The sequence below is a fragment of the Streptomyces sp. NPDC002884 genome, from assembly GCF_040295245.1.
Lineage (GTDB): Bacteria > Actinomycetota > Actinomycetes > Streptomycetales > Streptomycetaceae > Streptomyces.
In genome coordinates this window covers 573,024-617,884 of sequence record NZ_JBEOVB010000003.1, presented here as the reverse complement: position 1 = coordinate 617,884, position 44,861 = coordinate 573,024, and the positions used below count along the sequence as shown (strand labels likewise).

Below are 44,861 nucleotides of genomic sequence, written 5' to 3'. Positions count from 1 at the left end.
GGCTGTAACGCCGGCCGAGCACCGGCTGTAACGCCGGCCGAGCACCGGCTGTAACGCCGGCCGAGCACCGGCTGTAACGCCGGCCGAGCACCGGCTGTAACGCCGGCCGAGCACCGGCCGTAGCGCCGGCCGAGCACCGGCTGTAACGCCGGCCGAGCACCGGCCGTAACGCCGGCCGAGCACCGGCCGTAACGCCGGCCGAGCACCGGCTGTAACGCCGGCCGAGCACCGGCCGTAACGCCGGCCGAGCACCGGCCATAGCGCCGGCCGCAGTCGGCGGCCCGGCCCGTCAGTGAGCTCGCGCGAGCCCGGCCCGGCCCGTCAGTGAGATCGTGCGAGCCCGGCCCGGTCAGTGAGGTCGTGCGACCGGGGTGCCCCGCAACTGTGTGCGCAGTTCGTCTACGAGAGCGGCGGCACCGCCCGGTGCGGCGGTGCCGAACACGTGGTGGTCGGGGCGGACCAGGACGGTCGCGGCGCCGAGTCGTGCGAGACAGGCGTGGTAGACGCCGTCGACGTCCCGCACCTCGCCCGGCCCGGCCGGCGAGCCGGGCGGCGCAAGGCGCACCACGCGCGTCCCGAGACCGGCCAGGAACGCCTCGTGGGCGTCGCTCAGCGCGGCCGGATCCTCCGTGGTGATCAGGACGAAGCCGGTGCCGATGACCTGATCGAAACGGCCACGCACGCCGTCGGCCTCCACCGTGCCGGCGATCAGGACCTCGCCCGCGCCACCGGACCCCGCCCCGGCCGGCCGTAGCAGCCCCTTCGTCAGAGGCTCGGCGGCGGGCGGGCCCTGCTGCCCGCGGCCACCGCCGTTGGCCAGCATCGCCGCGTCCCGGTCGGCCGCCGCCGCCGGGTCGGTCACACAGATCACCCGGCCCAGCTTGACCGACGCGATGATCGACGCCTTGGCCTGCGGACGGCGTTCGAGCGTGTAGGTGTCGAGCAGCCGGTCCGGCGCCCGGTCCGTCAGCACCAGGTCGAGCTTCCAGGCGAGGTTGACGACGTCCCGGATGCCGGCGCACATGCCCTGTCCGGCGAACGGAGGCATCAGGTGAGCGGCGTCCCCGGCGAGGAAGACCCGGCCCGAACGCCACTGTTCGGCCCACAGGGCGCGGAACCGGTAGGTGGTGCTGCGCAGCAGCGTGGCCGTGGCCGGGGTGACCCCGTGCGGGGCGAGCAGCCGCCAGGCGGCCTCGGCGGTGTCCAGCTCCGCGGCGCTCTCGCCGGGCAGGCGCATGAACTCCCAGCGGCGGCGTCCCGGCCCGCTGCCGACCATCGTCGTGGGGCGTGCCGGGTCGCACAGCTGCACGTTCGTCGGGACGAACTCGCGGGGCGTGTGCAGCCGGACGTCGCAGAGCAGCCACTCGTAGGAGAAGCCGAGGTCGGTGACCGGCACGCCGGTGTGCTCGCGGACGAAGCTGTTGGCGCCGTCGCAGCCCACCAGGTACCGGGCGGTGAAGGTGCGCGTCGCGCCGTCCTCGGTGACCGCGGTCGCCGTGACGCCCGAGGCCGTCCGGACGATGTCCGTCACGCGGTGGCCCACGTGCGTCTCGACGCGCGGGAGCGACGCCAGCCGTTTCGCGAGCAGTTCCTCGAGCGCCGGCTGGTGCATCGTGTTGGCGTCCGGCCAGCCGTACCGGCCGGTGCGGCTGAACGCGATGTCGAGCAGGGGCCGGTCACTCGCGCTGCGCCACTGGTAGCCGGTCGCCGGCTCGGAGATCGCGGCCAGGTCGTCGCCGATGCCGGTGGCCGCGAGGAGGCGTGCGGTCTCCCCGTCGAAACTCGTCGCGCGGGGCAGCGGATAGGGTTCCGGCCGGCGCTCGACGACGCGGACCCGATGGCCGCGGTCGGCCAGCAGGACGGCGAGTACGGCGCCCACCGGGCCCTGGCCGACGACGATGACGTCCGTGTCGGGGGTGTCCGGGCAGGGTGTGGGCTGATGCGGTGTGCCGGGCATGTCCAGAGGCCTCCGTACCGCGACAGGTGATGCGGCGGGCAACGGCTTCGGAACGCTACCGGCGGCCTGCGTGGCGTTGTCAAGGCCTGACGAGGGAGGTGATCGTATGACTGTCAGGCTGGGGGATGCTGGGGTTGCCGCGGTCGGCGTAGCCTGACGGCGGCGCACGAGGTCGGTGCGCGCACCGACAAACGGGGGGGATGACGTCGAGAAGCCATGGAAGCCGCTCCTGCCCCTACGCGGTGCGCGGTGAAGCCCTTCGCGGCCTGCCGCTGTGAGCGGTGACGTGGACCGGGCGGTCGCCGAGCCCTGACCCGAGCCCTGACCGGGCGCGGCCTCGGCAACGCGGGTCGGCCGGCCGAATCGATTCACCACACCTTTGGGTGCGCAGGCGACGGAGCGCTGCGCACCACACCTCACCGGTGGCTCCGCAGCGTCTTCCCACAAGGAACCGATCGCGGTCCGGCCGGTCTTGACGCGGCGTCGAGAGCGGGCGCCGGTCCCACCGCACCGTTCGTCGAATTGGGGGATTCCGTGGTCGGGCAAGCACGTGAACTGGATGCCTGTGAAGAATCGACACTGCCGGCCTGTGCCGTGCCCGAGTGCGTCACCGCCGGAATCCTGACCCGCGCCCACGAGCGCTGGCAGCTCGGCAGTCTCAGGGCCGCCATAGCCCTCGCCGAAGAGGCGGTCGAGGCGGACTGCGACCGCTGCGACAGGTGCTGTTCCGTCTACGCGAGTCTGCTGCTGACCCTGTTCCTGGTGGGCATCCGCCAGGTGGAGGAGGCGGCGGACCTGCAGAGCCGGCTCCTCGCGTCGCCGGAGGTGCGGGACGACCCCCAACTCGTAGCGAGTTCCGTGCTCGTGGGGGCGAAGGTGGCGCTCGCCGCCGGTGACTACGCGGACGCGGCCGCGCTCGCCGAACAGGGTCTGCGCCTCGCGGCCGAGACCGGCCAGACCGCCTGGACCCCGATCGGGAACCTGGTGCTGGCCACGACGACGCTGCGCCGGGGCGACATCTCCGCCGCGCTGCACTACAGCGGCAAGCTCGAGGAGGACGCGATGTTCGCCCGGGAGATGTTCCCGATCGGACAGTCCGCGTGGGCCGTCGTGCAGCTCAGCGAGGCGGGCAAGGGACGCGACAAGGCCGCGGCCCTCGCCAGGGAACTGCTCGAGTCCGAGACGTTCACCCGCCGCCTGCTGGTGGCGGAACCCGCGGCGGTGCCCTGGCTGGTCCGGCTGCTGCTCCGGGTCGGCGAACGCGGCCCCGCCCGGGCGGGAGTCCGGTTCGCCGAGCGGCTCGCCGCCGAGAACCCGGACGTCGACTCGGTCGGCGCCGCCGTCCTGCACGCCGCCGCCCTGCTGGAGGGCGACCTCGACAAGCTGCGGCGCGCCGCGGAGTCCCACACCGACCCCTGGGCCCGCGCCTCGGTACTGGAGGACATCGGCGTCCGGCTCTGCGAAGGCCGGGAGGAATCCCCCGAGGCGGCCGGGCACTTCGAGCGCGCGATGCACGCCTACACCCGGATGGGATCGCTGCGCGACTCGTCGCGGGTCATGAGCCGGTTGCGGAGCATCAACGCCAGCCCACGCTCCCGTGAACGGTGTCGGCCGCGCAGCGGCGTCCGGGGACTGACCGACACGGAGTACGCCGTGGCGAAGCTGGTCTCCCAGGGACTGACCAACGGCGAGACGGCGGAGCAGTTGTTCCTGTCCCGGCACACCGTCGCCTTCCATCTGCGCAAGGTGTTCCAGAAGGTCGGGATCAAGTCCCGGCTCGAACTGGCCGTCAGCTGGAACGAACTCGATACCGGCGACCCCGTCGGCCCGGCCGTCGACGCCGCACCCGTACCGAGCTACAGCCGGATCTGACCCGCCGTCGCTCCGCGCTCGCGCGCCCGCCCCGCTCAGCCCGGTGGAACCCGGCTCGCCGGGGCGGCGGTCCGCGCCGGATCGCGCCCCAGGACGCGGGCGAGGGCCACGGCTCCGTACAGCGACGTGAGCCCGCCCCGGCACGATGCCCGTACCGGTGGTGCGGGCACACCCGGCCGGGCCAGGGCGTGCAGATGGTGCGCCACCATGTCGACGAAGCCGGGCAGCCCGGCGGCGAATCCGCCGCCCACGACCACCAGCGCGGGATGCATCAGCTCCCGGACGCCGGTGACCGCGAGCGCGATCCGGTGACAGGTGCGGTCCACGGCCTCCACGGCCCACAGCTCCTGGTGCTCCAGACCCTCCCGCAACCGCCGGTACGTCACGTCGGCGCCGTGCAGCAGACTCGCCCGGGCCAGTGTGGCCGGGCCGGAGGCGGTGGACTGCAGACACCCCTGGCGGCCGCACCGGCACGGCGGACCGTCCGGGTCGGTCACCACATGACCGAGCTCGAAGGAGCCGCGGCCGAGGCCGGGGAGCGGGCCGGCGCCGGAGACGAGGCCACCTCCGATGCCGGTCCCGACCCCGACGTACAGCACGTCGGCACAGCCGGTCGCCTCCGCCTCCGCCAGCGCGGCCAGGTCTCCGTCGTCGGCCCAGCCGAGAGGCGTGCCCGGGAACAGCTCGGCCATCGCGCAGCGGACGTCCAGGCCGATCCACTCGGGCCGGCTCGGCCAGACCGTCACGCGGTCGTCCGGGCCGACGGCGGCGGGCAGCGCGATGCCCACCGCGGCGAACCCGCCCGGAACCTCCCGGTGCAACAGGCCGACCTCGGTGGCGAGCCGGGCCATGTCGGCGGCGACACCGCGGCCGTGCCAGCGCGCGACGCGCTCACGGACCGCCCCGCCCGGGGTCTCCGCACGCAGGGCCACCTTGGTGCCGCCGATGTCCATGCCCAGCCAGGCCGCCGGCGTGCGGGAGCCGGCAGCCGCGGAAGGCAGGTTCATCCCAGGCCGCCGACCGGAGCCGGGGGACACCAGGCCAGCAGATCGGCGGGCGACTTCAGGACCAGGTCGGGCCCGGCATCCAGCAGACCGTCCTCGTCGACCGTCGCCCAGGTGGCCCCGGCGGAGGTGACGCCCGCGCCCCGGGCGCTGTGGACGTCCGCGGGAGCGTCCCCCACCATGATCGTCTCCTCGGCCCGGGCGCCGAGCAGCCGCAGGGCCCGGAGCACGATGTCCGGCGCCGGTTTGGCGCGCGCGACCTCGTCGGATCCGATCACATGGTCGAAGAACTCGACGAGGCGCAGGGTCTCCAGCAGCGAGCGCGCCCGCACCCCGGCCTTCCCGGTGGCCACGGCGAGCCCCAGCCCGCGGCCCCGCAGGGTCTCCAGCAGGTCCACGATCCCGTCGATCACCGGGACCTGGTCGGCCAGCCGGTAGCTCTCGCGGACGAACGGCTCCTCCATCTCCGGCGGGAGGCCCATGACGCGCATGATCTCCGGAAAGTACAGGCCCTGGTACCGCTGGTACTCCGCGAACGGGGCGGGGCCGTCACCGACCACCTCGGCGTACGCGGCGGCGAAGGCCCTGCCCATCACCTCGTGGCTGTCGACCAGGACGCCGTCGAGGTCGAAGATCACCGCGCTGCGTGGTGCGACGGTCGTCATCTCTCACCTGCCTTGGACTCGGCCGGCCCGGCCGGCACCAGGGACGTGGCCGCGGCGGCGTAGATCGCTTCGATGGCCATGACGATGCGGTGGGCGCCCTCGATCGCCCGGCCCCGGCACGAGGGCAGCGTGCTCAGGGTGGAGAGCTGACGGTCGTACTCGGCGCCGACCGGTTGGGCGGGCACCGGGATGTCGCTGCGCTCTCCCGCCCGGACCTGGGTGATCCCGGGCCGCGGTACGCGATGGGGGCTGAACCCGAAGGTGCAGCGCAGGGTCGCGGTCCCGGCGGTGCCCTCGACCCGGATCGTGGTGACGTCGTACGTCGCGCCGTGCGAGGCCCAGCTGGCCCGCAGCCCGACGGAGAGGCCGCCCTCGGCGACCAGGAAGGCGCGCACGGTGTCCTCGACGTCGGCCGTGCCGTTCGGCGCCGGCGCGTCGTGGCGCCAGGCCGCCGTCCAGCCGGCGTCGTTCACATGGTCGTCCGTGGTGACCGCCGCGACCTGATCGAACGTCAACGGGCCGACCACCGCGTCGAGCACGTCGAGGAGGTGCCAGCCCAGGTCGAACAGGACGCCGCCGCCCGCCTGCGAGCGGTCGGTGAACCAGCCCTTGGCCCGGGGCACCCCGCGGGCCCGGATCCACGACAGGTCGACATTGCGGACACGGCCGAGCGCCGGGACCAGCCGGGCCAGTTCGGCGACGTCGGCCCGGTGCCGGAAGGCGCTGCCCGCCAGCAGGGGTGCGCCGCCCCGCCGTTCCGCGTCGGCGAGGAGTTCGGCCTCGGCCACGGAGAGGCACACCGGCTTCTCCACGAACGTGGCCAGCCCGCGCAGCAGGAGGTCGTGGGCCACCGGGGCATGGGCGTGGTTGGGGACGGCGACGACGGCGAGGTCGGCCTGCCGGGTGTCGAACGCGCCGGCATCCGCGAACGCCGGGCGTCCGGTCGCGGCGGTGAACGCGGCGCGGCGCGCCGGATCGGGGTCGGCGGCGGCCACGACGTCGTAGCCGTCGTGGGCCAGCAGCCGGGGAAGCCAGATCTCCCGACCGGACCAGCCGAGTCCGACCAGGAACGTGCGTACGGTCATCCGGCGCGCACCAGCTCGGCCACGATGGCGGCGGCGTCCGTCAGCGCGGGCACGGAGCCGAGCAGCGTCCGGTGGTGCAGCCAGACACAGTCCGCGCTGATGGCCTCGGCGTTCGGGCACCGCGCGGCCACCTCGTCCACCGTCCCTTCGGGGGCGTTGGCCTCCCAGAAGGCGTCGGTCCGGTAGATCGCGCGGAACGCCGCGAACGCCGGGAGCCCCGCCTCCACCAGCCGGTCCACCAGGGCGTTGCGCCGCTCCTCGGACCAGCCGGGCAGCCGGAACATGGCCATGTAGTGGGGGTTGCGGTCGGTGCGGTCGTCGTCGGCCTGTGGCTGGACGCCGGGGATGCCCGCCAGCAGCGCGGACAGCACCGGCCACCGCTCCTCACGGACCGTGATCTGACCGTCCAGCCGGGCGAGCTGGGCGCGCAGCACCGCGGCCGAGAACTCGTTGAGCCGCATGTTGGTGCCGGCCACCTGGTGCAGGTAGTGGCGGTCGGTGCGCGGGCGGCCGCAGGAGTGCCGCAGGAACGCCCTTTCGTACATCTCCTCGTCGGGGAAGACGAGGGCGCCGCCTTCGCCGGCGGTCATCAGCTTGCCGTTCTGGAAGCTGAACGCGGCGATCGAGCCCAGTTCCCCGACCCGCCGGCCACGCCATCGCGCTCCGTGCGCGTGCGCCGCGTCCTGGAGCAGCGCCACGCCGGCGTCGGCGGCCAGCTTCTCCAGTCCGTCCATGTCCGCCAGCAGCCCGGCCATGTGCACCGGCATGATCACCTTGGTGCGCGGGGTGATGGCCGCGGCCGCCGCGGCCACGTCGATGCAGTACGTCCCGGGGTCCACGTCCACGGGCACGCTGACCGCGCCGAGCCGCTGCACCGCCTGCGAGGACGAGATGAAGGTGAACGCGGGCACGATCACCTCGTCGCCCGGGCCGACGCCCATGGTCTGCAGGGCGAGCTCCAGCGCATGCGTTCCGTTGGTGACGGCCAGCGCGTGCCGGGCACCGTGGTACTCGGCGAACTCCTCCTCGAAGGAGGCCACTTCACTGCCTCCCATGCGCCACCACTGGCCCTGTGCCAGCGCACGCTCGAGAGCCTCGCGTTCGGTGTCGTCGAACTGTGGCCAGGCCGGGAAGGTCGGTGCGGGCCGGGGCTTCATGCTGGCTACTCTCCTCTTGTCTCCCGCCCGCAACGGTGGGTTCCCTCCGAGCAGCCTCGGCCGTCCACCGTGGAGAGGGTCCGTGTCCCGCGCCGTCTCGCGGACCGCCCCGGAGAATTCGGCAGGGCATCCACAGGCGAGGTGATCGAGTGTCGCTCCACCGTAGGCAGCCCGTCTCGGCCGTCGCATCGCACGACCTGGTAGTGCCCGGCCGGGGGACCGCCGCGGCGGGCGCGGACCACCCGCACGGCGGCTTCGCGGGGGAGCGCGCACTACCCGTGTGAAGGATGCCGGGGCGTCCGCCGCGAGCCTACGGTGGCGGGCGGGCAGCGGAGAACCCGCGCCGGGACGGGCCACCGGCCCGGCGGCGCACACAGGCTGCCGCTCTCTCACCCCCGCCGCGGAAGGGCCCGGATCATGACCCGCCCCGTCGTCAGCCCCGATGAGCTCGACTCCCTGGACTTCGCCGACCCCCGGCTGCACGCCGAGCGGGACCTCACCGAGGTGTGGCGTCATCTGCGCGCGCAGCGGCCGTTCCACTGGCAGCCGCCACGAGAGGACCGCCCGGGCTTCTGGGTGCTCAGCCGCTACGCCGACGCGATGGCCGTCTACCGCGACAAGGAGCACTTCACCACCGAGCGCGGGAACGCCCTGGAGAACCTCCTGATCGGAGGGGACCCGGCGGCCGGATCCATGCTCGCGGTCACCGACGGCCCGAAGCACACCCGGCTGCGCAACGTCCTCAACTCCGCGTTCGCGCCGAAGACGCTCGCACGCATCCGTCACAGCCTGCGCCGCAGCATCGACGGCCTCCTCGCCGTCGCCCTGGAGAAGGGCGAGTGCGACTTCGTCCGCGAGGTGTCGGCGAGCATCCCGCTGGGCGCCATCTGTGACCTCCTGGGCGTGCCGGAGAGCGACCACCGCTACCTGCTGGACCGCACCTCGCACGCCTGGAGTTCCGACGAGGCCGACGCCTCCCCGGAGGCGACCTGGCAGGCGAAGAGCGAACTCCTGCTGTACTTCTCCGACGTGGCCGCCGCGCGGCGCGGCGGCGACGGCGACGACGTGATCAGTCTGCTGGCCAACTGCCGTATCGACGGCGACCCGATCAGCGACCGCGACCTGATGGCCAACTGCTACGGGCTGATCATCGGCGGCGACGAGACCGGACGGCACGCGATCTCCAGCGGCCTGAAGGCGCTGATCGAGCACCCGGAGCAGTGGCGGGCGCTCAAGGACGGCACGGCCGGCCTCACGACCGCCGCCGACGAGGTACTGCGCTGGACCGTGCCGTCGCTGCACAGCGGCCGGACGGCCACCGCCGACACCGAGGTGAACGGCCGGCCGATCAAGGAGGGCGACATCGTCACCGTGTGGACCCCCTCGGTCAACCGTGACGCCGAGGTGTTCCCGGACCCGGACCGTTTCACCCTGGACCGCTCCCCGAACAAGCACCTGACGTTCGCCTTCGGCTCGCACATCTGCCTGGGGCACAACCTGGCGCGGATCGAGGTGGAGGAGGTGCTCGGCGCCCTGCGCACCCTGGTGTCCTCGGCCGAGCAGACCGGCCCCGAGGAGTGGATCTACTCGAGCATCCTGCACGGCATGAGTTCCCTGCCGGTGGCCCTCACGCCCCAGGGGCGGTGACGCGGGATGCCCCCGACGCGACCGCTCGCGGGTACCGGCCTGCCGCTCGCGGGCCTCACCGTGGTCGCCGTCGAGCAGGCGGTGGCGGCGCCGCTGGCCACCCGTCACCTGGCCGACCTCGGCGCCCGTGTGCTCAAGGTGGAACGCCCGGACGGCGGGGACTTCGCGCGCGGCTACGACACCAGCGTGGGCGGACTGGCCAGTCATTTCGTCTGGCTGAACCGGGGCAAGGAATCGGTCACGCTCGACCTGAAGTCGCCCGGCGGGCGCCAGGTCCTGACCGAGCTCGTCGCCACCGCCGACGTCTTCGTGCAGAACCTCGCCCCGGGCGCGGCCGAGCGCCTCGGCTTCGGAGCCGCCGGGCTGAGGGCCCGGCACCCGCGCCTGGTGACCGTCGACATGTCGGGGTACGGCAGCACCGGCCCCTACCGGGACAAGCGGGCCTACGACATGCTCATCCAGTGCGAGGCGGCCCTGGTCTCGGTGACCGGGGCGGCCGACAGCCCGGCGAAGGCGGGCGTCCCCGCCGCCGACATCGCGGCGGGCATGTACGCCCTGTCCGCGACCCTCGCCGCCCTGGTGGGGCGGGGGGTGGGGGGTGAGGGCGCCGCGCTGGAGATCTCGATGCTGGAGGCGACCGGCGAATGGATGGGCTACCAGATCCACCACGCCCAGGGGACCGGACGTTCGCCCGGTCGCATGGGCCTGTCGCATCCCAGCGTGGCGCCCTACGACGCGTTTCCCACGGCCGACGGCGCGGACGTCGTCATCGGAGTGCAGAACGACCGGGAGTGGGCGCGGTTCGCCGCGGAGTTCCTGGGCCGGCCCGACCTCGCGACCGACCCGGCCTGGGCGACGAACGTGGCCCGGGTGCGGCACCGGGAGCAGGTGGACGCGCTGGTCGCCGAGCACACCTCGGCGACGTCCGCGGACCGGCTCGTGGCCTGCCTGGACGCCATCGGCATCGCGTCGGCCCGCGTCAACGGGGTCGGTGACCTGCTGGACCATCCGCAACTTGCCGCGCGCCGCCGCTGGCGTCCGGTGGAGACCCCCGGCGGCACCGTGCTCGGGCTGCTGCCGCCGTTCACCTTCGAAGGCGTGGAGCTGCCGATGGGGCCGGTCCCGGCACTCGGCGAGCACACCGCGCCGGTGCTGCGCGAGCTGGGCTACTCCGCCGCGGACATCGCCGGCCTGCGGAGCTGCGGCGCCGTCTCCTGTGTGCCGGAGGACTCCCTGGCCTGAGCGGGGGAGCGGCCCGGGTGCGCGCGGGCGGCGCGGCGGAGCCTCACCGGCGACGCGGCCGCCCGCCGGGCCCGGGAGACCCGCCGTTCGTCCCGGCCACCGGGAGCGGCGCCCCCCGGGATCACCTGTGTGAGGCGCGCTGTGCCGCCGCCCCGTAGGGCAGCGGCGCCGTCTGTCCCCGTCGGGGAGAGGCTTCCGCGGCGAGCACGGCCGGGGCCGGCCCGTTGTGACGGCGCTCGTCGCTGTGCTCGCGCAGGCCCGTCTGCCGGACGGCCAGGTCGTTCCACGCGCTCGCCAGTTGCACGCGGGACCCCACGCCCAGCTTCCGGAAGATCTTGCGCAGGTGGAACGCGATGGTGTGCGGCGACAGGAAGAGCCGGCCCGCGGTCTGCCCGTTGGTGAAGCCCTGGGCGACCAGATGCGCGACGGCGTACTCGGTGTCGGTCAGTTCCGGGATCTCCCGCCGTCGCTGATGCCGGCCCACCACCGCGGCATCCGCGGTGCTGTGGTGCAGCTGGGACTCTACGCGGGAGGCGTCCCGCCACGCTCCGGTCTGCGTGTAGGCGGCCAGCGCCTGCTGGAGGTCGCGCGCCGGGGCGGCGCGGTCGTCGGCGCCGCGGGCGAGCATGACAGCGATGTCTTCGTTGGCCGACGCCTTCGCCCAGGGATCGACGTGCGACTCGGCGGCGAGCCGGAGCTTGCCGAGGTCCTCGTCGTGCAGTCCGGCGGCATGGGCCGCGGCCGCCTGCAACGAGCTGAAGTGCGGATTGCTGGCGGCCAGTTGCTGACAGATCCGGACGCCGTGGGCCGCCAGCTGTCTGCGGCCGCAGTTCATCATGAGCCGGACGAGCCAGGGCAGCGCCGCGGGCTCGGCGATCGAGAGCTGGCGTACGGCCGCGTCCGCGGTGAGCAACTCGGCTCCCAGCGGCACGGCGTTGCGCCGGCCCGTCTTGGCCTCGGCGATCTGGATCACGGCCCAGGCGGCCTGGCCGACGGGGAGCATCTCCCGCTGGAAGACGGTGTCTTCCTTGAGTTTCTGCGCGTAGCGGACGGCCGTGGACAGATGGCCCTGGCGCAGTGCGGACTGCGCCAGCACGAAGTGTCCGAGCGGTGTCCAGGCCTTGAGGCCGGACCGCTTGGCCTCCCCGAGCCCGGTGGTGGCGAGCTTGGCCGCCTTCCCGAAGTCACCGGTGGCGAGGACGACTTCGGACCGGGCGAGGGTCGCGGTCGCGGTCAACCGGTCGTCGCGGCGCGCCCGGACGAGTTCGTCGACGGTCCCCAGTACGGCCTGTGCGTGGTCCGTCCTTCGCACCTGCGCGAGCAGGAGGCTCAGGACGAACGCGGCTTCCGCGCGGCAGGGACTGGCCGCTGTGCATCCGTCGTGCAGCGCCTGTTCGGCGATGCCGATGCCGTCGTCCAGTCGGCCGTCGCGCCAGGAACGCCGGGCCGACGAGACGAAGGGGGCGGTACGGCACGAGGATGTCGTGCATTTCAGTGGAGATACCGTCGTATGGGGAGTGTCGCACTCGGCTAACATGCTGTTTTGCAAAGCAACCCCCGCCTATGCAATACGAAATCCGACATGCTCGAGTGAGCGTATGGGCGGCTTCTTGCGGTTGTCAACGGTGGCTATTTTTGGGCAGTAATTCGATCCCGGAAGAGTGATTTCATGCCACAAGAGAGTTGACGAATCTTTTGCCGGCTCTTGTTTGACTTGTGGTCCGTGAGGGGTTCGGCGAGATGTGCGACTGTCGCATGTTTGCGCGAGGTGTGGCCTGGGCAGGCCATTGAGCTGGGCTGATTCGGAGATCGATTCGCCGGTTTTCAGGACTGTCAAGTCGTGCGGTTGTGGTGTGAGTGGGGGTGGGCGAGCGTTGCGGACCGGGTCGTGATGGTGTCCGACGGCCGGATTCCGTCGCACGGAGGGGTGGGTATGAGCGCCATTCTTTTGCTGAACGGACCGAATCTTGGAATTCTTGGCGAACGTGAGCCGGAATTGTATGGCCGGGAAACCCTCGGTGATATCGAGAAAATGGTTGCGGTCGAAGTGGCGGAAGTGGGCTGGGAAGTGATTTCGGTCCAGCGGGAGGGGGAGGGCGAGCTGGTGCGGACCCTGCACGAGCACCGTTCCACGACCGTCGGCGCCATCGTGAACCCCGGTGCCCTGATGATCGCCGGCTGGAGCCTCCGGGACGCGCTGGCGGCCTACGGCCCCCCGTGGATCGAGGTGCACCTGACGAACGTCTGGGGCCGGGAACAGTTCCGGCACGCATCCGTTCTCGCACCCCTCGCCTCCGGCGTCGTCGTCGGCCTCGGCGCTCTCGGCTACCGGCTGGCCGCACGGGCGCTGGTGCAGCTGTGCGAAGCCGGCGCCGGGCAGTCGTGAACCGGGCGGACGGTGATGACTGCCGGACGGACCGCGGCCGGCCTCCCGCCACCGGGCGCCCGGAACCCCCGCCGCGGACGGCCGACGACAGCGACCCCGCACGACGTCCCGTCCCCGCCGCGCCGATGACGCACCTCGGGCTGCCGGGCGCCGGCCCCGCCCCGCTGCCGCTCGCGGCCGAGGTCGCCCGGCCCACGGCGCAACAGCCCGACTGGCCGGATCCGGCCGGGGTACGGGCCGTCCGTGAGGTGCTGCGTACGGCGCCGTCGCTGGTCCTGCCCGCCGAGACCGACCGCCTCACGGCCCGGCTCGCGGAGGTGGCGCGCGGTGAGGCCTTCGTTCTCCAGGGCGGGGACTGCGCCGAGACCTTCGCCGGCAACACCGAGTCGCATCTGCGCGGGAACCTCGACCTGCTGGCCCGGATGGCCGCCGTGCTCACCCGCGCGGGCGGCCTGCCCGTGGTCCGGCTGGCCCGGATGGCCGGGCAGTACGCCAAGCCCCGCTCCGCCGCGGTGGACGCCCACGGACTGCCCGTCTACCGCGGTGACATGGTCAACGGCCTCGCCGCGACCCCGGCGGAGCGGGCGCCCGACCCGGACCGGATGCTCCGGGCCCATGCCGCCTCGGGGGTCGCGATGAACTTCGTGCGGGCCTGGACGGGCGGCGAGGTCTTCACCGGCCACGAGGCGCTGGTGCTCGACTACGAGCGCGCGCTGCTGCGGCCCGGACCGCCCGGAGACCGCCGCCCCTACAGCGGCTCGGGGCACTTCCTGTGGATCGGCGAGCGGACGCGCCGGCTAGACGGCGCCCACATCGGGTTCGCCGAACTGCTGGCCAACCCCGTCGGAGTGAAGCTGGGTCCCACGACCACCCCGGAGGAAGCCGTCGAGTACGTACGGCGGCTGGACCCGGACGCAGTGCCGGGCCGGCTGACGTTGGTGAGCCGGATGGGACACCGGCGGGTGCGCGACGTGCTGCCCCCGATCGTCGAGAAGGTGGCCGCGACGGGACACCAGGTGGTCTGGCAGTGCGACCCCATGCACGGCAACACCTTCGTCGCGCCGACCGGCCACAAGACCCGGCGCGTCGACCACGTCCTCGACGAACTCGCCGGGTACTTCGAGGTGCACCGGAGGCTCGGCACCCACCCCGGCGGCGCCCATCTGGAGCTGACCGGGGACGACGTCACCGAGTGCCTGGGCGCGGGCGTCGACGAGGCGGACCTGCCGCACCGTTACGAGAGCGCGTGCGACCCCCGGCTGAACACCCGTCAGGCGATGGAAGTGGCCACGCTCCTGGCGGATCTGATCCGCTCCGCACCACGGGCCGGGGAACGGCCCGCCACTGCCACGGGCGTCCTGACAGGATGTCCGCATGGAACTTGGACTGATCAGCCTCGCCGATCTCACCCCGGATCCGGCGACCGGTGACGTCGCGCCCGCCGGCAGGCGGATCTCCGACATCGTGCGCGCCGCCGTGCTCGCCGACGAGGCGGGCCTGGACGTCTTCGCCGTCGGAGAGCACCACCATCCGAACTACGCGGTGTCCTCACCCGCCGTCGTGCTCGCCGCGATCGCCCAGGCCACCACACGCATCAAGCTCACCAGCGCGACGACGCTGATCGGGGTCCTCGACCCGGTGAGGGTGTACGAGGACTTCGCCACCGTGGACCTGATCTCCGGGGGCCGCACCGAGATCACCGTGGGCCGGGGCGCGTTCCCCGAGCCGTTCGAGCTGTTCGGGTACGAACTCGACGACTACGACGACCTGTTCACCGACCACTTCGAGCTGCTGCGCAAGATCGCCGCCCAGCCCTGGGTCAGCTGGTCGGGCCGCCATCGTGCGCCGCTCACCAGCGCCGGGGTCGTGCCCCGCGCCAACCGCTACCCGCTGCCCGTCTGGGTCGGCGTCGGCGGAAACCGGGGGAGCGCGACACGGGCCGGATCGCTCGGCGTGCCCATCCTCGTCGGCGCCACCGGCGGTGCCCTCTCCCGCTTCGTCGAGACGTTCACCGTGTACCGGGCGGCGGCGGAGAAGGCGGGGCACCAGCCGGCGGAACTGCCGGTGGCCACCACGAACTACCTCCACGTCGCGAACAGCCCCGCCGAGGTGGACCGCTTCCACACCCACTGGGCCGCGTACGCCGCGCACCACTCGCGGGGCCGGATCCAGGGGGAGCGCGAGATGTTCGACCTGCAACGGGGCGAGGACGGCGCGCTGCTGCTCGGCAGCCCGCAGCAGATCGTGGACCGGATCGGGCGGCAGCACGAACTGTTCGGCCACGACCGGCTGCTCGCCCAGATCGACCTCGGCGGGATGCCCTTCGCGCGGGTCGCCGAGATCATCGAGATCCTCGGCGCCGAAGTCCTCCCCGCCGTACGCAAGTTGACCCGCTGACCCACCCGAACGACTACCAACCCGACCGATGTCGGCCGGGCTCGGACCGCCCTACCCTTCGGCGCATGCGGGCGAACCGGCCCGCGCAGGACGAGAGGTGGGGGAATGTCGCAGGTGGCGATCATCGCCGGAGCCGCTACCGACACCGTGGCCGCCGCGGCGCTCGCGCTGGCCGCGGCCGGATTCGACGTGGCACTGCTCGACGCCGACGGATCGGCCGGCCCGGCCACGGCGGCCCAGGTCGAGGACCTGGGCCGCCGGGCGATGGCGGTGCACACCGACTGGCGCGACGCGGAGTCGGCCGACGCCGCGATCGGGCAGGTGTGCGCCGGTCTCGGCGATCCGTCGGTCCTGCTCGTCGTCGTCCCCGTGGCCGGCCCCGGGCCACTGCACGCGCTCTCCCGGGAGCAGTGGGCCGACACGACCGCCGTGCCGCTGCGCGCGGTCTTCCTGGCCTGCCAGGCCGTACTCGACCCCATGATCAAGAACGGTGGCGGCCGGATCATCACGGTCGCCGACGCCGCGGGCGCCGAGGCCGAGAACGCCACCGTCCGCACCGCGCTGGAGGGCCTCACCCGGACCCTGGCCCTCGAACTGGCGCCGCTGGGCATCACGGCCCATCTCCTCACCGCGCCCCTCCCCGTCGACCAACTCGGCACCCGGGCGGGCCGGATCCCCACTGCGGCCGAGTTCTCCGCGCAGGCGGCCCGGACCGTCGCCATGCTCACCGGGGCCGCCGCCGGCCCCCTCACCGGGCAGGCCCTGCGTGTGGGCACCCCCTGACAGCCGTCGACAGTGACCGCACGGTGACCCCGCCGGGCTACCAGCCCGAGGGATGTGAGCCTCCCCGGCCGGAACCTACGGTGGTCGGGATCAGGGCGCAGGTCGATGCACCCCGCCGGAAGGCCCCTGCCCACCCGGCCCGGACATGCCGACACGCCATGCCCGAACGTGCCTGTTGACCACCGAGTCGCATTGGAGAACGTACGTGCAAGGCCATGAGCACTACGTGCGCCAGATCCTCGCGAAGCTGAGCGCCGAACCCGGTGGCGTCCCGCTCGTTCACCGGGACACGCCGACCACCGCCCGCCGGCTGGCGGACTCCGTCATCTCCGCCGCGGCCCGGATGCGCGAACACGGCGTCGGTCCCGGCAGCGCGGTGGCCGTACTGACGAACCCGAACACGCCCGGGACTCTGATACTGCGCTACGCGGCGAACCTGGTGGGCGCCACCGCGGTGCACATCCGCGGCGTCAACGCGGTCGACCCCTCCGACGAGCTGTCCGCCGAGGCGCAACTCGGCATCCTCGTGGACGTGAGGCCGGCCATGCTCGCCATCGACCGGGACAACCTCGCGCGGGCACTGGAACTCTGCGGTTCCCTGCCCGAGCGTCCGCCGGTCGCGGTGCTCGGCGGCGACGGCACCCTCCCGGGCGCGATCGACCTGTCCGCCCCCGGCGACCTCGACCTCACCACCGCCGAGCAGGGCACGATCGCCGTCGTGACCTACACCAGCGGCTCCACGGGCAAGCCCAAAGGCGTCAGCTGGCCCTACGCGGTCAAGAACGAGATGGTCGCGACCTCCGCGGTCCGCGGTGACCGCGCCCGTTGCCTGGTCACCGCGCCCCTCACCCACTCGAGCGGCGCCACCGCGGACGACACGATCGTCGCCGGCGGAGTCGTCGTCCTGCACCCCGGCTTCGACGCCGCCGAAGTGCTGCGCGCCGTCCCCCGCCACGGGATCACCCGCCTCGTGCTCGGCGCACCCCAGGTGAACGCGCTGGCCGAACACCCCGAGGCGGCGAACACCGACCTGACCAGCCTGCGCGAGGTGTTCTACACCGGCAGCCCCGCCGCGCCCGAGCGGCTCGCCCACGCGGTGAAGGCGCTCGGCCCCGTGCTCTTCCAGGTCTACGGCACCAGCGAGACCGGACTGGTCAGCCTGTTGACGCCGCACGACCACCTGGACCCGGAGCTGCGCGCCACCGTCGGCCGCCCGCCGGAGGCCGTCCGGGTGAGCATCCGCTCCGTCGCCGACGGTCGGGAACTGCCCGTCGGCGAGGCCGGCGAGGTGTGCGTGATCGGCCGGTGGCAGATGGCCGGCTACTGGAACGAACCCGCGCTGACGGCGCGTACGGTGCGGGACGGCTGGGTGCACACCGGGGACATCGGACACCTCGACGAGGCGGGCTGGCTGCACCTGCACGGCCGGATCGCGGACGTCATCAAGGTCAAGGGCATCAAGGTCCATCCGAGCGCGGTCGAGCGGGCGCTCCTGGAGCATCCGGGTGTGGAGGCCGCCGCGGTCTTCGGCGTCGAGGACGAACAGCGCGTCGAGCGGATCTGCGCCGCCGTGGTGCCGCGCGACGGCGTGACCCTGGACCGCGCGGTGCTGGAACGGCACATCACCGCCGCGCTGTCGGCGAACCATGTGCCCGCCGAGATCGAACTCCGCCGCACGCTGCCGCTGGTGGGTCCCGGCAAGCCGGACCGGGTACGGCTGCGAACCGAGGCCGTGGCGCGAGCAGCGCGGGCCGAGGGGACGGCGAGCTGACATGGTGCGAGCGACACTCCCCGCCCACGTGGTCACGCTGGTCGACGTCGACGGCCCCCTGGACGGCGCCGCGCTGCGGCGGGCCGTCGCCGAACTGGCGCGGCGCCACCCGCACCTGCGGTCGGCGCCGGACGCGGAACTGCCCTGGCGCGACATCGACCTGGGCACCGTGGACGGGCCCCGGCGCGACGCCGAACTGGACCGGCTCGACGCCGAGGAGGACGAGGGCCCCGCGGTCCCGCTGCGGCTGCTGCTCGCCCGCCTCGGCCCCGAACGGCACCGGCTCCGGCTGAGCAGCGCCCCGGCGGCCGTCGACACGCAGTCGCACCGTGTGCTCATCGACGAACTGCTCACCGTGTACGGCGGAGGCAACGGTGACCTGCCGCGGGTGCCGAGCCACGCCGACTACGCCGGCTGGCTGGCCGTTCAGGACCGCGAAGCGGCCGACCTGGTCTGGTCGACCCACCTCGCCGAGGCCGAGCCGACCCTGGTGGGCGGCCGGGCGTCCCCCGTACGGCCGGGCCCGGTCGAACGGGTCCGCGGTGAGCTGTCCGCGGAGGTCGGCAGCGGCCTGCTGCGGATGGCCCACGACCACGGGCTGGCGTTCGAGACGGTCGCGCAGGGCGTGTTCGGCATCCTGCTGGGCTGGCTGACCGGCCGGGACGACGTCGTGATCGGGGTCGCGGCCCGGCCGCGCTTCCTCGGGATCGACATCATGGCCGGCCGGCTGGCCGAGCCGAGGCCGGTGGTGGTGCGGGCCCCCGCGGGGGACGCGCTGCTCGACGTGTTCTTCCGGCTGGCCGACGAACAGTCCCGGCTCACCGGCGTCCTGGCGCCCCGCGCGGTCGACGGCATCTTCGACACACTGGTGTCGGTCGACTGCGGCGAGCCGGCGTCGGTGGCCGACATCCGGGTGGTGGCCGTGGAGCAACGGCCGCAGGCGCCCGGTGCGCTCGCCTTCCGGGTGCGCGGGACGGGCGAGCGGCTGCGGCTGGACCTGGACTTCCGGCCGGACCTGCTGGAGCGCGCCGACGTCGAACGGATGCTGGAGGTGCTGACCCGGCTGTTCGGCGCCGTGGAGAAGGACCCGACCCAGCGCGTCGGTGGGGTCGACCTGCTGCCTGCGGCGGAGCGGCGGCGCGTGCTCCAGGAGTGGAACGACACCGGCACACCGGCACCACCCCGCACGCTCTTCGAACTGCTGCGCCGCCCCGTCGTCCGGACCCCGGACGCGACCGCGCTCCTGTCGGCGGCCGAGACCCTCACCTTCGCCGAACTCGGCCGGCGTGCGGACCGGCTCGCCCGGCTGCTCGCCGACCGCGGAGCGGAGCCCGGACGGCTGGTCGCGCTGGCGCTGCCCCGGTCGGTCGACCTCGTCGTCGCCGTACTGGCCGTGGCCCGGACCGGAGCCGCGTTCGTGCCGGTGGACCCCGGCTACCCCGCCGAGCGGATCGCGTTCATGCTCGAGGACGCCGCGCCGTCGCTCGTCTGCGCGTACTCCACCACCGGTCTCGCGGACCTGCCGCAATCCCTGCTCCTGGACCGGCCGGAGGTACGGGAGGCGGTGTGCGGGGGCGCCGGGACGGACGCGACGGAGTACCCGTACCCGGTTCCCGCGCAGGCCGAAGCCGCCTACGTCATCTACACCTCCGGCACCACGGGACGGCCCAAGGGCGTCGTCGTGCCCCATGCCGGACTCGTCGATCTGGCCACCACCATGGCCGAGGGCATGGGGCTGGACGCCGACAGCAGGCTCCTGCAGTTCGCGTCGCCGAGCTTCGACGCGTTCGTCGCGGAACTGCTCGGCGCGTACCACGTGGGTGCCGCGCTGGTCATACCGCCGGACGTCCCGCTCGCCGGGGACGCCCTCGCCGAGGTGATCACCGAGTACGGCGTGACGCGTCTGCTGCTGCCGCCGGTGGCCGCCGCGAGCGTGGAGCCGGAGCAACTGGCCGGGGTCCGGGGCCTGATGACCGCGGGGGAGGCCTGCTCGGCCGACCTGGTCGCACGCTGGTCCCCGGGGCGCCGGATGGTCAACGCGTACGGCCCGACCGAGGTCACCGTCTGCGCCACCTGCAGCGGACCGCTGACCGGGGCCGGCACGCCGTCGATCGGACGGCCGATCGCCGGCGCCTCGGTCTACGTGCTCGGCAAGGGACTCCAGCCGCTGCCGCCGGGTGTGCCCGGCGAGCTGTACGTGGCGGGCGACGGGCTGGCGCGGGGATACCTCGGGCGTCCGGGGCTCACCGCGGAGCGGTTCGTGGCCGACCCGTTCGGGCCGCCCGGTTCCCGCATGTACCGGACCGGTGACCTGGTCTCCTGGCGGCCGGACGGCACGCTGGCCTTCCACGGCCGCGTCGACGACCAGGTGAAGCTGCGCGGCTTCCGGATCGAACTCGGCGAGGTCGAGGCGGTCCTGGCGGACTGCCCGGGCGTCGTGCACGCGGCGGCCGTGGTCCGGGGCGAGGACGGGGAGCGCGACGTGCTCGTCGGGTACGTCACGCCGCAGGACGGTGTGACGCTCGACGTGGCCGACCTGCGGGAGCACGCGTCCCGGTTCCTGCCCGACCACATGGTGCCCGCCGCCCTCGTCGTGCTGGACGGCTTCCCGGTCACCCCGGGCGGCAAGCTCGACCGGTCGGCGCTCCCGGCGCCCCGGGCCGCCGTGCCGGCGAGCGGCGGCCGTGCGCCGCGCACCCCCGCCGAAGAGGTGTTCTGCACGATCTTCGGAGAGCTGCTCGGTGCCGCCTCGGTGGACGTCGACGGCAACTTCTTCGCCCTCGGCGGCGACAGCATGCTCGCCATCAGCGTGATCCAGCGGGCCCGCGCCGCCGGTTTCGCCGTCTCGCCCAAGGAGATCATCAACAACCCGACGGTCCGCGCGCTCGCCGCGGTCGCCACCCCCACGCAGGGCGGCAGCCGATGACGGCGCTGCCCCTGGTCTCCCCCGACGAACTGGACGGACTGGACCTCGCCGACGCCCGGTTGCACGCCGAACACGACCTGACCGAGGTGTGGCGGCGGCTGCGGGCCGAGCGCCCCTTCCACCGCCAGCCGGCGCGCGGCTCGCAGCCGGCGTTCTGGGTGATCACCCGGTACGCCGACGCGGTGGAGGTCTACCGCGGCCGGGAGTTCACCACCGAGCACGGCAACGGCCTGCCGACCCTGCTCACCGGAGGGGACGCGGCCGCGGGGACGATGCTCGCGGTGACCGACGGACTGCGCCACCAGCAGATCCGCACGATCCTGACGAGGGCGTTCTCCCCACGGGTACTCGCCGCCATCCGGGACGGCGTCCGCCGCACGGTGGACGAACTCATGGCCGCGGCCGTCGCCAAGGGCGAATGCGACTTCGTCCGGGACGTCTCCGCGAACATCCCGCTCGGCGCGGTGTGCGACCTGCTCGACGTGCCGAAGGGTGACCGGCAGTACCTGCTCGGCCTCACCTCGCAGGCCTGGAGTTCCGAGCACGCGGACGCCCCGCCGGAGGACTCCTGGACCGCGAAGAGCGAGATCCTGCTCTACTTCGCCGACCTGGCGCGGACCCGGCGCGGCGGTGACGGCGACGACGTGGTGAGCCTGCTCGCCAACTGCCGCATCGACGGGGAGCCGCTCAGCGACGCCGAGCTGATGGCCAACTGCTACGGCCTGATGATCGGCGGCGACGAGACCGGCCGGCACGCCATCTCCGGCGGCCTGCTGGCGCTGATCGAGAACCCGGAGCAGTGGGACGCGCTCAAGGGCGGCGCCCTGAACCTGCAGAAGGCCGCCGACGAGGTCCTGCGCTGGACCGTGCCCTCGCTGCACGGCGGCCGGACGGCCACCGCCGACGTCGAGGTGAACGGACAGCTGATCCGGGCGGGCGAGATCGTCAGCGCCTGGATCGCCTCGGCCAACCGGGACGGCGACGCCTTCCCGGACCCCGACCGCTTCGACCTCACCCGCGCGCCGAACAAGCACCTGACCTTCGCCTTCGGCGCGCACTACTGCCTCGGCCACTACCTTGCCCGGGCCGAGATCGAGGCCGTGCTCGACAGCCTGCGCCGGACGGTGTCCGGCGTGCGGCAGACGGCACCCGAGACCTGGATCTACTCCAGCATCCTGCACGGCATGAACACCCTTCCCGTCGCGTTCGAAGCCGATCCGGCGGGTCTGTCCCCATGACCGAGGAGCACGGCGTGTCCCCTGTGTTCGAAGACGACGACGCGGACTGTCTGGTGCTGCGCAACGCGGAACTGCAGTACTCCCTCTGGCCGGCGTATCTCGCCGTACCCGAGGGCTGGCAGGTCGTGTCCGGACCCGCCGCCCGCACCGACTGTCTCCTCCACGTCGAGCAGAACTGGCGTGACCTGCGGCCGGCTTCGCTCACCGCGACCGGCGACCGGACCCAGCAGAACGGAATACATTCGTGATCAACACATCGTTGCCCATCGTCCCGCAGGACAGCACCGACCAGCGGGAGATCTTCGCCACCGCCCTGGTCCGCCAGGCGCCGCTGCCCGAGCGGCTGGACACCGTCATGCTGGAGATGGAGAAGGTCGCGAGGGACGAGGGCATCCCGGTCATCGGGCGGCTCGAAGGCGCGATCGTCCGGACGCTCACCGCGCTGCGCGGCGAAGCCGTCACGCGCGTGCTCGACATCGGCACCGCGATCGGCTACTCGGCCCTGTGGCTGGCGTACGCGCTGCCCGAGGGCGGCAAGGTCACCAGCATCGAACTCGACCCCGAACGGGCCGCACGTGCCGCGGACTTCATCGACCGCGCAGGCATGGCCGACCGGATCGAGATCCTCGTCGGCGACGCCTTCGAGCTGATCCCCGAGCTCGGTGCCTACGACCTGATCTTCCAGGACATCATGAAGCACCGGTACTTCGGCAGCGACCCCTCGCTCGCCACCGAGCTGCTCGCACTGTCGAAGGCGCATCTCGAGGTGAACGGCTTCCTCATGATCGACAACGCCTTCTGCGGCGGCGGCGTCGTCGCCGGGGAGACGGCCGAGCACTCCAACGAGCTGATCGGCGTGCGGAACATGAACAGGGCGCTCGCCGAGGACCCCGACTTCGACGGCGTGATCCTGCCGGTACGCGACGGTGTCTGGATCGCCCGGCGCACGGCCTGAGAACCGGCGACAGCCCGACGACACCGACGAGGGAGCGCCATGACGACCGGGCAGGACATCGAGGAGCTGGTGCGGTTCGTGCTGGCGCCGGGCACGAGCGACGACCCCTTCGCCCACTACCTCCGGCTGCGTGAACTCGCCGACGTCCACCGCAGCGAACGGACGGGCATGACCCTCCTGTCGCGGCACGCGGACTGCCGGCAGGTCCTGGGCGACCAGGAGACCTTCCGGGTCGTCGACAACGACTGGATGGCGGCCAACATCCCCGGATGGCGGCCGTCGCCGGGCCAGGAGCAGTTCCTCTCGTCGCTGTTCTTCCGCAACCCGCCGGACCACACCAGGCTGCGGCGGCAGCTCTCGCGGGGGTTCACCGCCCGCCGGCTGCAGAGGCTGCGCCCGTTGGCGGAGAAGGAGGTGCTGCGCGCGCTCGACCGGCTCGCCGCCGTCCCGCCCGGCCACGTCGCCGACTTCCAGGAACTCGTCTCCGTTCCCTTGAGCCTGACGCTGCTCGGCGGCCTGCTGGGCATCCCCGCGAGTGAACGCCCCCGCTGCTGGACGCTGCTGAACGAAGCGGTCCCGGCACCCGACCCCGCCGCGGACGAGGCGGCCCGGGCGGCCATGAGCGAACGGGCGGACACGGCCGCCGCCGAACTCGCGGCCTTCTTCACCGAGTTGATCGCCCGCAAGCGCAACGAGCCCGGCGACGACCTCGTCAGCGCCTGCTTGGCGGAACAGGCGGGCAACCCCGAGCAGTTGACCGACCGTGAGCTGGCGCTCGCGGTGCTCCCGGTCTTCGGGGCCGGCGTGACGACCCTGAGTGACACCCTCGGCAACATCATGCACACCCTGCTGACCCACCCCGACCAGCTGGAGCGGCTCTCGGCCGACCCGACGCAGGCCGAACGGGCTGCCGCCGAGGCGTTCCGCCACTGCGGCGGCTACCACATCACCCGCCGCTACGCGACGCGCGACACCGAGATCCGCGGGGTGCCGGTCGCCGCGGGCTCGGTCGTGGTGCTGCTCCTTGCCGGGGCGAACCGTGACCCGGAGGCGTTCGGCCGGCCGGAGGAGTTCGACATCGAACGCCCCGAGACCGCCTCCCTGGCGTTCGGCTCCGGAATCCACTACTGCCTCGGCGCGGCGCTGGCGAAGCTCCTGGTCGAGACCGTGTGCGGGGCGCTGCACCGGGGGCCCGCGCTGCGCCCCGCCGGGGCGCCGCGGTGGCGGCCGTCCGTGCTGTTCTTCGGACCGGTGCACCTGCCGGTCACGGTCGTGGCGGGCCCCCGCCCGGTGCGGCCGGCGCAGTAGCGGCCGACCGCCACCACGGCGCCGGCCGCGCCCGCAGACCGACCCGCTCGCTCCCGGAGCGGCGGTAACCACCCCCGTCGGCCGGGGACTTCGGCCGACCCGCGGTATCCGCGGCACCGGCGGCACGGGGCGCCGTCGATCGGCGTGAAACGCCTCGACGCCCCGACGCGTTCGATTCGACAAGCCTGGAGGACGGACTTGAGCACGCCGGAACAGGATCTCGTAAAGGCTCTGCGCGCATCGGTCAAGGAGACCGCGCGCCTCCGGCAGAAGAACTCCCAGTTGCTCGCCGCCGCCTCCGAGCCGATCGCCGTCGTGTCGATCGGCTGCCGCTTCGCGGGCGGGATCGCCGGCCCGGAGGACTTCTGGAAGGTCGTGTCCGAGGGCAGGGACGTGTACACGCCGTTCCCGGACGACCGCGGCTGGGATCTCGAAGGGCTCTACGACCCCGACCCGGACACCCCCGGCACGACCTATGTGAACCGGGGCGCCTTCCTCCACGACGCCGCTCAGTTCGACGCGCGGTTCTTCGGGATCTCCCCGCAAGAGGCCATGGCGATGGACCCCCAGCAGCGGCAACTCCTGGAGGTCTGCTGGGAGACGCTGGAGCGGTCGGGAATCGACCCGCAGAGCCTGCGCGGCTCCGACACCGGCGTCTACGCCGGCATCGTGCACCAGGACTACGCGCCCGACCTCCCCGGAGCGGAGGACTTCCTCAGCCTGGAGCGCGCGCTCGGCAGCGCCGGCGGCATCACCTCCGGCAGGGTGTCCTACTGCCTCGGGCTGGAGGGCCCGGCCGTCACCGTCGACACCATGTGCTCCTCGTCGCTGGTCGCCATCCACCTGGCGACCCAGGCGCTGCGCCGCGGCGAGTGCACGCTGGCCCTCGCCGGCGGGGCCACCGTGATGGCCACCCCGGGCGGCTTCGTCGGTTTCGCGCGCCAGCGCGGCCTCGCCTTCGACGGACGGTGCAAGTCCTTCGCCGCCGCCGCGGACGGCAGCAGCTGGGCCGAGGGCGTCGGCGTCGTGCTGCTGGAACGGCTCTCCGACGCGGAGCGCAACGGACATCGGATCCTCGCCGTGATCCGCGGCTCGGCCGTGAACTCCGACGGCGCCTCCAACGGGCTGACCGCCCCCAACGGGCCCTCGCAACAACGCGTCATCCGCAGCGCACTGGCCGCCGCGGGTCTGTCCACCGACGACATCGACGCCGTCGAGGCCCACGGCACCGGCACCACCCTGGGCGACCCGATCGAGGCGCAGGCGCTCATCGCCACGTACGGGCAGGGCCGCGATCCGAAACGGCCGCTGCTCCTCGGCTCGGTCAAGTCCGTCCTCGGCCACACCCAGGCCGCCTCCGGGGTGGCGGCCGTGATCAAGACCGTGCTCGCGCTGCGCCACCGCCACCTGCCGGCGACCCTGCATGTGGACGCCCCGACCCCGCAGGTCGACTGGTCCTCCGGAACCGTCGAGCTGCTCACCGAGGGGCGCGAGTGGCCGGAGAGCGGCCGGCCACGCCGGTGCGGCATCTCCTCGTTCGGCGCGAGCGGGACCAACGTCCACATGCTCCTGGAGGAGGCGCCCGGCACCCCGGGGACCGAGGCCCCCGTCCCCGCACCGACGGAGCCGGAGCCGGAGCCGGAGCGGAAGCAGAGGATTCCGTTCATCGTCTCGGCCCGTACTCCGACGGCGCTGGCCGGCCAGGCCCGGCTGCTCGGCGGCCCCCTCGACGACGGAGTCGCACTCGGCGACCTCGCCGACGCCCTGCTGACCGGCCGCGCGCTGATGAGCCATCGGGCCGTGCTCCTCGCCCGCACCCGGGACGAACTGCGCTCCGGACTCGCGCTGCTGGCCGAAGGCCGCACCGGCACCGGCGTGGTCACCGGCGCCGCCGGCCAGAGCGGGCCCGGCAAGACCGTCTTCGCGTTCCCGGGGCAGGGCACCCAGTGGGCGGGCATGGGGCGCGAGCTGCTCGACGCCTCCCCGGTCTTCGCCGCCCGCATCGCCGACTGCCAGGAGGCGTTCGAGCCGTGGGTCGACTGGTCGCTGACCGATGTGCTCCGCGGCGACGGCACCGAGCTGGAGCGCGTCGACGTCGTCCAGCCCGTGTGCTTCGCGGTGATGGTCGCCCTGGCCGAGGTCTGGAAGTCCGTGGGCGTCGTCCCGGACGCGGTGATCGGCCACTCGCAGGGCGAGATCGCGGCGGCCTGCGTGGCCGGCGCGCTGTCCCTCGCCGACGCCGCTCGGGTCGTGACCCTGCGCAGCCAGGCCATCGCCGAAGTGCTGCCGCGCGGCGGCGGGATGGCCTCCGTCGGCCTGCCGGTGGACGAGGTGCGCGCACTGATCGAACCCTGGGCCGAGCGGCTGCAGGTCGCCGCGGTCAACGGGCCGTCCACGGTGGTCGTGGCCGGTGAGGGCGCCGCCCTGGACGAACTGACCGCGCACGCGGCCGCACAGGACTTCCGGTTCCGCCGGATTCCCGTCGACTACGCCTCGCACAGCCACTACGTCGAGAGCATCAGGCCCAGCCTGGAGGCCGACCTCGGCGGGCTGGTGTCCTCGGCGCCGCGCGTCCCCTTCTACTCCACGGTCGAGAGCCGGTGGCTCGGCGAGGAGGACCGGCTCGACGCCGACTACTGGTACCGCAACCTGCGGCAGACGGTCCTGTTCGATCCGGCCGTCCGGGAGCTGATCGCTCAGGACCACCGGGTCTTCGTCGAACTCGGAGCGCACCCCGTCCTGGTACCGGCCCTCACCGACATCGCCGAGGAACTGGACGCGGACGTCCTCGCGGTCGGCTCCACACGCCGGGACGAGGGCGGCACGGACCGGATGCTCGCCTCGATGGCCGAGGTGTTCGTGCGCGGCGGGACGGTCGACTGGAGCACCGCCGTGCCCGAACGCGGGCCCGCCCCGGTGGAGCTGCCCACCTACCCGTTCGACCACCAGCGGTACTGGATCAGCATGCCCGGCACCGGGGCCGGCGCCGAGTCCCTGGGCCAGGTGACCAGCGACCACCCGCTCCTCGGCGCGGTGGTGGAACTGCCGCAGACCGACGGCCTGGTCTTCACCTCCCGGCTGTCGCTCGCCACCCACCCCTGGCTGGCCGGCCACCGCATCCAGAACGTCGTGCTGGTGCCGGGAACCGCCTACGTCGACCTGGCCATCCGGGCCGGCGACCAGTTCGGCCACGGAACCCTCGACGAACTCGTGATCGAGGCGCCCCTGGTGCTCCCCGCCGAAGGCGCCGTCCGGGTCCAGGTCGCGGTCGGCGGCACGGACGTGACGGGCCGCCGCCCGGTCGAGGTGTACAGCTCCCGGGACGGGGACGGCTGGACCCGCCACGCGGCGGGCATGCTGGCCGACTCCTACGCCGACGCCGACGCCGGCGGATTCGACTTCGGCCAGTGGCCGCCGCCCGGCGCACGCCGGGAGGACACCGACGACTTCTACGCCCGCCTCGCCGCACGCGGATACGACTACGGGCCGGCCTTCGCCGGACTGACCGCCGTCTGGCGGCGCGGCGAGGAGATCTTCGCCGAAGCCGTGCTGCCCGCCGAACACCACGAGGACATCGAGAAGTTCGGTATCCACCCCGCGCTCCTGGACGCCGCGCTGCACGCCAACGCCTTCCACCGGCGCGACGACGACCGGAACGTCCTCCCCTTCGCCTGGAACGGCGTCCGACTGCACGCGGCGGGCGCCGGCGCACTGCGCGTCAGGGTCGCGCCGTGCGGTCCGGACGCGCTGTCCTTCGACGCCGCGGACGAGACCGGGTCGCTGGTCCTGACCATGCAGTCCCTGGTCTCCCTGCCCATGTCCGACCTGAGCGCGGAGCCCGCCCGGCAGGCCCCCGACACGCTCTGGCAGCTCGACTGGGACCGCGTGCCGTCGGTGGCCGGGCAGCCGGCGGGCGACCAGATCGTCGTCGCCACCTCCGGTGACGTGGCGCGGACGGCGCTCGCCGAGGATCTGGGCGAGCCGGTGCCCGACCGCGCCGTTCTCGACCTCACCGCACCCACCGCTGCCGCCGACGCCGGTACCCGCACCGGGGACGAGCCGCTGCCGCTGCTGGGCCGGGTGCTCGGAGTTCTCCAGGCCTGGCTCGACGAGCCGGCCCTCGCATCGGTGCCGCTGGTCGTGGCGACCCGGGGCGCGGTACCGGCGCCCGGACCCGTCACCGACCCGGACGGCGCCGCGGTGTGGGGACTGCTGCGCGCGGCGCAGGCCGAGAACCCCGGCCGGTTCGTCCTGGTCGACGTCGAGCCCGGCGCCGACCGGGACCGGGCGATCGCGGCGGCCCTCGCGACCGGCGAACCGCAGACAGCCGTACGCGACGACGCCGTCCTCGCGCCGCGACTCGGCCGCGCCCGGCTCACCGAACCCGACGCGCCCATGGGGTTCGCCGAGGACGGCACCGTACTGATCACCGGCGGCACCGGAGTGCTCGGCGCGCTGCTGGCCCGGCACCTGGTGAACGAGCACGGGGTGCGGCGCCTGGTGCTGGCGAGCCGGCGCGGCGCGGACGCCGAGGGCGTGACCGCGCTCGTGGACGAACTGACCGAGCGGGGGGCGTCCGTCGTCGTCGCCTCGTGCGACGTGTCGGACCGTGACGCGCTCGCCGCGCTGCTCGCCTCCGTCCCGTCCGAGCACCCGCTGACCGGCGTCGTCCACGCCGCCGGTGTCCTGGACGACGGCGTCGTGGCCGGCCTGGACCCGCACCGCATGGCCGGCGTGTTCGCGCCGAAGGCCGGCGCGCTGGCCCTGCTGGACGAGCTGACCCGCGAGCGGCCGCCCCAGGTCTTCGCCGCGTTCTCCTCGGCCGCGAGCGTCTTCGGCTCGGCGGGCCAGGGCAACTACGCGGCGGCCAACGCCTACGTCGACGCGGTCGTCTCGGCCCGGCGGGCGGCGGGGCTGCCCGCCGTGTCCCTCGCCTGGGGGCTGTGGACCCCGGTCACCGGGATGACGGGACAGCTCGCCGAGGTCGACCGCACCCGGATGAGCCGGGGCGGCGTCCGTCCGATGACGACGGCCGAGGCACTCGCCCTCTTCGACCTCGGCATCCGTTCGGGCAACCCGCTCCTCGTACCGATCCGGCTCGATCTCGACGCCGTACGCGCCGAAGCGGCCGCGGACGGGACCGTCCCCCCGCTGTTCCGTGCCCTCGTGCGTCCGCCGCGGCGGACCGCCCGGGCCGGCGCAGGCGCCGCGGGCGCGCTGGCTCGCCGGCTCGCCGGACTCTCCGAGGAGGAGCAGACCGAGTCGGTGCTCGACCTCATCCGCACCGAGGTGTCGGTCGTCCTCGGTCTGGGCGGGGCCGACCCCGCCCTGGACTCCGAGCGGTTCGGCGACATCGGCTTCGACTCGCTGACCGCCGTCGAACTGCGCAACCGGCTGTCCGCGGCCACGGCCGTCAAGCTGCCCGCCACGCTCGTCTTCGACTACCCCACGCCTCGTGCGCTCGCCCGGCACCTGCTCGACCAGGTGGGCGACACGGCCGACGCCGTCGCACCCGTGCTCCCGGCCGCGCCGGCCGCGGCCACGGACGACGACCCCGTCGTGATCGTCGGCATGGCGTGCCGGCTGCCCGGCGGGGTCACCTCGCCCGCCGAGCTGTGGCAGCTGGTCACCGACGGCCGGGACGGCATCTCGGAGTTCCCGGACGACCGCGGATGGAACCTCGACGGTCTGTTCGACTCCGACCCCGACCGCGCCGGCACGGCCTACACCCGGCGGGGCGGATTCCTGGAGGACGCCGGGCACTTCGACGCCGCCCTGTTCGGGATCTCCCCGCGCGAGGCGCTGGCCATGGACCCGCAGCAGCGGCTGCTGCTGGAGACGACCTGGCAGGTGCTGGAGGGCACCGGCATCGCCCCGACGTCGCTGCGCGGGGAACGCGTCGGCGTCTACACCGGCATGTCGATCCACGACTACCTCGGCTCACTGACCGATGTCCCCGCCGAACTCGAGGGCTTCACCACGACCGCCACCGCGGGCAGCGTCGCCTCCGGCCGGGTGTCCTACGTGTTCGGGCTGGAGGGCCCGGCCATGACCGTGGACACCGCCTGCTCCTCGTCCCTCGTGGCGATCCACCTCGCGGCGCAGGCGCTGCGCCAGGGCGAGTGCGAACTGGCCCTCGCCGGCGGCGTCGCCGTCATGGGCTCCCCGGTCGGCGTGACCGGCTTCTCGCGCGCCCGCGGACTGGCCGCGGACGGCCGCTGCAAGGCCTTCGCCGCGGCGGCCGACGGCACCGTGCTGTCCGAGGGCGTGGGCGTCGTCCTCCTGGAACGGCTGTCCGACGCGCGGCGCAACGGCCACCGCGTCCTCGCCAAGATCTGCGGCTCCGCGGTGAACCAGGACGGCGCGTCCAACGGCCTCACCGCACCGAACGGCCCGTCGCAGCAGCGGGTGATCCGCGCGGCGCTGGCAGCCGCCGGGGTCGCACCGGACGAGGTCGACGCGCTGGAGGCGCACGGCACCGGCACCACGCTCGGTGATCCGAGCGAGGCCGAGGCGATCATTGCCACCTACGGGCGGGACCGCTCGCCCGACCGGCCGCTGTGGCTGGGCTCGGTCAAGTCCAACCTCGGCCACACCCAGGCCGCGGCCGGCGTGACCTCGGTGATCAAGATGGTCGGGGCCCTGGACCGCGGCGTCCTGCCCGCGACCCTCTTCGTGGACGAGCCGACACCGCACGTCGACTGGTCCGCGGGCACCGTCGCCCTGCTCACCGAGGAACGCCCCTGGCCCGAGACCGGCAGGCCGCGCCGGGCCGGCATCTCCTCCTTCGGCATCAGCGGCACCAACGCGCACCTGATCCTCGAACAGGCCCCGGCCGAACCGGCCGTGCCCGACACCGCGGCCACCGCACCCGAGCCACCGGCCGACAGGGCCGACGCCGTACTGCCCTTCGTCCTCTCGGCGCACAACCCGGTCGCCCTGGCAGGCCAGGCGCGGCGGCTGCGCGCGGCCGTCGCGACCGGGCTGTCCCTGCCGGGCACGGCGCGGACCCTGCTCGACGGCCGCGCCCTGCTCGCCCATCGGGCCGTCGTCGCCGCGGCGGACCGGGAGACCCTCGTCGAGCGGCTCGACGCGATCACCGCCGGTGAGTCCGTCCCCGGCGCCACCCTCGGGACGGCGGCGGCCGGCGCCGCCACGTCGGTGGTGTTCGTGTTCCCGGGGCAGGGATCGCAGCGGCCCGGCATGGGACGCGAGCTGTACGCCCGCTTCCCGGTGTACGCGGCGGCCTTCGACGAGGCCTGCGCCCGCCTGGACGAACGGCTCCTCGGCGCGGTCGGCACCTCCGTACGGGACGTCGTCCTCGCCGAACCGGACAGCCCGCAGGCGGCACTGCTGGACCGCACCGTCTACACCCAGGCGGCGCTGTTCGCTGTCGAGACCGCGCTGTTCCGCCTGGCCGAGTCGTGGGGCGTCCGCCCGCGGCTGCTGCTCGGCCACTCCATCGGCGAGCTCACGGCGGCGCACGTCGCCGGAATGCTCTCGCTGGACGACGCGGCGACCGTGGTCGCCGCCCGCGGCCGGCTCATGCAGGCGCTGCCCGCCGGCGGCGCCATGGCCGCCGTGGCCGCCGGCGAGGACGAGGTCCGCCCGTTCCTCGGCTCCGGTGTCGGCGTCGCCGCCGTGAACCAGCCCTCCTCGGTGGTGCTGTCCGGCGACGAGGACGCGGTGCTCGCCGCCGCCGACGCGCTGCGCGCACAGGGCCGCAAGGTCAAGCGGCTCCCGGTCTCCCACGCCTTCCACTCCGCCCGGATGGAACCGATGCTCGCCGAGTTCCGCGCGGCGATCGCCGACGTCACCTGGCAGCCGGCGCGGATCCGCATCGTCGCCCACCAGGACGGCGACATGACCAGCACCGACTACTGGGTCGAGCACGTACGCCGCACGGTGCGCTTCGCCGACGGCGTGGCCGCCGCGCTCGGCCAGGGCGGAAAGCTGTTCGTCGAGATCGGGCCGGGTGCGGCGCTGACCGCGCCGATGCTGGAGACGGCCGCCGCCTCGGGCGCCGAACCGGTGTGCACGCCGATGCTGCGCGACGGACACGACGAGGCACGGACCGCGATCGGCGCGCTCGCCGAGCTGTTCGTACGAGGTGTGCCGGCCGACTGGCAGACACTGCTCCCGGCCGGCGCGCCCGTCGTCGAGCTGCCGACGTACGCCTTCGACCGCACGCACTACTGGCTGAAGACGGCAGGCCGACGCACCGACGCGACCGGCCTCGGGCAGGTGGCCGCCGACCACCCGCTGCTGTCCGCCGTCGTCCCCGTGCCGGAGACCGGCGGGCTCGTCGGCACCGCCCGGCTGTCGTCGGCCACCCACCCGTGGCTGGACGAGCACCGGATGCACGGAGTCACCGTGGTGAGCACCGCGGCGCTCCTGGACCTGGCCGTCCGGGCCGGCGACGAGATCGGCTGCCCGGTGGTGGCGCGCCTCGCCGTCGAGACCCCGCTCGTCGTTCCGCCGGACGCCGGGGTACGGGTGGAGATCACCGTGGGCGCGGCCGACGAGCGGGGCTGCCGTCCGGTCGCGATCCACGGCGCCCGAGGCGGTTCCGGCACCTGGGTCCGGCACGCGAGCGGCGAGCTGTCCGCCCGCACGCCGCTCACCCCCGACCCGGAGCCGCGGGCATGGCCGCCGGCCGGGGCCGAGCCGGTCGAGACGCACGCGGAGAACCCCTGGCTGCTGGGCGTGTGGCGCCGTGGCGAGGACACGTACGCAGAAGTCGCGCTTCCCGACGACGACACCGAGCCGCGGGACGCCGCGGAGTTCGGCCTCGAGCCGGCCCTGCTGGACGCCGTGACACGCGCGGTGACGGCAGGCCCCACGGCCGCCACGGTGTGGGAGGAGGTCGTGCTGCACGCGAGCGGCGCGCGCTGCCTGCGCGCCCGGCTGACCCCGCTCGGCGACCACCGGTGGGCCCTCGAGGCGACCGACGAGGCAGGGACCCCGGTCCTGTCCGCCCGGTCCTGGACGGCGGCGCCGATCCGGCCGGAGGACGTCGGCACCAGCGCCGCCGCGGACGCGACGTACCGAGTCGTCTGGACCGCCGCGGAACCGTCCGCAGCGCCGACCGGGCGGACGGCGACGGCTCCGGTGGCGAGCCCCGCGGACGTGACGGCGTTCGCCGGGCGGATCGCCGCACCGGCCGCCGGACCCACGCGGACCACCGCGGAGGAGACCGGGCACGACGCACCACAGCACGGCCTGCCGGCCACCGCCGTGCTCGAGGTCGCCGTCGGCCGCGACACGCAGCCGCTGCTCGCGGACGTGCTCGCCGTGCTGCAGGCCTGGCAGCACGAGGCTCCGGCCGACGCCCAGCTCGTCGTCGTGACCCGCGGTGCCGTGCCCGCCGGCACGACCACCGTCACCGACGTCCCCTCGGCCGCCGTCTGGGGCCTGGTCCGCGCCGCCCAGGCCGAGATGCCGGAAGGGATACTGCTGCTCGACCTCGATCCCGGGGCGGACACCGAGGCGGCGGTCGCGACGGCCCTGGCCACCGGCGAACCGCAGGTGGCGGTACGCGGCGGCACGCTCCTGGTACCCCGCCTGGCGCCCGCCGGACCGCTCGCGGAGCAGAGCGCCGGGCAGCCCGTCATGGACCCCGACGGCACTGTCCTGGTCACCGGTGGCACCGGCTCCCTCGGCGCCCTCGTGGCCCGCCACCTGGTCCGCGCCCGGGGAGTCCGGCACCTGCTGCTGGCCGGCCGGAGCGGACCGGCGGCCGAAGGCGCCGAGGAACTCGTGGCCGAACTGTCCGAACTGGGCGCCACGGTGACCGTCGCCGCCTGCGACGTCTCGGACCGCGACGCCGTGGCCGCGCTCCTCGCCGGCATTGCGGCCGCCCGTCCGCTCACCGCCGTCGTGCACACCGCCGGAGTCCTCGACGACGGGCTGCTCGGCGCGATGGATCCGGCCCGCCTCGCCACGGTCCTCGGCCCGAAGGCCGAGGGCGCCCGGCACCTGGACGAGCTGACCCGGGACCGCGATCTCGCCGCGTTCGTGGCGTTCTCCTCGGCCGCCGGCCTGCTCGGCTCCGCAGGACAGGCCAACTACTCGGCCGCCAACGCCTATCTGGACGGGCTCATGACGGCGCGCCGCGCGGCCGGCCGGCCGGGCGTGTCCCTCTCCTGGGGCCTGTGGGACCAGGCCGGCGGCATGACCGGGCACCTGGACGCGGCGGACCGGGCACGGATGAGCCGCGGCGGCGTGCTGCCGCTGCGCCCGGAGGAAGGGCTCGCCCTGCTCGACGCCGCCCTCGACAGCGGCGAGGCCCACCTGGTGCCGATCACCCTGGATCTCGCCGCGGCCCGCGCCGACGCGGCCTCCGGCGGCCCGGTCCAGCCGCTGCTGCGGCAGCTCGTCAGGGCGCGCCGCCGCGCCCGCGGTACGGCCGGCGCGGGCGATCTGCTCACCGCGCTCGCCGGCCGGTCCCCGGCCGAGCGGGAGGCGAGGTTGCTGACCCTGGTCCGGTCCCGGGCCGCCCTGGTCCTGGGACACGGGTCCGCCGACGACATCGAGCCGGACAACGCCTTCCAGGCCGTCGGCATGGACTCCCTCGGCGGGGTGGAACTGCGCAACCGCCTGGCCGCCGCGACCGGGCTGACCCTGCCCGCCACCCTGGTCTACGACTACCCGACCCCCCGGCAGCTGGCAGTCTTCCTGCGCGACGAACTGGCCGGCACCGCCGCGCCCGCCGAGGCGGCACCGGTGGTGGCCGGCGGAGCGCACGACGACATCGCCGTCGTGGGACTCGGCTGCCGGCTGGCGGGCGGGGTGCGGGGAGTGGACGACTTCTGGGAACTGCTGGTCCGCCGCGGCGAGGGACGATCGCCGTTCCCGACCGACCGCGGCTGGGACCTGTCCACCGTCCCGGTGGACGCCGGCAGCTTCCTGACGGACGCCGCGCAGTTCGACGCGGGCTTCTTCGGCATCTCCCCGCGCGAGGCGGTGGCGATGGACCCGCAGCAGCGTCTGCTGCTGGAGGTCGTGTGGGAGGCGCTGGAGGACGGCGGCCTCGACCCGGCCACCCTGCGTGGCACCGACGTGGGCGTGTTCGTCGGCGTGATGGGCCAGGGCTACGGCATGTTCGGCGGCGACGCGCAGTCCGACGGCCTGCGCGGCACCGGCGGCGCGGTCTCCGTGGTCTCCGGCCGGGTGTCCTACGCGTACGGCTTCACCGGCCCGGCCGTGTCCGTGGACACCGCCTGCTCCTCCTCCCTCGTCGCGATGCACCTGGCCGTCCAGTCGCTGCGCAACGGGGAGTGCTCGCTGGCCGTGGTCGGCGGCGTCACCGTGATGGCCACGCCGGGCGCGTACGTCGAGTTCGCCAAGAACGGCGGGCTCGCGACCGACGGCCGCTGCAAGGCGTTCGCCGCCTCGGCCGACGGCACCGGCAACGGCGAGGGCGTCGGCGTGGTGCTGCTGGAACGCCTGGCCGACGCCCACGCCCACGCACACTCCGTCAGCGCCGTGGTGCGCGGTTCCGCGATCAGCCAGGACGGCGCCTCCAACGGGCTCACCGCGCCCAACGGACCGGCGCAGCAACGGGTGATCCGGCGCGCCCTCGCGGTCGCCGGGGTGGCGCCCGCCGACGTGGACGCCGTGGAAGCACACGGAACGGGCACCCGGCTGGGCGACCCGATCGAGGCCCAGGCGCTGTTGGCCACCTACGGCCGGCGCGACCCCGGGCAGCCGCTGTGGCTCGGCTCGGTGAAGTCCAACATCGGGCACACCCAGGCCGCCGCAGGCGTGGCGAGCGTGATCAAGATGGTGCTGGCCCTGCGTCACCAGGCCCTGCCTGCCACCTTGCACGTGGACGCCCCCACGCCCGAGGTGGACTGGTCCAGCGGCACGATCCGGCTGCTGACCGACGCCCGGCCGTGGCCGTCCCAACCCGGCCGGACCCGCCGCGCGGGCGTGTCCGCCTTCGGCCTCAGCGGCACCAACGCCCACCTCATCCTGGAGGAGCCGCCGCGCCGCCCGGACGAGCCGGTGCGCAGCCCCGCCGAGGGCGCCCCCCTGCCGTTCGTCCTGACGGCCGTGAACCCGGCCCGGCTGGCCGCGCTCGCGGCCCGGCTGGCCGACTTCGCCGAGCGCGGCACCGCGCCGCTGCCGACGCTGGCCGCCGCCCTGGCCCACGGGCGGGCGCACCACGGGACACGAGCCACCGTGATCGCGGCCGACCGCGCCGAACTCGTCGACGAACTGCGGGCGTTGGCCGCGGGCGGCACCGACCGTGCGCCGGCCGGCGGACCGTCAGGACCGGGTACCGAGGTGGTGTTCGTCTTCCCGGGCCAGGGCGGCCACTGGATCGGCATGGGCCGCGAACTGATGGACCACTCACCCGAGTTCCGGGCCTGGGTGCGGCGATGCGACGCGCTGCTCGCCGAGTACGACCTCGACTGGACGCTGGAGCAGGCGCTCGGCGGAGAGAACGAGCTGACCCGGGTGGACGTGATCCAGCCCGCCTCGTTCGTCATGACGACCGGCCTGGCCCGGCTCTGGGCATCCGCCGGCGTGGTGCCGGACGTGGTGCTCGGCGCGTCGCAGGGCGAGATCGCCGCGGCGTGCGTCGCGGGTCTGCTGTCGGTGGAGGACGGGCTGCGCGCGATCGTGCTGCGCTCCCGCATGGCCGCACAACTGCCGTCCACCGGTGCGATGCTCGTCGTCGGCGTCGGCCGCGCCCGGATGACGGAGATGCTCGCCGACTACCAGGGCCGGGTGGAGATCGGTGCGGTGAACGGTCCGGCGACCGTGGCCGTCTCCGGCGAACGCGCCGCCATCGAGGAGCTGGCCGCCGTCATGGCCGACCGGCAACTCTGGTTCCGCAGGATCCGGGCCGACTACGCCTCCCACTCGTTCCTCGTCGACGAACTCCGGGAGCCGATGCTGGCCGCCCTGGACGGGATCGGGGAACGACCGGCGCAGGGCCTCGTCCCGGGCTGCCGGTTCTACTCCACCGTCGACGGCCGCTGGATCGGCCCGGACGAACTCCTGGACGCCGCCTACTGGTTCCGCAACCTGCGCCGACCGGTCGAACTGGACGCGGCCGTCCGCGCCGTGAGCGCCGACGCGCGGGCCGTGGTCGAGGTCTCCGCCCACCCCGGGCTGGTCCCGTCCCTCCTCGACATCATCCAGGACACCGGCCGGACCACGCCGGTGCTCGCCACCCTGCGGCGCCACGAGGGCGGCCGGGAACGGTTGACGACAGCCTTCGCGGAGGCCTTCGCCGCCGGGCTGCCGGTCTCCTGGGAGACGACGGTGCCGGCCGAACCGGCCGACTGGCGGGAACTCTGCCGCGCACTGCCGACCTATCCCTTCGACCACCGGCGCTACTGGCTGCGCGGCGCGCCGACGGCCGACACCGGCGCCCTCGGGCAGTCCCGCACCGAGCATCCGCTGCTCGCCGCGATGGTCGAACTGCCGCAGTCGGACGGGCTGATGGCCCTCTCCCGGCTCTCGGCGCACGACCAGCCCTGGCTCACCGCCGGCACCGAGGGCGCCCCGGTCGAGGTGCCCGGCTCGGTCTGGGTCGAGCTGGCCGTCCGGGTCGGGGACGAGGTCGACTGCGGCAACCTGGACCGACTGGAGCTGCGGGCGCCCCTGATACTGGGCCCCGGCGACGCGGTGCGGCTGCAGATCGGCGTCGACGGCGTCGACGCCGACGGCCGCCGCCCGGTGACCGTACGGTCGGCGCCCGCGACGACGGACCGGCGGCGACCGGTGTGGACCCTGCACGCCCAGGGCGTGCTGTCGCCCACGACCACGGCCGCCGTGGTCGAGCCGGACCCGGCCCCCTGGCCGCCGGCGGGCGCCGAACCCGTCGGTCCCGACGAACTGTCCGTGGCGACCGGCGGCACGGTGCCGCCGGCCCTGCACGCGGTGTGGCGGCGCGGCGAGGACACCTACGCCGAGGTGGCCGTACCCGCCGACCAGCGCGACGAGGCCGCCCGCTTCGGCGTCCACCCGCTGCTGCTGGAGGCCGCGGCGCACGCGGCGGGCTTCCCTGCCGGGCACACCCCGTCGGCCTGGGAGCAGGTCGTGCTGCACGCGTCCGGCGCCTCGGCGCTGCGGGTCCGGCTGCGGCGGACCGGCGACGGCGTGCGTCTGGAAGCGGCCGACCACGCGGGCCTGCCGGTCCTCACCGCGGCCCGCGTCACGGCCGGCCCGGCGACGGTCGCGGCGGCCGGCTTGCGGGGCCGTGCGCTGCGGACCGAATGGGTCCCGCTCGACGACGGGCAGGCCGGCACCGCCGTCGAGGTCGTCACCGTCGACAGCGACGGCGCCGTGTTCGCCCTCGCCGCCGAGCCGCCGACCGCGGGGGCCGTGGCCGCCGTGTTCGAGGTGGGCGCCGGGCGGGAGCCCGAGGACGCCTGCCGGCGTGCGCTCGCCGTCGCACAGGCGTGGCTGGACGAGCCGGACCTGGAGGGCCGCCACCTGGTGGTGCGCACCCGCTCCGCGGTGCCGGCCGGTCCCCGGGGCACCGGTCCCGGGGCGCCCGACCCGGCCGCCGCGGCGGTGTGGGAGATGCTCGCCGCGATCCAGGCCGAGTACCCGGGACGCTTCGTGCTGCTGGACGCCCCGCCCGAGGACGCCGACGCCTCGCCCGGGCAGTCCGGTGAGCCGGTCCCCGGCCGTCTCCTGGCCGCGGACGTGCCGCAGGCCGCCGTGCGGGCGGGCCGGATGTACGTTCCACGGTTGGTACCCGTCGACGCGGCGGACGCGGCGGACGCGACCGCTCCGACCGCCCCGACCGTCGACCCGGACGGCACCGTCGTGATCGTCGGTGGCACCGGTACGGCCGGCGCCCGGGTGGCCCGGCACCTGGTCGCCGAGCACGGGGTGCGCCACCTCGTCCTCGCCGGCCGGACCGGCCCCGACACCAAGGGCGCCGAGGCGCTCGCCACCGACCTCGAAGCACTCGGTGCGTCGGTGGCCGTCCGGGCCTGCGATGCCGGCGACCGGGACGCGCTGCGACGGTTGCTGGACGCCGTCCCGGACGATCACCCGCTCACCGGCGTGGTGCACGCCGCGGGGCTGCCGGACGACACCCGGCCGGCGGAACTGGACGCGTACCGGCTCACCGAGGTGCTCGCCGCGCGCACCGGATCGCTGCGGCACCTCGACGACCTCACCGCCGACGACCGCCTCGCCCTGTTCCTGGTGGTCACCTCGGCGGCGGCCCTGCTGGGGCCGGCGCATCATCCGGCGAACGCCGCGGCCGACGGCTTCGCACGGGCGATCGTCGCCCGCCGCCGTACCGCCGGGCTGGCCGGCTGCGCCCCGGTGCTGCTGCCCGCCGCGGCCGTGACCGAGGCCGAGGCCGGTGGCGCGCCGGACCCGGACGTGACGCTGTCGGCGGTGTCCGAGGCGCTGCGCTCCGGCGAGCCGTTCCCGGTGCCCGGCCGGCCCGAACAGTGGGCCGCGCCGGCGGCGGGCCGTCCCGTGCCGCCGCTGCTGCGCGGGCTGGTCCGCTCGCGCCGCCGGTCGGCCGCCCGTACGGCGGAGTCGGGCGCGGGCGCCGACAACGGGTGGACGGACCTGCTGCACGGGCAGAGCCCCGAGGAGCGGGAGCGGACCGTACTGGACCTGGTGCGCGCGCAGTTGACCCAGGTGCTCGAACTGGATCCGGCCGAGCCGGTCGACGCGCAGCGCGGGTTCTTCGAGCTGGGCCTCGACTCGCTGCTGGCGATCGAGCTGTCCCGGCGGATCGGCGGCCGCACCGGCACCGCGCTGGCTCCCGCGGCCGTCTTCGGCAACCCGACCCCGGCGGCGCTCACCGGCTACCTGCTGGCACGACTGGAGGACACGAAGGCCGATGCCTGACAGGTCCGCAGCCGCGACGGCGGCCGGACGCGCAGCGCGACACCCCGGAGCAGAGAGGCAGTGACCGTGTTCGACACCGACAGCTACCTGCGGCGGCTGGGCCACGACAGCGAGCGGGACGGGCGTCCCGCACCCGACCTGGCCACCCTCGTCCGGCTGCACAAGCGGCACATGGAGACCGTGCCGTTCAGCAGCACCGGCTCCCTGGCCGTGCCGACCGCGAGCGGCGAGGTGGTCGATCTGGTCGACTTCGACCAGGACGCCACCTTCGACGCCGTCGTCGCGGCGGGCCACGGCGGCGGCTGCGTCCAGATGACCCGGCTGTTCCTGCGCCTGCTGCGCGACCTCGGCTACGACGTCGACCTGATCGCCGGCACCACGGCCGAGGGGCAGGCGGACTACGGCGTCGATGTCGAGCACATGCTGATGGTGGCCCACGTCGACGGCGCGCGCCGACTCGTCGACGTGGGATACGCCGGGCCGTCGTTCCTCGAGCCGCTGCGTCTCGACGGCGCCACGGACGGGCGGGAGCAGGTGCAGTACGGCTGCCGGTACCGCCTCGTCGAGGACGGCGACGGCGTGCTCCTGCAGCGCAGGCCGCGGCTGGGGCGCTGGAGCACGGTCTTCCGCTTCACCCCGAAGGTCCGCGAGCCGGCCGAGTGGTGCGCCTTCCAGGATCTGGCGAACGTGAAGCTGGCCGAGGTGGCCCCGCAGAGCGCGCCCCAGCTCTACAGCCGGGCCGTCGCCGACGGCCAGGTGGTGCTCAAGGGCCGGCGCCTGCTGACGGTGCGGGCCGGCGTCGAGAAGTCCCGAACCCTCACCGACGACGAGGAACTGCGCGCGGTCCGGGACGGGATCCTCGGCGGCACGCTCGGCTGAAGCGCGGCACACCGTCCCCCTCGCTCGACCCGGCTCGGTCCCCCACCGCTCATCTCGTCACCGTCGACAGAACAGGATGGACATGCGTCGCAACCTATCCCGCTCGGAGAACCTCTACGCCGGGGAGATGAGAACGCAGGCCGTGCGCATGTGCATGGTGCGCGGCGGCGTCGACCCCGACGCGCTCGACGCGGCATTCGCGGCGGTCCTCGCCGACCACCCCTCGCTGCGCAGCCGTCTGGAGCAGGACGCCGAGGGCGGTTTCCTCAGCCCGCTGAAGCCCGACGAACTGCCGCGCCTGGTCGTGCGTCCCGACGGCCCGGACGCGCTGGTCCAGGAATGGAACACGCCGCTGCCGCTGGGCGGCCCGCTGGTCCGCGCGGTGCTGCTGACCGGCGAGGAGGAGGACACGCTGCTCCTCGGGGCCGACCACGCGATCTGCGACGGCCGCAGCGCGACCGCCCTGTTGTTCCGCATGTGGCGGTACTACGCCGATGTCAGGGCCGGCGCGCACCCGGCCGGCCGGCCCGTCCGGGAGGACTGGCCGGCGGCGATCGACGACCGCCTGGCACCCGCCACCGAGGCCGACGTGGCCGCCTACGTCCAGGCGCGGCTCGACCGGGCCGAGGGCGCCCCCGTGGCCGCCCTTCCGTTCCTCGCGGCCCGGTCCGGCGACGTGGCCCCCGGGCAGGGCCGCACCCAGTCACGCCGGCTCCGGCTGACCGCCTCCGAGACCACGGCCCTCCTGGCGTTCGCCAAGAGCGCCGAGGTGTCGGTGCACGGGCTGGTCGGCGCGACGATTCTGGCAGCCGTACGGTCCGGACTTCCCGCGGAGTATGCCGACCACCGGCTGGCCTGCGTCTCCACGGTGGACCTGCGCGAGCGGGTGGAGCCCGCGCTGGGCCAGGAGGTGATGGTCCCCGCGGCCTCCTGGTACCAGGATCTGGTCGACGCGCCCGCGGGGGCCGACCTCGTCGCGCTCGGCCGTCGTCTCGGCGCGGGCCTGGGCGCCGCGGTCGACCGGGGTGACCCGGCCCTGGAACTGCAGTCACTGGATCGGCTGCTGGCCACCCCGCAGCTGCTGGCGGCGAGCATGGTGATGACCAACACCGGACGCGTCACCCTCCCGCCGTCCCCGCCCGGACTGGAGATCGTCGACCTGCGGGGGTTCGCGGTGTCCAGCAAGGCGCCGTCGTTCCTGCAGCACGGCCCGGTGCTCGCCTCGCTGACGACGGTCCGCGACCGCTTCCGCATCGAGCTGCCCTACAGCACCGAGTGCTTCACGGAAGGGCAGATGGACGCCGTCCACGACCATGCCCGGGCGACCTTGCGCGAGTTCACCGACCGTGCGCCGGTTCCGGCCGGGTGAGGCTCCGGTCGGGAGGTTTCCGGCCAGGTGAGGACCCGGCGCGCTAGTCGCCCGCGCGGGTTCCGACGACGACCGTGCAGTACATGTCGTCGTTCGTCGACACGCGTGTGACGAGGCCGTGGTCGGCCATCGCCCGCGCGGTGAGCGGGGCCTGCTCCTCGCTCGTCTCGATCAGCAGACTGCCGCCCGGCGCCAGCCACGCCGGCGCGCCGACGGCGACCCGCCGGTGCACCTCGACACCGTCGGCGCCGCCGTCGAGCGCGTGCTGCGGTTCGTGGTCGCGCGCCTCGGGCGGCATCATCGCGATCTCGTCCGTCGGCACGTACGGGGCGTTGACGACCAGGACGTCCACGCGGCCGCGCAGCGAGTCGGGCAGCGCGTCGTAGAGGTCGCCCTCGTACACATGGGCGTCGGGGCCTGCGTTCAGCCGGGCGCAGCGGACCGCGTTCGGGTCGACATCGGCGCACGACAGGTCGATCCCGGCGACCCGCGCGGCGACGGCGGCGCCGATCGCTCCGGTCCCGCAGCACAGATCGACGACGACCGAGCCCGGCCGGGCCAGCTCAGCCGCGAGGTCGACCAGGAACCGGGTGCGCTGACGCGGGACGAACACACCGGCGTCCACCCGGACCCGCAGTCCGCAGAACTCGGCCCAGCCGAGGATGACTTCGAGCGGTTCGCCGACGACACGGCGGTGCACCAGCACGTCCAGCTCGGCGGGTGTCGCGGCCGCGTCGAGGAGCAACTGCGCCTCGTCCTCGGCGAACACGCATCCGGCGCCGCGCAGGGTGCTCACCGTGCGTAACAGCACCTCATCGGCGGGAGTGATCGACATCGAAGCCTTTCGAGGGGGAATCCCGCCGACCGGGCCGATCCGCAGGCCGCGGATGCGCCACGTGCCGTCAGACCGGGGGATGTGGCGTGAGGGGATATCAACTTACGGTGACCAGCGGACGGTTCGCGCAGCTTAGCAGGAGAGGCCAATGGAGTTTGTGACCAGGCAAGTTGGCATCGAATGTGGGTCGGCGGCCATGAGGGCCGCACGCCGGCGGGCGGCCGGGCGATCATGAGTACGGTCACCGGTCCCGCGGCGGTCTCCGAGGTCGCCGCCCCCGATGCCCCCGATGTCCCCGACCCGCGCACGACGGCGGGCAAGCTGGCCGACCTCCGGCAGCGCACCGACGCCGCGCTGCACGCCGGCAGCGCCGCCGGGGTGGAACGCCAGCGGGCGAAGGGGCGCGGAACGGCCCGCGAGCGCATCGACGCCCTGCTCGACCCCGGCTCCTTCGTGGAGCTCGACGCGCTGGCCCGGCACTCGCCGGCTCCCGGCACGCAGGAGCGTCACGCGATGGGGGACGGCGTCGTCACCGGCACCGGCACGATCGACGGCCGCCCGGTGGCCATCTACAGCCAGGACGCCACCGTGTTCGGCGGAACGCTCGGTGAGGTGCACGGCGACAAGATCGTCAAGCTGATGCGCCTGGCGGCCAAGGTCGGCTGCCCGCTCGTGGGCATCAACGACGGCGGAGGCGCGCGCATCCAGGAGGGCGTCGGCACACTCGGCCGCTACGGCGAGATCTTCTACCACAACGTGCGCTGCTCCGGCGTCGTCCCGCAGATCTCGCTGATCATGGGCGCGTGCGCCGGGGGCGCGGTGTATTCGCCGGCGCTCACCGACTTCACCGTCATGGTCGACCGGACCAGCCACATGTTCATCACCGGGCCCGAGGTCATCAGGACCGTCACCGGCGAGGAGGTCGACTTCGAGACCCTCGGGGGCGGCCGCCCGCACAACTCCCGGTCGGGTGTGGCGCACTACCTGGCCTCCGACGAGGACGACGCGCTGTCCTACGTCAAGGACCTGCTCAGCTATCTGCCGAGCAACAACCTCTCCGTGCCGCCGGTCTTCTCCCCGCCGGCGTCGGCGGGTTCGAGCGCCGACGGCCCGACCGCCACCGATCTCGAACTCGACGCGATCGTCCCGGACTCGCCCCACCAGGCCTACGACATGTGCGAGGTCATCACCAGGGTGCTCGACGACGGTGAGTTCCTCGAGGTGCAGCGGATGTTCGCGCCCAACATCCTCGTCGGCTTCGGCCGGGTGGACGGGCGCAGCGTCGGCGTCGTCGCCAACCAGCCCACGCATGTCGCGGGCTGCCTGGACATCGACGCCTCGGAGAAGGCGGCGCGGTTCGTGCGCACCTGCGACGCGTTCAATGTGCCCGTCCTGACGTTCGTGGACGTGCCGGGTTTCCTGCCCGGCGTCGACCAGGAGTGGGACGGGATCATCCGGCGGGGCGCCAAACTGATCTACGCGTACGCGGAGGCGGTCGTCCCCAAGATCACGGTGATCACGCGCAAGGCGTACGGCGGGGCC

General features: G+C 74.1%; 24 protein-coding genes (1 of these 24 only partly in view). 17 read left to right on the top strand and 7 right to left on the bottom strand.

What is annotated here, in order from left to right:
- Positions 1-349: 349 nt before the first annotated feature.
- Positions 350-1,957, bottom strand: coding sequence for a bifunctional 3-(3-hydroxy-phenyl)propionate/3-hydroxycinnamic acid hydroxylase MhpA (gene mhpA / locus ABT070_RS10025; protein ID WP_351757287.1), 1,608 nt, complete (start codon positions 1,955-1,957; stop codon positions 350-352).
- A 594-nt stretch (positions 1,958-2,551) separates the two neighbouring features.
- On the opposite strand from mhpA, the gene ABT070_RS10020 reads away from it, so the two are divergent.
- Entirely contained in the window at positions 2,552-3,829 is a 1,278-nt protein-coding gene (locus ABT070_RS10020; RefSeq protein ID WP_351757284.1) for a helix-turn-helix transcriptional regulator, read from the top strand.
- A 35-nt stretch (positions 3,830-3,864) separates the two neighbouring features.
- Here ABT070_RS10020 and ABT070_RS10015 read toward each other — a convergent pair whose 3' ends face one another.
- Genes ABT070_RS10015 through ABT070_RS10000 form a run of 4 tightly spaced genes read right to left on the bottom strand, consistent with a single transcriptional unit; the run spans position 3,865 to position 7,740 of the window.
- Positions 3,865-4,836, bottom strand: a complete 972-nt coding sequence (locus ABT070_RS10015) for an ROK family protein (protein ID WP_351757281.1) — start codon at positions 4,834-4,836, stop codon at positions 3,865-3,867.
- Positions 4,833-5,498, bottom strand: coding sequence for an HAD-IA family hydrolase (locus tag ABT070_RS10010; protein ID WP_351757278.1), 666 nt, complete (start codon positions 5,496-5,498; stop codon positions 4,833-4,835). The genes ABT070_RS10015 and ABT070_RS10010 overlap by 4 nt, the downstream gene beginning before the upstream one ends.
- Complete coding sequence (locus tag ABT070_RS10005) at positions 5,495-6,583, bottom strand: Gfo/Idh/MocA family protein (protein WP_351757275.1); 1,089 nt, start codon at positions 6,581-6,583, stop codon at positions 5,495-5,497. The genes ABT070_RS10010 and ABT070_RS10005 overlap by 4 nt, the downstream gene beginning before the upstream one ends.
- Entirely contained in the window at positions 6,580-7,740 is a 1,161-nt protein-coding gene (locus ABT070_RS10000) for a DegT/DnrJ/EryC1/StrS family aminotransferase (RefSeq protein ID WP_351757273.1), read from the bottom strand. The genes ABT070_RS10005 and ABT070_RS10000 overlap by 4 nt, the downstream gene beginning before the upstream one ends.
- A 417-nt stretch (positions 7,741-8,157) precedes the next feature.
- On the opposite strand from ABT070_RS10000, the gene ABT070_RS09995 reads away from it, so the two are divergent.
- Positions 8,158-9,387, top strand: coding sequence for a cytochrome P450 (locus ABT070_RS09995; RefSeq protein WP_351757270.1), 1,230 nt, complete (start codon positions 8,158-8,160; stop codon positions 9,385-9,387).
- Between the two features lie 6 nt (positions 9,388-9,393).
- On the top strand, positions 9,394-10,629 hold the full coding sequence (locus ABT070_RS09990; protein WP_351757268.1) for a CaiB/BaiF CoA transferase family protein: 1,236 nt from the start codon (positions 9,394-9,396) through the stop codon (positions 10,627-10,629).
- Positions 10,630-10,750: 121 nt separating this feature from the next.
- On the opposite strand, the gene ABT070_RS09985 is transcribed toward ABT070_RS09990, so the two are convergent.
- Positions 10,751-12,166: a helix-turn-helix transcriptional regulator gene (locus ABT070_RS09985; RefSeq protein WP_351757265.1), complete on the bottom strand. Its 1,416-nt coding sequence runs from the start codon at positions 12,164-12,166 to the stop codon at positions 10,751-10,753.
- A gap of 396 nt (positions 12,167-12,562) precedes the next feature.
- Here ABT070_RS09985 and ABT070_RS09980 point away from each other — a divergent pair, with 396 nt between their 5' ends.
- The 13 genes from ABT070_RS09980 to ABT070_RS09920 all read left to right on the top strand — a co-directional run bounded on the left by ABT070_RS09980 (position 12,563) and on the right by ABT070_RS09920 (position 42,484).
- Positions 12,563-13,015, top strand: coding sequence for a type II 3-dehydroquinate dehydratase (locus tag ABT070_RS09980; RefSeq protein ID WP_351757263.1), 453 nt, complete (start codon positions 12,563-12,565; stop codon positions 13,013-13,015).
- A gap of 125 nt (positions 13,016-13,140) precedes the next feature.
- Entirely contained in the window at positions 13,141-14,445 is a 1,305-nt protein-coding gene (locus ABT070_RS09975; protein ID WP_351757260.1) for a 3-deoxy-7-phosphoheptulonate synthase, read from the top strand.
- Positions 14,390-15,412, top strand: a complete 1,023-nt coding sequence (locus tag ABT070_RS09970) for an LLM class flavin-dependent oxidoreductase (RefSeq protein WP_351757257.1) — start codon at positions 14,390-14,392, stop codon at positions 15,410-15,412. The genes ABT070_RS09975 and ABT070_RS09970 overlap by 56 nt, the downstream gene beginning before the upstream one ends.
- A 105-nt stretch (positions 15,413-15,517) precedes the next feature.
- Positions 15,518-16,195, top strand: coding sequence for an SDR family NAD(P)-dependent oxidoreductase (locus ABT070_RS09965; RefSeq protein WP_351757254.1), 678 nt, complete (start codon positions 15,518-15,520; stop codon positions 16,193-16,195).
- A gap of 205 nt (positions 16,196-16,400) precedes the next feature.
- Positions 16,401-17,966, top strand: a complete 1,566-nt coding sequence (locus ABT070_RS09960; protein WP_351757252.1) for a class I adenylate-forming enzyme family protein — start codon at positions 16,401-16,403, stop codon at positions 17,964-17,966.
- 1 nt (position 17,967) lies between these two features.
- Entirely contained in the window at positions 17,968-20,892 is a 2,925-nt protein-coding gene (locus ABT070_RS09955) for a non-ribosomal peptide synthetase (protein ID WP_351757249.1), read from the top strand.
- The gene (locus ABT070_RS09950) at positions 20,889-22,130 is read left to right on the top strand and encodes a cytochrome P450 (protein ID WP_351757246.1); all 1,242 of its coding nucleotides are present in this window, start codon (positions 20,889-20,891) and stop codon (positions 22,128-22,130) included. The genes ABT070_RS09955 and ABT070_RS09950 overlap by 4 nt, the downstream gene beginning before the upstream one ends.
- Before the next feature lie 14 nt (positions 22,131-22,144).
- A complete protein-coding gene (locus tag ABT070_RS09945; protein WP_351757244.1) occupies positions 22,145-22,378 on the top strand; it encodes an MbtH family protein in 234 nt (77 codons plus the stop codon).
- Positions 22,375-23,085, top strand: coding sequence for an O-methyltransferase (locus tag ABT070_RS09940; protein ID WP_351757241.1), 711 nt, complete (start codon positions 22,375-22,377; stop codon positions 23,083-23,085). Before ABT070_RS09945 ends, ABT070_RS09940 begins: the two co-directional genes overlap by 4 nt.
- Before the next feature lie 39 nt (positions 23,086-23,124).
- On the top strand, positions 23,125-24,393 hold the full coding sequence (locus ABT070_RS09935) for a cytochrome P450 (protein WP_351757238.1): 1,269 nt from the start codon (positions 23,125-23,127) through the stop codon (positions 24,391-24,393).
- A 198-nt stretch (positions 24,394-24,591) separates the two neighbouring features.
- Complete coding sequence (locus tag ABT070_RS09930) at positions 24,592-40,236, top strand: SDR family NAD(P)-dependent oxidoreductase (protein ID WP_351757235.1); 15,645 nt, start codon at positions 24,592-24,594, stop codon at positions 40,234-40,236.
- Positions 40,237-40,296: 60 nt separating this feature from the next.
- Complete coding sequence (locus ABT070_RS09925; protein ID WP_351757232.1) at positions 40,297-41,115, top strand: arylamine N-acetyltransferase family protein; 819 nt, start codon at positions 40,297-40,299, stop codon at positions 41,113-41,115.
- A gap of 82 nt (positions 41,116-41,197) precedes the next feature.
- Positions 41,198-42,484, top strand: a complete 1,287-nt coding sequence (locus ABT070_RS09920; protein WP_351757230.1) for a phthiocerol/phthiodiolone dimycocerosyl transferase family protein — start codon at positions 41,198-41,200, stop codon at positions 42,482-42,484.
- A gap of 43 nt (positions 42,485-42,527) precedes the next feature.
- Here the strand turns inward: ABT070_RS09920 and ABT070_RS09915 are convergent, their stop codons facing one another.
- On the bottom strand, positions 42,528-43,319 hold the full coding sequence (locus tag ABT070_RS09915; RefSeq protein ID WP_351757227.1) for a putative protein N(5)-glutamine methyltransferase: 792 nt from the start codon (positions 43,317-43,319) through the stop codon (positions 42,528-42,530).
- Positions 43,320-43,550: 231 nt separating this feature from the next.
- Between ABT070_RS09915 and ABT070_RS09910 the strand changes: the two genes are divergently transcribed.
- Positions 43,551-44,861, top strand: partial view of an acyl-CoA carboxylase subunit beta gene (locus ABT070_RS09910; protein ID WP_351757224.1) — the 5' portion only. Its footprint extends 333 nt past the window's final position; the window shows 1,311 of its 1,644 coding nt (coding positions 1-1,311); the start codon lies at positions 43,551-43,553; the stop codon falls past the right edge of the window.

Coding starts and splice junctions, on each gene's coding strand:
- mhpA (WP_351757287.1), bottom strand. CDS start 1,957: ATGCCCGGCACACCGCATCAGCCCACACCCTGCCCGGACACCCCCGAC.
- ABT070_RS09995 (WP_351757270.1), top strand. CDS start 8,158: ATGACCCGCCCCGTCGTCAGCCCCGATGAGCTCGACTCCCTGGACTTC.
- ABT070_RS10015 (WP_351757281.1), bottom strand. CDS start 4,836: ATGAACCTGCCTTCCGCGGCTGCCGGCTCCCGCACGCCGGCGGCCTGG.
- ABT070_RS10010 (WP_351757278.1), bottom strand. CDS start 5,498: ATGACGACCGTCGCACCACGCAGCGCGGTGATCTTCGACCTCGACGGC.
- ABT070_RS09975 (WP_351757260.1), top strand. CDS start 13,141: ATGACGCACCTCGGGCTGCCGGGCGCCGGCCCCGCCCCGCTGCCGCTC.
- ABT070_RS09980 (WP_351757263.1), top strand. CDS start 12,563: ATGAGCGCCATTCTTTTGCTGAACGGACCGAATCTTGGAATTCTTGGC.
- ABT070_RS09990 (WP_351757268.1), top strand. CDS start 9,394: ATGCCCCCGACGCGACCGCTCGCGGGTACCGGCCTGCCGCTCGCGGGC.
- ABT070_RS09955 (WP_351757249.1), top strand. CDS start 17,968: ATGGTGCGAGCGACACTCCCCGCCCACGTGGTCACGCTGGTCGACGTC.
- ABT070_RS09985 (WP_351757265.1), bottom strand. CDS start 12,166: ATGTTAGCCGAGTGCGACACTCCCCATACGACGGTATCTCCACTGAAA.
- ABT070_RS09915 (WP_351757227.1), bottom strand. CDS start 43,319: ATGTCGATCACTCCCGCCGATGAGGTGCTGTTACGCACGGTGAGCACC.
- ABT070_RS09965 (WP_351757254.1), top strand. CDS start 15,518: ATGTCGCAGGTGGCGATCATCGCCGGAGCCGCTACCGACACCGTGGCC.
- ABT070_RS10005 (WP_351757275.1), bottom strand. CDS start 6,583: ATGACCGTACGCACGTTCCTGGTCGGACTCGGCTGGTCCGGTCGGGAG.
- ABT070_RS09920 (WP_351757230.1), top strand. CDS start 41,198: ATGCGTCGCAACCTATCCCGCTCGGAGAACCTCTACGCCGGGGAGATG.
- ABT070_RS09970 (WP_351757257.1), top strand. CDS start 14,390: ATGGAACTTGGACTGATCAGCCTCGCCGATCTCACCCCGGATCCGGCG.
- ABT070_RS09935 (WP_351757238.1), top strand. CDS start 23,125: ATGACGACCGGGCAGGACATCGAGGAGCTGGTGCGGTTCGTGCTGGCG.
- ABT070_RS09950 (WP_351757246.1), top strand. CDS start 20,889: ATGACGGCGCTGCCCCTGGTCTCCCCCGACGAACTGGACGGACTGGAC.
- ABT070_RS10000 (WP_351757273.1), bottom strand. CDS start 7,740: ATGAAGCCCCGGCCCGCACCGACCTTCCCGGCCTGGCCACAGTTCGAC.